Annotated in this window: 47 protein-coding genes and 1 tRNA gene (2 of these 48 cut by a window edge); 19 read left to right on the top strand and 29 right to left on the bottom strand. The window is 72.0% G+C overall.

The genetic code is table 11. From position 1 onward, the window contains the following. Together ACGFYQ_RS18680 and ssd are read right to left on the bottom strand one after the other, a co-directional pair. Positions 1–527, bottom strand: the start of a protein-coding gene (locus tag ACGFYQ_RS18680; protein ID WP_393745108.1) for a TadA family conjugal transfer-associated ATPase. It extends 622 nt beyond the left edge of the window; the window shows 527 of its 1,149 coding nt (coding positions 1–527); it begins with the start codon at positions 525–527; its stop codon lies off the left edge, out of view. Further along, entirely contained in the window at positions 524–1,678 is a 1,155-nt protein-coding gene (gene ssd / locus ACGFYQ_RS18675) for a septum site-determining protein Ssd (RefSeq protein WP_393745333.1), read from the bottom strand. Before ssd ends, ACGFYQ_RS18680 begins: the two co-directional genes overlap by 4 nt. 488 nt (positions 1,679–2,166) lie before the next feature. Between ssd and ACGFYQ_RS18670 the strand changes: the two genes are divergently transcribed. Beyond that, a complete protein-coding gene (locus ACGFYQ_RS18670) occupies positions 2,167–3,042 on the top strand; it encodes an HAD family hydrolase (protein WP_393745106.1) in 876 nt (291 codons plus the stop codon). 510 nt (positions 3,043–3,552) lie between these two features. On the opposite strand, the gene ACGFYQ_RS18665 is transcribed toward ACGFYQ_RS18670, so the two are convergent. Further along, entirely contained in the window at positions 3,553–4,374 is an 822-nt protein-coding gene (locus tag ACGFYQ_RS18665; protein ID WP_393745104.1) for an oxidoreductase, read from the bottom strand. Positions 4,375–4,483: 109 nt separating this feature from the next. Between ACGFYQ_RS18665 and ACGFYQ_RS18660 the strand changes: the two genes are divergently transcribed. Next, positions 4,484–5,569 (top strand): ATP-binding protein, encoded by a 1,086-nt coding sequence (locus ACGFYQ_RS18660; RefSeq protein WP_393745102.1) that lies wholly within the window; start codon positions 4,484–4,486, stop codon positions 5,567–5,569. Here ACGFYQ_RS18660 and ACGFYQ_RS18655 read toward each other — a convergent pair. Further along, a complete protein-coding gene (locus ACGFYQ_RS18655) occupies positions 5,523–6,833 on the bottom strand; it encodes a hypothetical protein (protein ID WP_393745100.1) in 1,311 nt (436 codons plus the stop codon). The two genes, ACGFYQ_RS18660 and ACGFYQ_RS18655, sit on opposite strands and share 47 nt — an antisense overlap. Positions 6,834–7,068: 235 nt before the next feature. On the opposite strand from ACGFYQ_RS18655, the gene ACGFYQ_RS18650 reads away from it, so the two are divergent. The 5 genes from ACGFYQ_RS18650 to ACGFYQ_RS18630 all read left to right on the top strand — a co-directional run bounded on the left by ACGFYQ_RS18650 (position 7,069) and on the right by ACGFYQ_RS18630 (position 14,720). Next, a complete protein-coding gene (locus tag ACGFYQ_RS18650) occupies positions 7,069–9,462 on the top strand; it encodes a SulP family inorganic anion transporter (protein WP_393745098.1) in 2,394 nt (797 codons plus the stop codon). A gap of 162 nt (positions 9,463–9,624) precedes the next feature. Then, positions 9,625–11,622: an acetate--CoA ligase gene (gene acs, locus ACGFYQ_RS18645; RefSeq protein ID WP_393745096.1), complete on the top strand. Its 1,998-nt coding sequence runs from the start codon at positions 9,625–9,627 to the stop codon at positions 11,620–11,622. A 204-nt stretch (positions 11,623–11,826) separates the two neighbouring features. After that, positions 11,827–13,236, top strand: coding sequence for a Na+/H+ antiporter NhaA (gene nhaA / locus ACGFYQ_RS18640; RefSeq protein ID WP_393745094.1), 1,410 nt, complete (start codon positions 11,827–11,829; stop codon positions 13,234–13,236). A gap of 60 nt (positions 13,237–13,296) precedes the next feature. Further along, complete coding sequence (locus ACGFYQ_RS18635) at positions 13,297–13,755, top strand: phage holin family protein (protein ID WP_393745092.1); 459 nt, start codon at positions 13,297–13,299, stop codon at positions 13,753–13,755. Beyond that, positions 13,752–14,720: an alpha/beta fold hydrolase gene (locus ACGFYQ_RS18630; RefSeq protein ID WP_393745090.1), complete on the top strand. Its 969-nt coding sequence runs from the start codon at positions 13,752–13,754 to the stop codon at positions 14,718–14,720. Before ACGFYQ_RS18635 ends, ACGFYQ_RS18630 begins: the two co-directional genes overlap by 4 nt. A 301-nt stretch (positions 14,721–15,021) precedes the next feature. On the opposite strand, the gene ACGFYQ_RS18625 is transcribed toward ACGFYQ_RS18630, so the two are convergent. From ACGFYQ_RS18625 to nth, 3 genes are all read right to left on the bottom strand, one after another. Continuing rightward, positions 15,022–16,224 (bottom strand): MarP family serine protease, encoded by a 1,203-nt coding sequence (locus ACGFYQ_RS18625; protein ID WP_393745088.1) that lies wholly within the window; start codon positions 16,222–16,224, stop codon positions 15,022–15,024. 13 nt (positions 16,225–16,237) lie between these two features. Then, positions 16,238–16,984, bottom strand: a complete 747-nt coding sequence (locus ACGFYQ_RS18620) for an NUDIX hydrolase (RefSeq protein WP_393745086.1) — start codon at positions 16,982–16,984, stop codon at positions 16,238–16,240. 97 nt (positions 16,985–17,081) lie between these two features. Beyond that, positions 17,082–17,942, bottom strand: coding sequence for an endonuclease III (nth, locus tag ACGFYQ_RS18615; RefSeq protein ID WP_393745084.1), 861 nt, complete (start codon positions 17,940–17,942; stop codon positions 17,082–17,084). 254 nt (positions 17,943–18,196) lie between these two features. On the opposite strand from nth, the gene ACGFYQ_RS18610 reads away from it, so the two are divergent. Together ACGFYQ_RS18610 and ACGFYQ_RS18605 are read left to right on the top strand one after the other, a co-directional pair. Next, complete coding sequence (locus ACGFYQ_RS18610) at positions 18,197–18,871, top strand: Crp/Fnr family transcriptional regulator (RefSeq protein ID WP_003981529.1); 675 nt, start codon at positions 18,197–18,199, stop codon at positions 18,869–18,871. 179 nt (positions 18,872–19,050) lie between these two features. Then, positions 19,051–19,851: a nucleotidyltransferase gene (locus ACGFYQ_RS18605; RefSeq protein WP_393745082.1), complete on the top strand. Its 801-nt coding sequence runs from the start codon at positions 19,051–19,053 to the stop codon at positions 19,849–19,851. Between the two features lie 7 nt (positions 19,852–19,858). Here ACGFYQ_RS18605 and ACGFYQ_RS18600 read toward each other — a convergent pair whose 3' ends face one another. From ACGFYQ_RS18600 to ACGFYQ_RS18580, 5 genes are all read right to left on the bottom strand, one after another. After that, complete coding sequence (locus ACGFYQ_RS18600; protein ID WP_393745080.1) at positions 19,859–20,170, bottom strand: ribosomal protein L7/L12; 312 nt, start codon at positions 20,168–20,170, stop codon at positions 19,859–19,861. Continuing rightward, positions 20,167–21,012, bottom strand: coding sequence for an MBL fold metallo-hydrolase (locus ACGFYQ_RS18595; RefSeq protein ID WP_393745078.1), 846 nt, complete (start codon positions 21,010–21,012; stop codon positions 20,167–20,169). Before ACGFYQ_RS18595 ends, ACGFYQ_RS18600 begins: the two co-directional genes overlap by 4 nt. Further along, the gene (locus ACGFYQ_RS18590) at positions 21,009–21,911 is read right to left on the bottom strand and encodes an NUDIX hydrolase (RefSeq protein WP_393745076.1); all 903 of its coding nucleotides are present in this window, start codon (positions 21,909–21,911) and stop codon (positions 21,009–21,011) included. Before ACGFYQ_RS18590 ends, ACGFYQ_RS18595 begins: the two co-directional genes overlap by 4 nt. A 216-nt stretch (positions 21,912–22,127) precedes the next feature. Beyond that, a complete protein-coding gene (locus ACGFYQ_RS18585; protein WP_393745074.1) occupies positions 22,128–22,601 on the bottom strand; it encodes a RidA family protein in 474 nt (157 codons plus the stop codon). Beyond that, complete coding sequence (locus tag ACGFYQ_RS18580) at positions 22,598–22,759, bottom strand: DUF4177 domain-containing protein (RefSeq protein ID WP_007264966.1); 162 nt, start codon at positions 22,757–22,759, stop codon at positions 22,598–22,600. The genes ACGFYQ_RS18585 and ACGFYQ_RS18580 overlap by 4 nt, the downstream gene beginning before the upstream one ends. A 72-nt stretch (positions 22,760–22,831) precedes the next feature. Here ACGFYQ_RS18580 and ACGFYQ_RS18575 point away from each other — a divergent pair, with 72 nt between their 5' ends. Together ACGFYQ_RS18575 and ACGFYQ_RS18570 are read left to right on the top strand one after the other, a co-directional pair. After that, on the top strand, positions 22,832–23,827 hold the full coding sequence (locus tag ACGFYQ_RS18575; protein ID WP_393745072.1) for an ArsA family ATPase: 996 nt from the start codon (positions 22,832–22,834) through the stop codon (positions 23,825–23,827). Beyond that, entirely contained in the window at positions 23,824–25,059 is a 1,236-nt protein-coding gene (locus ACGFYQ_RS18570) for an ArsA family ATPase (RefSeq protein ID WP_393745070.1), read from the top strand. Before ACGFYQ_RS18575 ends, ACGFYQ_RS18570 begins: the two co-directional genes overlap by 4 nt. 32 nt (positions 25,060–25,091) lie before the next feature. Here the strand turns inward: ACGFYQ_RS18570 and ACGFYQ_RS18565 are convergent, their stop codons facing one another. Then, entirely contained in the window at positions 25,092–25,442 is a 351-nt protein-coding gene (locus ACGFYQ_RS18565; RefSeq protein ID WP_257559391.1) for a WhiB family transcriptional regulator, read from the bottom strand. Between the two features lie 397 nt (positions 25,443–25,839). Here ACGFYQ_RS18565 and ACGFYQ_RS18560 point away from each other — a divergent pair, with 397 nt between their 5' ends. Next, a complete protein-coding gene (locus ACGFYQ_RS18560) occupies positions 25,840–28,125 on the top strand; it encodes a transglycosylase domain-containing protein (protein ID WP_393745068.1) in 2,286 nt (761 codons plus the stop codon). A gap of 104 nt (positions 28,126–28,229) precedes the next feature. Here ACGFYQ_RS18560 and ACGFYQ_RS18555 read toward each other — a convergent pair whose 3' ends face one another. Further along, positions 28,230–28,691: a GatB/YqeY domain-containing protein gene (locus ACGFYQ_RS18555; protein ID WP_393745066.1), complete on the bottom strand. Its 462-nt coding sequence runs from the start codon at positions 28,689–28,691 to the stop codon at positions 28,230–28,232. Between the two features lie 68 nt (positions 28,692–28,759). Between ACGFYQ_RS18555 and ACGFYQ_RS18550 the strand changes: the two genes are divergently transcribed. From ACGFYQ_RS18550 to ACGFYQ_RS18540, 3 genes are all read left to right on the top strand, one after another. Beyond that, positions 28,760–29,698 carry a metallophosphoesterase gene (locus ACGFYQ_RS18550; protein ID WP_393745064.1) on the top strand — a complete coding sequence of 313 codons (939 nt, stop codon included), beginning with the start codon at positions 28,760–28,762 and terminating at the stop codon, positions 29,696–29,698. Between the two features lie 170 nt (positions 29,699–29,868). Then, a tRNA-Pro gene (locus tag ACGFYQ_RS18545) sits at positions 29,869–29,942 on the top strand. A 218-nt stretch (positions 29,943–30,160) separates the two neighbouring features. After that, positions 30,161–31,654: a SulP family inorganic anion transporter gene (locus tag ACGFYQ_RS18540; RefSeq protein WP_393745330.1), complete on the top strand. Its 1,494-nt coding sequence runs from the start codon at positions 30,161–30,163 to the stop codon at positions 31,652–31,654. Between the two features lie 135 nt (positions 31,655–31,789). Here ACGFYQ_RS18540 and ACGFYQ_RS18535 read toward each other — a convergent pair whose 3' ends face one another. The 5 genes from ACGFYQ_RS18535 to ACGFYQ_RS18515 are packed head-to-tail and all read right to left on the bottom strand — an operon-like array spanning position 31,790 to position 41,748. Further along, complete coding sequence (locus ACGFYQ_RS18535) at positions 31,790–34,837, bottom strand: NHLP bacteriocin export ABC transporter permease/ATPase subunit (protein WP_393745062.1); 3,048 nt, start codon at positions 34,835–34,837, stop codon at positions 31,790–31,792. Beyond that, complete coding sequence (locus tag ACGFYQ_RS18530; protein ID WP_393745060.1) at positions 34,834–37,191, bottom strand: NHLP family bacteriocin export ABC transporter peptidase/permease/ATPase subunit; 2,358 nt, start codon at positions 37,189–37,191, stop codon at positions 34,834–34,836. The genes ACGFYQ_RS18535 and ACGFYQ_RS18530 overlap by 4 nt, the downstream gene beginning before the upstream one ends. 35 nt (positions 37,192–37,226) lie before the next feature. Then, positions 37,227–38,042, bottom strand: coding sequence for an HlyD family efflux transporter periplasmic adaptor subunit (locus tag ACGFYQ_RS18525; RefSeq protein WP_393745058.1), 816 nt, complete (start codon positions 38,040–38,042; stop codon positions 37,227–37,229). Positions 38,043–38,048: 6 nt separating this feature from the next. Beyond that, complete coding sequence (locus ACGFYQ_RS18520) at positions 38,049–39,473, bottom strand: SagB family peptide dehydrogenase (RefSeq protein WP_393745056.1); 1,425 nt, start codon at positions 39,471–39,473, stop codon at positions 38,049–38,051. 22 nt (positions 39,474–39,495) lie between these two features. After that, positions 39,496–41,748: a TOMM precursor leader peptide-binding protein gene (locus ACGFYQ_RS18515; RefSeq protein ID WP_393745054.1), complete on the bottom strand. Its 2,253-nt coding sequence runs from the start codon at positions 41,746–41,748 to the stop codon at positions 39,496–39,498. Positions 41,749–41,989: 241 nt separating this feature from the next. On the opposite strand from ACGFYQ_RS18515, the gene ACGFYQ_RS18510 reads away from it, so the two are divergent. Further along, complete coding sequence (locus ACGFYQ_RS18510) at positions 41,990–44,575, top strand: ATP-binding protein (RefSeq protein ID WP_393745052.1); 2,586 nt, start codon at positions 41,990–41,992, stop codon at positions 44,573–44,575. Positions 44,576–44,641: 66 nt separating this feature from the next. Here ACGFYQ_RS18510 and ACGFYQ_RS18505 read toward each other — a convergent pair whose 3' ends face one another. The 10 genes from ACGFYQ_RS18505 to ACGFYQ_RS18460 form a co-directional block, all read right to left on the bottom strand. Further along, entirely contained in the window at positions 44,642–46,063 is a 1,422-nt protein-coding gene (locus ACGFYQ_RS18505) for an NAD(P)/FAD-dependent oxidoreductase (RefSeq protein ID WP_393745050.1), read from the bottom strand. A gap of 32 nt (positions 46,064–46,095) precedes the next feature. Then, a complete protein-coding gene (locus ACGFYQ_RS18500; RefSeq protein WP_393745048.1) occupies positions 46,096–46,647 on the bottom strand; it encodes a hypothetical protein in 552 nt (183 codons plus the stop codon). After that, complete coding sequence (locus ACGFYQ_RS18495) at positions 46,617–47,633, bottom strand: hypothetical protein (RefSeq protein WP_393745046.1); 1,017 nt, start codon at positions 47,631–47,633, stop codon at positions 46,617–46,619. Before ACGFYQ_RS18495 ends, ACGFYQ_RS18500 begins: the two co-directional genes overlap by 31 nt. 74 nt (positions 47,634–47,707) lie before the next feature. After that, the gene (locus tag ACGFYQ_RS18490; protein WP_393745044.1) at positions 47,708–48,538 is read right to left on the bottom strand and encodes an alpha/beta fold hydrolase; all 831 of its coding nucleotides are present in this window, start codon (positions 48,536–48,538) and stop codon (positions 47,708–47,710) included. After that, entirely contained in the window at positions 48,535–49,458 is a 924-nt protein-coding gene (locus tag ACGFYQ_RS18485) for a Rieske 2Fe-2S domain-containing protein (RefSeq protein ID WP_393745042.1), read from the bottom strand. The genes ACGFYQ_RS18490 and ACGFYQ_RS18485 overlap by 4 nt, the downstream gene beginning before the upstream one ends. After that, complete coding sequence (locus ACGFYQ_RS18480; RefSeq protein ID WP_393745040.1) at positions 49,455–50,819, bottom strand: flavin monoamine oxidase family protein; 1,365 nt, start codon at positions 50,817–50,819, stop codon at positions 49,455–49,457. Before ACGFYQ_RS18480 ends, ACGFYQ_RS18485 begins: the two co-directional genes overlap by 4 nt. After that, positions 50,816–52,024, bottom strand: coding sequence for a cytochrome P450 (locus tag ACGFYQ_RS18475; RefSeq protein ID WP_393745038.1), 1,209 nt, complete (start codon positions 52,022–52,024; stop codon positions 50,816–50,818). The genes ACGFYQ_RS18480 and ACGFYQ_RS18475 overlap by 4 nt, the downstream gene beginning before the upstream one ends. 154 nt (positions 52,025–52,178) lie before the next feature. Next, on the bottom strand, positions 52,179–53,120 hold the full coding sequence (locus tag ACGFYQ_RS18470; protein ID WP_393745036.1) for an ABC transporter permease: 942 nt from the start codon (positions 53,118–53,120) through the stop codon (positions 52,179–52,181). Then, a complete protein-coding gene (locus ACGFYQ_RS18465; protein ID WP_393745034.1) occupies positions 53,117–54,094 on the bottom strand; it encodes an ABC transporter ATP-binding protein in 978 nt (325 codons plus the stop codon). The genes ACGFYQ_RS18470 and ACGFYQ_RS18465 overlap by 4 nt, the downstream gene beginning before the upstream one ends. A 40-nt stretch (positions 54,095–54,134) precedes the next feature. Beyond that, complete coding sequence (locus tag ACGFYQ_RS18460; RefSeq protein WP_393745032.1) at positions 54,135–54,503, bottom strand: hypothetical protein; 369 nt, start codon at positions 54,501–54,503, stop codon at positions 54,135–54,137. A 433-nt stretch (positions 54,504–54,936) separates the two neighbouring features. Here ACGFYQ_RS18460 and ACGFYQ_RS18455 point away from each other — a divergent pair, with 433 nt between their 5' ends. From ACGFYQ_RS18455 to ACGFYQ_RS18445, 3 genes are all read left to right on the top strand, one after another. Then, a complete protein-coding gene (locus tag ACGFYQ_RS18455) occupies positions 54,937–56,295 on the top strand; it encodes a cytochrome P450 (RefSeq protein WP_393745030.1) in 1,359 nt (452 codons plus the stop codon). After that, entirely contained in the window at positions 56,292–57,137 is an 846-nt protein-coding gene (locus ACGFYQ_RS18450; RefSeq protein ID WP_393745028.1) for a class I SAM-dependent methyltransferase, read from the top strand. The genes ACGFYQ_RS18455 and ACGFYQ_RS18450 overlap by 4 nt, the downstream gene beginning before the upstream one ends. Positions 57,138–57,213: 76 nt before the next feature. Then, positions 57,214–57,362: the 5' portion of a hypothetical protein gene (locus tag ACGFYQ_RS18445; protein WP_393745026.1), read on the top strand. 37 nt of this gene lie beyond the right edge of the window; the window shows 149 of its 186 coding nt (coding positions 1–149); its start codon is at positions 57,214–57,216; its stop codon lies off the right edge, out of view.

Here is a 57,362-nt window from a genome sequence, read left to right as displayed (position 1 = left end):
TCCCGCAGCAGCCGGTGCCCGCCGGGCGGCAGTGTCCCCGCCGCGACCAGTTCCTCCAGCGTGAACGCCCGCGGCCGCACCACCCGCATGGAGAGGCAGGCCGACCCGACCGCCACCGGTGGCAGCACCGCGTGCAGCCGGGTGCCGTCGGGCATCCGGGCGTCCACCCAGGGCCGGGCGTCGTCCAGCCGGCGCCCCGCGACAGCGGCCAGCCGCTGGGCGAGCCTGCGCACGGCCTCCGGGTCGGTGAAGGTCACTCCCGTGAGCTCCAGCCCGCCGCCCCGGTCCACCCACACCCGGTCGGGGGCCGCCACCAGCACATCGGTGACGTCCGGGTCGGCGAGCAGGGGCTCCAAGGGTCCCGCGCCGACCAGCTCGGACCGTAACTCGGCGGCGACGCCGAGTACTTCCGCGTCACCCAGCAGCCGTCCCTGGGCCCGCAGGGCCGCCGCCACCCGCGCCGGAGTCGGTTCCGCCCCGCTCTCGGCGAGCTGGCGGCGTACCGCGTCCAGAAGCAGCGCGCTCATGCCGGCACCCCCTGGGCGGAGCCGAGCGCCCGCTGCCAGAAGCCGTCGCAGAAGCGGGCCAGCGCGCCGCGCCCCTGGGCGCCCGGCGGTTCCCCCTCGGCCACCCGCCCGGGAAGTCCCACCTCGACCGGCACCTCACCGGCCAGCGGCGCGCCCAGCAAGGCGGCCACCGCCTCCGGGTCGAGACCGCCCGGGCAGCGGCCCCGTACGACGACGCGCACGTCCCGGGCCACCATCCGCACCCCGGCCGCCACCCGGCCCGCGGCGGCCACGGCCCGCAGCTCGCCCGGCACCACCATCAGCACCAGGTCGAGCTGGGCCAGCACCTCCGCCACGCCTTCGTCCACCCTTCGCGGGAGGTCGACCACCACGACCCCGCCCCGGCGGCGCGCGGCCGACACCACCGACCGCATCGCGGCGGGCGGCACCACCACCCGGTCCCCGCGGTCCCAGCTGAGCACCCGCAGGGCGTGCAGTTCGGGCAGGGACTCCTCCAGGGCTCCGGCACCCATCCGACCGCGCGAGGCCGCGAAGTCGGGCCAGCGCAGTCCCTCCGCGCCCTCACCGCCGAGCAGGACGTCCATGCCCCCGCCCAGCGGGTCTCCGTCGATGAGGATGGTCCGCTCCCCGGTGCGCGCGGCGCGGACGGCGAGTGCGCAGGCGAGGGTGGAGGCCCCGGCCCCGCCGCTGCCGCCGATCACCCCGACGGCGAGCGCGGGCCGTCCGGCTCCCTCCACCACGTCGGCGATGCGGTCGACGAGACGGCTCTCGGCATCGGGGAGCCTCAGCACCTCCTCGGCGCCGATCTCCACCGCCCGCTGCCACACGAGGGGGTCATCGAGATCCCGGCCGACGAGGAACACGCCGTCCCTGCGCGGCGCCCCGCGCACCCGCCGGGCCGCGTCGTCCCCGACCAGCACCAGGGGCGCGGATTCCCATCCGACACTCCCACCCGGCCCGCCCAGCCCCTCCGGCCCACCCGGTCCGCCCGCGCCGTCCTGCTCCGGCACCTCGTGGTGCACGTGCGGCTCGGCGCCCGCGGCGGCGCACAGCCGCAGCAGATCGTCGAGCAGCAGGGGATCCTCGGTGATGATCAGCGGACGCCCGCCGCCGGCCGCACCCGCGGAGGTGCCCCCGACCCCGCCCACCACGGACTTCGGCGTTTCACACGACTTCGATCGAGCCACGATCTCCGCCCCCTTCTCACTGCAAATCCAGCACCGCGGACTTCGCGGCTGGAATCACCGTGCAGCGATCGGGAAAAAGAAGTGGATCTTGCTCGAAAACTGTGGACACCGAGCCGATTGTGAATAACCCGGTCACCCTCGCAGGTGAGTTCCGGAGCGCGGCGGAACCACTACGCAGCGTCACGAGTCAGGAGAGGTGAGGGGCCTTCGCCGTGGAGGCCTCGCACGACAGGAGGGCCGCAGGAATGGTCACTTGGGGCCGAAGGCAGGGACGCGAACCGCGTCCGGACATGCGACGACCCCCGCCGGGGGGGAGAGCGGGGGTCGTCCCCACGGTCCGACTCGGGGGGGGAGGAGCCAGACCGGGTTAGCACGGTCGCGAACGATCCGTGACTTCCATGGTGTACCCGAGAGCCTTCTCAGGCAAACCCACGCGCCACACCTTACGCCGAATGGTGGGCGCATATGCTCGGGGCGTGGAAAATCAGCCCTTGCCGCACTCCTCGCCTCGCACCGCAGCCTTCTTCGACCTGGACAAGACGGTCATTGCGAAGTCGAGCACCCTGACCTTCAGCAAGTCGTTCTACCGGGGCGGCCTGATCAACCGGCGAGCCGTGCTGCGCACCGCGTACACGCAGTTCATCTTCCTGGCCGGCGGCGCCGACCACGACCAGATGGAACGGATGCGCGAGTACCTCTCCGCCCTCTGCAAGGGGTGGAACGTGCAGCAGGTGCGGGAGATCGTCGCGGAAGCCCTGCACGACCTCATCGACCCGATCATCTACGACGAGGCCGCGTCCCTGATCGAGGCCCACCACACCGCGGGCCGCGACGTCGTGATCGTGTCGACCTCCGGCGCGGAGGTGGTCGAGCCGATCGGCGAGATGCTCGGCGCCGACCGGGTCGTCGCCACGCGCATGGTCGTGGGCGAGGACGGCTGCTTCACCGGCGAGATCGAGTACTACGCCTACGGACCGACGAAGGCGGAAGCCGTCCGCGAGCTCGCGGAGTCCGAGGGGTACGACCTCGCCCGGTGCTACGCCTACAGCGACTCGGCCACCGACATCCCGATGCTGGAGGCGGTCGGACACCCGCACGCGGTCAATCCCGACCGGGCACTGCGCAAGGAGGCCTTGGCACGGGAGTGGCCGGTGCTCGTGTTCAACCGCCCCGTGCGGCTGAAGCAGCGGTTGCCCGGGCTGTCGATGCCCGCGCGGCCGGCGCTGATCGCGACCGCCGCCGTGGGTGCGGCCGCCGTCACGGCCGGGCTGGTCTGGTACGCGAGCCGGCGCCGGGGCCGCGCGTCGGCCGCCGCCGCGTCCGCCTGACGAACGCCCGCAGCCCCGCCTGAGCCCGCCCGAAGCCCGTCTCCGCCCGCCTGCAGCCCACCTGCAGTCCACCGGGGCGAATGTCCTGACCTGGGGCGATACGGACCGTCCGGTTCGCCCGAAGTCATCCCGGTAAGTAAAAAGTGGAGCTAGGGGTTTCGCATGGCTCCCAAGCGGAGTACAAATAAAGCAACGGCCCGCGAGACCAAAGAACATCCGAGAGGATCATCTTTAAAACGCAGTAAGGCCCACGGACCGAAGCATGAACGTCTAGCACCCACGCGACGTCGACCCGTCGATTACGGGCCAGCCGCACCAGGTGACGGGCAAAGTTCCCGACCTGATGGGCAACCATCGAGGACGCTTGGTAACTGGGCGTAAGTGCCAGCGGCGACACCAAAGCAAGACGGTGTCGCCGCAACCCATGTCCGGCCACTTTCGGCCAGATTCAGCCACGGCCGGCCAGGCCACGGCCAGCCACCAGGGCCAGCCAGGACCGGCAGAAAAATCTCAGGCCGCGCCGCGCTGCAGCGCCTCACAGACGGCCGTCGACTCACGCACCCCGAGCTCGATCGCCCGTCCGCAGTGGGCGATCCAGGCGGCCATTCCCTCCGGGGTACCGGAGACATAGCCCTCGAACGCGGCCAGGTAGGCCTCCCGGCCCTGTTCCGCATGGCCGACTTCCGCCGAGCAGATCGCCTTCGGGTCCAGCCCGCTGTTGATCAGGACGATGCGCTCGGCCGCCCGCGCGACCAGGCCGTTGTAGGTCGCGAAGGGGCGCAGGGCCAGCAGTTCCCCGTGGACCACCGCCGCCGTGATCAACGCCGGGGCCGAGCCACCCGCGATGATCAGGCGGGAGAGGCCGTCCAGCCGGCCCGCGACCTCCTCGGCGCTCGGCAGCGGAAGCTCGACCAGCGGTTCGTCCACCGGCTCACCCGCCAGGCGGGGGCGGCCCACCACGTCCCCGTCGGCCGTCGACCCGACCGCCACGAGGTGGAGCCGCGCCAGAACCCGTAGTGGCGACTGACGCCAGATGCTCAGCAACTGACCCGCCTCGGCGGTGAGCCGCAGCGCGGCGCCCACCGTCAGCGCCTCGGGCTCCGACCCGAAATCGGTCCGCCGGCGCACCTCCTCCAGCGCCCAGTCCGCACCGGACAGCGCCGCGCTCCCACGGGCGCCGCGCAGCGCGGCCTCCGAGGTGATCTCGCCACTGCGGCGACGCATCACCCGGTGCCCGTAGACCCGGTCCACGGCCTTGCGTACGGAATCCACGGAATCGGCGACACCCGGCAGCCCGGACAGGGCGGCCAACGGGTCAGAAGCGCTACTCATAAGTAGGGAGCCTACGCACTGCGCACCCGTAGCACCGACCCCTCCTTGGAGTGGTCTTCTTCACTCACCTTGACAACCCAGCGCAGCCGACCCGCTACGCTTGGTGAACATGAAGATCGCTTTCGTGGGAAAGGGCGGCAGCGGCAAGACGACGCTGTCCTCCCTCTTCATCCGCCACCTCGCCGCCAATGAGGCCCCCGTCGTCGCGGTGGACGCCGACATCAACCAGCACCTGGGCGCCGCGCTCGGGCTCGACGAGGGCGAGGCCGCCGCACTGCCCGCCCTGGGCGCGCACCTGCCCCTGATCAAGGAGTACCTGAGGGGCTCCAACCCGCGCATCGCGTCCGCCGACACGATGATCAAGACGACCCCGCCCGGCCGGGGTTCGCGCCTGCTGCGGGTCACCGAGGACAACCCGGTGTACGAGGCCTGCGCGCGCACGCTCCTGCTCGACGGGGAGCCCGTACGGCTCATGGCCACAGGGCCGTTCACCGAGGCCGATCTGGGCGTGGCCTGCTACCACTCCAAGGTCGGGGCGGTCGAGCTGTGCCTCAACCACCTCGTCGACGGCCCCGACGAGTACGTCGTCGTCGACATGACCGCCGGATCGGACTCCTTCGCCTCGGGCATGTTCACCCGCTTCGACGTGACGTTCCTGGTCGCCGAGCCGACCCGCAAGGGCGTCTCCGTCTACCGCCAGTACAAGGAGTACGCGCGGGACTTCGGGGTCACACTCAAGGTCATCGGCAACAAGGTGCAGGGCCCGGAGGACATCGAGTTCCTCCAGGACGAGGTGGGCGAGGACCTGCTGGTCACCGTCGGGCACTCCGACTGGGTACGGGCGATGGAGAAGGGCCGGCCGGCCGCCTTCGAGCTGCTGGAGGCGACCAACCGGCTGGCCCTCCAGGCGCTCCAGGACGCGGCCGACGACTCGTACGCGCACCGCGACTGGGAGCGGTACACCGAGCAGATGGTGCGGTTCCACCTCAAGAACGCGGAGAGCTGGGGCAACGCCAAGACCGGGGTCGACCTGGCGGACCAGGTCGACCCCGAGTTCGTCCTGCGCGAGAGTCGCGAGAGTCGCGAGGCTCGTGAGGGGCTCGGCGATGCCGAGCCCGTAGCGGAGACGGCCGACTCGGACGCGCTCGTCAGCCCTCGTCCGACCCGGCATCAGCCGGCTCCGCAGCCGGCTTGACCCCGGCGGGGGCCGTCGGCGGTGCGGGCGGCGGCCCCGCGGTCAGGAACTTCGTCCAGCCCTCCTTGGGTGCCTCGCCGACGTCGAGAGTGCGCATCCACTCCAGGGTCTTGGGGTCCTGGGCGTCCAGCCAGTCCGCCAGCTCGCGGAACGGCACGCAGCGGACCTCCTTCTGGGTGCACATGCCCTTGATGGACTCCTCGACGGCGCGCATGTAGGTGCCGCCGTTCCAGGACTCGAAGTGGTTGCCGATGATCAGCGGTGCGCGGTTGCCCTGGTAGACCCGGTCGAAGGCCTGGCGCAGACCGTCGCGCATCTGGTCGCCCCAGTACGCGTGCTGCGAGGGGTCGCCCTGCGAGGTCGTTCCGGACTGGTTCGTCATGAAGTTGTAGTCCATGCTCAGGGTCTCGAAAGCGCGGCCCGGCACGGGTACCAGCTGCAGCGGGATGTCCCAGAGCCCGTCCGTCTTCTTGGGCCAGATCTGCTTGCTGATGCCGCTGGAGTCGTAGCGGAAGCCCATGCCCTTCGCCGCCAGCATGAAGTTCTTCTGGCCTTCGAGGCAGGGGGTGCGGGCCCCGACGAGCTCCTTGTCGTAGTCGAAGGGAAGTGCGTCCATGGCCTTCAGGCCCGCGTTCGTCTTCCAGTTCTTGACGAACGACTTGGCCTGATTGATCTCGCTCTTCCACTCGTCCACGGACCAGGTGCCGACGCCGCCGTCGGGGCCGCAGAAGTGGCCGTTGAAGTGGGTGCCGATCTCGTTGCCCTCCAGCCAGGCCCCGCGGACCTGGGTGGCGGTGTCCTTGATGCCCTGGAGGTCGCCGAAGCCGATGTCCGAGCGGCCGGACTCGTGCTGCGGGGCGGTGTAGAGGGAACGCTTCTCCTCCGGAAGCATGTACACGCCGCTGAGGAAGTACGTCATCCGGGCGTTGTACTTCTTGCCGACCTCGCGGAAGTGCGAGAAGAGCTTCTGGCTGTCCTCGCCGGCGCCGTCCCACGAGAACACCACGAACTGCGGCGGCTTTTCGCCGGGCTTCAGCTTCTGCGCCTTCTGCGCGTGCGGCTGCGGGCCGGTGTACGCGGTCGAACCGTCGCCGATGAGCCGGTTGACGCTGCCGGGAGCCTCGGGGGCGGCGGCGCCCTTCCGGGCGTTCTGGCTTCCGGGGGCCGGGGCATCGGCGGGTCCCGAGGCGCTGCACCCGGCGACTCCCAGGACCAGCGCCGTGGCGGCCAGACCACCGGCGATCTTCTTCGTGGCGGCGATCATCCGCCCCACCTCTCCCTCGCAGTTCATCGCAGGACTTCCGCGCCGCAACGTCCCACGCGATCCGATGTGAGGAAGGTGTGACAAGCCGGACAAAATGCTTAATCACCCTAGAGGGTTAATTCATAGGCCATTTGCCGGTATTACCCACCATCGCTCTTTACTCTCCATTACCATCCATTTACCGAGTGTTGAGACTCCCGCCGCTTCATCCCTCCCCCAGAGGAGACGGGACCTTATGACAGCCACCTCCCCCACACCGACGAACAACCTCTCCGCGGACCTCTCCGCCTCCACCGCCGTCTTCCTGATCGCCCTGCCGCTCTCGCTCGGCATCGCCCTGGCCACCGGAGCGCCGCTCCAGGCCGGCCTGGTCGCCGCGGCGGTCGGCGGGATCGTCGCCGGACGGCTCGGCGGCGCCCCGCTCCAGGTGAGCGGGCCCGCCGCCGGACTCACCGTCGTCACCGCCGAGTTGATCCAGCACTACGGGTGGCGTACCACCTGCGCCATCACCGTGCTCGCCGGCCTCTGCCAGCTCGGCCTCGCCCTGCTGCGCACCGCCCGGTCGGCACTCATGGTCAGCCCCGCCATCGTGCACGGCATGCTCGCCGGCATCGGCGTGACCATCGCCCTGGCCCAGCTCCACATCGTGCTCGGCGGCACCCCGCAGAGTTCCGCCGTCGCCAACGTCCTCGGCCTGCCCGCACAGTTGGCCGATCTGCACCCGGTCGCGCTCGGCGTCAGCGCGCTGACGCTGCTCGTCCTGTTGAGCTGGCCGAGGCTGCCGGGGCGGACGGGCCGCGCCCTGCGCAAGGTGCCGGCGGCGCTCGCCGCCGTGGCGACGGCCACCGCCTTCGCCGCCCTGGCCGGCCTCAGCCTGCCCCGCGTGGACCTGCCGTCCTGGCGCAGCCACGCCCTGCCCGAAATCCCCGAGGGCCCGGTTCTCGGCATCATCGCCGCCGTGCTGACCATCACCCTGGTCGGCAGCGTGGAGTCCCTGCTCTCCGCGGTCGCGACCGACAAGCTGATCGCCTCCGAGCGCGGTACGGGCAACCGTCCGCCGCGCGCCGACCTCAACCGGGAACTGCGGGGGCAGGGCGCGGCGAACATCGTCTCCGGGGCCCTGGGCGGACTGCCCGTCACGGGTGTGGCCGTCCGCAGCGTCGCGAACGTCAAGGCCGGGGCCGCCAGCCGGAAATCGGCCATGCTGCACGGGTTCTGGGTGCTGCTCGCGGCCGGTCTGCTCGTCCCGGTCCTCGACCTGATCCCCCTCGCCGCGCTGGCCGCCCTGGTGATGGCGGTGGGGGTCCAGATGGTCAGCATCACGCACCTGCGCAGCGTCACCCGGCACCGGGAGATCCCGGTCTACGGCACGACCATCGCGGCCGTGGTCCTGGGCGGGGTCCTGGAGGGCGTGGCCATCGGCATCGCGGTGGCCGTCGCGCTCGCCCTGCACCGGCTGGCGCGGACCCGGATCACACTGGAGCAGCTGGAGACCGGGGTCCACCGGGTGTGGGCGCGCGGCCAGTTGACCTTCCTCGCGGTGCCGCGGCTGAGCCGGGTGCTGAACCAGATCCCGCACGACGGACGCGCCGTGATCGAGCTGGACGGCTCGTTCATGGACCACGCGGCCTACGAGACGCTGCAGGACTGGCAGGACTCCCACCGCGCCCACGGTGGATCGGTGGAGGTCACCGGCCGACGCGCCGACGGGGCGCACGCCTCCGAACCGGCCCCGCGCGCCCCGCAGCGCGGGGGCCACCAGTGCTGTCGCCCCTGGACGCCGTGGCAGAACCACTGCGACCACCGCGCCACGGACACCCGTACGGACACGGCCGCGGCGGAGACCACGGCGTCGGGCACGGCAGCGGACGGCTCGGACGCGGACGCCTCGGACGCGGCGGGGGCTCCCATGTCGGCGGCGTCAGCGGCGGCGGCCGCGGCGCGGGCTCCCCGCCGGCGCGGCGCCGGTCAACTGGCCAACGGGATCAGCGCCTTCCAGCGCGACACCGCGCCCCGCGTACGGGACGAGCTGGCCCGGCTGGCCCGCGAGGGGCAGCGGCCCTCCCAGCTCTTCCTCACCTGCGCGGACTCCCGCCTGGTGACCAGCATGATCACGGCCAGCGGCCCGGGCGACCTGTTCACGGTCCGCAACGTCGGCAACCTGGTCCCGCTGCCGGGGGCCGAGTCCACCGACGACTCGGTCGCGGCCGCCATCGAGTACGCGGTGGACGTGCTCAAGGTGGACAGCATCACGGTGTGCGGGCACTCGGGCTGCGGGGCCATGCAGGCGCTCCTCAGCTCCTCCCCCGCGTCCCCGATGACCCCGTTGCACCGCTGGCTCCGGCACGGGCTGCCCAGCCTGGAGCGGATGGCCAGCCGGCACCACGCCTGGGCCCGGATCTCGGGCCGGCTCCCGGCCGACGCCGTGGAGCAGCTGTGCCTGACCAACGTGGTGCAGCAGCTGGAGCACCTGCGGGCCCACGAATCGGTGGCGAGGCGGCTCGCCGAGGGCACGCTGGAGCTGCACGGGATGTACTTCCACGTGGGCGAGGCCCAGGCCTATCTGCTGTCCGAAGGCGAGGACTTCTTCGACTGCCGGGTCTTCGACACCGTCGGGCAGAACGCCTGAACCACAGCGGCAATGAACCGATAGCCTCCCGTATCCGTGCAATCGTGTGGCCCCTTCTCGCACCCTGCAGCGGGAAGGGGCCGTCGCATGGGTCTGGACGTGCTATAGGTCTAAACCAATTTCCGGCTACCCCTTGTCACCTGGGCCGCTGACTGATGAGCTATGCCCGGGGACACAACGGACACCCTGGGAAAGGGAGATGTCGTGAGCAATGAAAGCCTGGCCAATCTGCTCAAGGAGGAGCGGCGGTTCGCACCGCCCGCCGATCTGGCCGCCGCCGCCAACGTGACACAGGCTGCGTATACACAGGCCGACGCGGACCGGCTGGGCTTCTGGGCCGAGCAGGCCCGGCGGCTGACCTGGGCCACGGAGCCGACCGAGACGCTCGACTGGACGAACCCGCCCTTCGCGAAGTGGTTCGCGGACGGCAAGCTGAACGTCGCGTACAACTGCGTGGACCGGCACGTCGAGGCCGGCAACGGCGACCGCGTCGCCATCCACTTCGAGGGCGAGCCCGGCGACAGCCGCGCGATCACCTACGCCGAGCTCAAGGACGAGGTCTCCCAGGCCGCGAACGCCCTGACCGAGCTGGGTGTCGAGGCCGGCGACCGCGTCGCCGTCTACCTGCCGATGATCCCCGAGGCGGTCGTCGCGATGCTCGCGTGCGCCCGCATCGGCGCCGCGCACTCCGTGGTCTTCGGCGGTTTCTCCGCCGAAGCGGTCGCCTCCCGCATCCAGGACGCCGACGCCAAGCTGGTCATCACCGCCGACGGCGGCTACCGCCGCGGCAAGCCGACCGCCCTGAAGCCCGCCATCGACGAAGCCGTCGCCAAGTGCCCGCAGGTCGAGCACGTGGTCGTCGTACGCCGCACCGGCCAGGACACCGCCTTCACCGAGGGCCGCGACGTCTGGTGGCACGAGGTGGTCGGCCGCCAGTCCGCCGAGCACACGCCGCAGGCCTTCGACGCCGAGCACCCGCTCTTCATCCTGTACACCTCGGGGACCACGGGTAAGCCCAAGGGCATCCTGCACACCTCGGGCGGCTACCTCACCCAGACCGCGTACACCCACCACGCGGTCTTCGACCTGAAGCCGGAGACCGACGTCTACTGGTGCACCGCCGACATCGGCTGGGTGACCGGGCACTCGTACATCGTCTACGGGCCGCTCGCGAACGGCGCCACCCAGGTGATGTACGAGGGCACCCCGGACACCCCGCACCAGGGCCGGTTCTGGGAGGTCGTGCAGAAGTACGGCGTCACCATCCTCTACACGGCGCCCACGGCCATCCGTACGTTCATGAAGTGGGGCGACGACATCCCCGCGAAGTTCGACCTGTCGAGCCTGCGCGTGCTGGGCTCGGTCGGCGAGCCGATCAACCCCGAGGCCTGGATCTGGTACCGCAAGCACATCGGCGGCGACCGCTGCCCGATCGTGGACACGTGGTGGCAGACCGAGACCGGCGCGATGATGATCTCCCCGCTGCCGGGCGTCACGGAGACCAAGCCGGGTTCGGCGCAGCGCGCGCTGCCCGGAATCTCCGCCACCGTCGTGGACGACGAGGCGCACGAGGTCCCGAACGGCGGAGGCGGCTACCTCGTCCTCACCGATCCGTGGCCGTCGATGCTGCGCACCATCTGGGGCGACGACCAGCGGTTCATCGACACCTACTGGTCGCGCTTCGAGGGCAAGTACTTCGCGGGCGACGGCGCCAAGAAGGACGACGACGGCGACATCTGGCTGCTCGGCCGCGTGGACGACGTGATGCTGGTCTCCGGCCACAACATCTCGACCACCGAGGTCGAGTCGGCGCTCGTCTCGCACCCCTCGGTCGCCGAGGCGGCCGTGGTCGGCGCGAACGACGAGACCACCGGCCAGGCCATCGTGGCCTTCGTCATCCTGCGCGGCAGCGCCTCCGAGACCGAGAGCCTGGTCGCGGACCTGCGCAACCACGTGGGCGCCACGCTCGGCCCGATCGCCAAGCCGAAGCGGATCCTGCCGGTCCAGGAGCTGCCGAAGACCCGCTCGGGCAAGATCATGCGCCGTCTGCTGCGCGACGTGGCGGAGAACCGCGCGGTCGGTGACGTCACCACCCTCGCCGACTCCTCGGTCATGGACCTGATCCAGTCCAAGCTGCCGTCCGCCTCCAGCGAGGACTGACGACAGCAGGGGCCACAGGCCTGAGGGCGTCCGGTGCGCAACGCGCCGGACGCCCTTTTCGCGCATAAAGTGACGATCGCCGGATACGCCCTTGGCTGCGCCCTGTAAAATATTGAAAGCGTCAAGAAAGTCCACAGGGTGAGCCGGGAAGTCTGGTCGGCAACTGCATTCGTCATGCCGTCGACCAACCGGAGGTTCCCTTCCGTGGCCACGCCCCACCCGACCGGCCCCCAGCGCCGCAAGTTCCTCGGCCGGCTCTCGCTGCCCGAGCGCCGCTTCGTGGCGGATGCGCTGCGCACCGAGACCGTCGGCGGTGTCCTGCTGCTCGTGGCCGCGGTCGGCGCCCTGATCTGGGCGAACACGCCCGCTCTGACGGAGAGCTACAACACCGTCCGCGACTTCCACTTCGGCCCCGCCGCCCTCGGCCTGGACCTGTCGATGCAGCACTGGGCGGCCGACGGACTGCTCGCCATCTTCTTCTTCGTCGCCGGCATCGAGCTCAAGCGCGAGCTGGTCGCGGGCGACCTGCGCGAACCCAAGGCCGCCGCCCTCCCCGTCATCGCCGCCGTCTGCGGCATGGCCGTCCCGGCCGGGGTCTACACCCTCGTCAACGTGCTCGGCGACGGCTCGCCGGCCGGCTGGGCCGTCCCGACCGCCACCGACATCGCCTTCGCGCTCGCCGTCCTGGCGGTCATCGGCACCTCGCTGCCGTCCGCCCTGCGCGCCTTCCTGCTCACCCTCGCCGTCGTCGACGACCTCTTCGCGATCATCATCATCGCGGTGTTCTTCACCAGCGAGATCGACTTCCTGGCCCTCGGCGGCGCGGCCGTCGGCCTGGCGCTGTTCTGGTTCCTGCTGCGCCGGGGTGTCCACGGCTGGTACGTCTACGTCCCGCTCGCCCTGGTCATCTGGGGCCTGATGTACAACAGCGGGGTCCACTCCACCATCGCCGGTGTCGCCATGGGCCTGATGCTCCGCTGCCACCGCAAGGACGGTGAGGAGCACTCCCCCGGCGAGCGCATCGAGCACCTCGTACGGCCCATCTCGGCCGGTCTCGCCGTGCCGCTCTTCGCGCTCTTCTCGGCCGGGGTCTCGCTCTCCGACGAGGCCATCGGCCAGGTCTTCACCCGGCCGGAAACCCTCGGCGTCGTCCTCGGCCTGGTCGTCGGCAAGACGGTCGGGATCTTCGGCGGCACCTGGCTGGCCGCGCGCTTCACGAAGGCAGAACTCAACGAGGACCTCGCCTGGCCGGACGTGCTCGCCGTCGCCTCGCTCGCCGGCATCGGATTCACCGTCTCGCTGCTGATCGGCGAACTCGCCTTCGCCGACGACCCGATCCTCATGGACGAGATCAAGGCAGCCGTCCTGATCGGCTCCCTCATCGCCGCGATCGTCGCGTGCGTCCTGCTCAAGCTCCGCGACCGCAAGTACAAGGCGCTGACCGAGGCCGAGGAGCGGGACGAGGACCTCGACGGCATCCCGGACATCTACGAGGAGCACACCCCGGCGTACCACCTGCGGATGGCGAAGATCTACGACGAGAAGGCCGCGGAGCACCGGCGCAAGGCTGAAGCGGCGGCCGGGTCCAGCATCGAGGGCGACCGTCCGGCATGATCTGACTGGGACTGCCGGTGAAGGACAGCCGCCGGCAGCAGACGACAGAGGGAGAGAGCGATGAGCGCAGTGGACCAAGGGGCGCAAGGAGCCGAGCGCACGCTCGGCCAGCTGGTCGCCTCGGCCACCGCCGAGATGTCCGCCCTGGTGCACGACGAGATCGCCCTCGCCAAGGTGGAGATCAAGCAGGACGTCAAGCGCGCGGGCATCGGCAGCGGCGCCGCGATCGTCGCGGGCGTGCTCGTGCTCTTCTCCCTCCCCGTACTGAGTTTCGCCGCGGCCTACGGGATCCATAACCTCGGGCTCGGCCTCGCCTGGTCGTTCCTCATCGTCGGCGTCGCGTTCTGGCTGCTCGCGGGCCTGGTCGGGCTGCTCGCCGTCGTGAAGTTCAAGAAGGTCAAGCCGCCGGTGAAGACCATCGAATCGGTCAAGCAGACCGCCGCGCTCGTCGGGACCGTCAAGCCCCACGCGCGGCCGTTGAGTGACAAGGCCGTGGGTGTGGCACGCTCGTCCTCATGACAGCCCCCTCGCCGGACCCCAGCAATCCCCCCACTGCTGCCACGGCGGTGCGGCTCGACCTCCCCGGCGGACGAGCGGTGACGCACCGGGACGTCGCCGCCAACGGCGCCCGCTTCCACGTCGCCGAGCTCGGTGACGGGCCGCTGGTGCTGCTCCTGCACGGCTTCCCGCAGTTCTGGTGGACCTGGCGGCACCAGATGGTGGCGCTCGCCGACGCGGGCTACCGGGCGGTCGCGATGGACCTGCGCGGCGTGGGCGGCAGTGACCGCACCCCGCGCGGCTACGACCCCGCCAATCTGGCGCTCGACATCACCGGGGTCGTACGGTCCCTCGGCGAGCCCGACGCCGCGCTCGTGGGGCACGACCTGGGCGGCTACCTCGCCTGGACGGCGGCCGTGATGCGGCCCAAGCTGGTGCGCCGCCTCGTCGTGTCGTCCATGCCGCACCCGCGCCGCTGGCGCTCGGCGATGCTGTCGGACTTCGGTCAGACCCGGGCGAGTTCGCACATCTGGGGCTTCCAGCGGCCGTTCGTCCCCGAGCGGCAGCTCGTCGCCGACGACGGGGCCCTCGTCGGGCAGCTGATCAGGGACTGGTCCGGACCGCGGCTCCAGGAGGACATGACCGACGAGGACATCGCCGTGTACCGGCGGGCGATGTGCATCCCGTCCACCGCGCACTGCTCGATCGAGCCGTACCGGTGGATGATGCGGTCCATGGCACGGCCCGACGGGCTCCAGTTCAACCGTCGGATGAAGCGGCCGGTACGGGTGCCGACGCTGCACCTGCACGGCTCGCTCGACCCGGTGATGCGTACGCGGAGCGCGGCCGGCTCCGGCCAGTACGTCGAAGCCCCGTACCGGTGGCGGCTGTTCGACGGCCTCGGGCACTTCCCGCACGAGGAGGACCCGGTGGCGTTCTCGACCGAGCTGGTGAACTGGCTCAAGGACCCCGAACCCGACCGTTAATCGGTATGACAAGCATTCAATTGCCTGGCGCATAGGCCAATTGGCCGCCTCGTACGGGGTTACCGACCTTGGGGCACGGGCACAGCTCGGAGTATGGGCTGGACGCACGACTACGGTGACACCGCACACGAACGCCGCTCGGCAGCGACGCCGGGCACCCACGAGAGGGCCGGCCGTCACGGCCATGACCTCCGACTCGGGATTCCGCGCATCCTGCGCCGCCGGGCCCTCTGGGTCTCGGCGCGCCTGCGCCATCAGCGGACGTAGAGACCGGCGGGCTCCCCGCTTCGGGATCGGCGTGTCAGAGGGCGCAGCCCTGGCTGTCGACCCGCTGCTCGGCGATCCGGCCGATCCGGATGTCGTCGCGGATCTCGTCCGCGGTCAGCGCGTAGCCGGTGTTCGGGTCGTCGAGGGACTTCGCGAAGACGACCCCGTACACCTTGCCGTCGGCCGTCAGCAGCGGGCCGCCGGAGTTGCCCTGGCGGACCGTCGCGTACAGCGAGTAGACGTCCCGTCGGACGGTACCCCGGTGGTAGATGTCCGGGCCGTTGGCGTTGATCCGGCCGCGGACGCGGGCGGAGCGGACGTCGTACGCGCCGTTCTCCGGGAAGCCGGCGACGATCGCGTCGCTGCCGCTCGCCGCGTCCCGGTCGGTGAACTCCAGCGCCGGGGCCTTCAGCTTGGGCACGTCCAGGACGGCGATGTCGCGCTCCCAGTCGTAGAGCACGACCTTGCCGTCGTACAGCTTGCCCTCGCCGCCGATCTGCACGGTCGGCTCGCCGACTCCGCCGACGACGTGCGCGTTGGTCATCACCTTGCCGGGCGCGAAGACGAAGCCCGTGCCCTCCAGCACCTTGCTGCAACTGGGGGCGGTGCCGACGACCTTCACGATCGAGCGCTTGGCCTGCTCCGCGACGGGGCTGCTGGCGAGCGCCGGATCGGGCGCCTTCACCTCGGTGATGGGCTCGTTGGAGAACGGGCTGAACACCTGCGGGAAGCCGTTCTGCGCCAGGGTGGCGCTGAAGTCCGAGAACCAGGTGTTCGCCTGGGCGGGCAGCACCCGCGACACGCCCAGGAGCACCTTGGAATTGCGGACTTCCTTGCCCAGCGTGGGAAGTGACGTACCGGCGAGCGCGGACCCGATCAGCCAGGCCACCAGCAGCATCGCGATGACGTTGACCAGGGCCCCGCCGGTCGCGTCCAGCGCGCGCGCCGGTGACCAGGTGATGTGGCGGCGGAGCCGGCTCCCGAGGTGGGTGGTCAGGGCCTGGCCGATCGAGGCGCAGACGATGATCACGACGACGGCGATGACGACGACCGTGGTGGACACCCGGGTGCCGTTGTCCGTCACCCGGTCCCAGACCAGCGGGAGCAGGGACACGGCGACGAGACCACCGCCGAGGAAGCCGATCACCGACAGGATGCCGACGACGAAGCCCTGGCGGTAGCCGACGATCGCGAACCATACGGCGGCGAGCAGCAACAGGATGTCCAGCACGTTCACATGGGCCACCGTCTCACGCGCGCCAGTCGAGCGGGACCTGACGTGAGCGGTCCCACGGTCGCTCCCAGCCCGCGAAATGCAGGATCCGGTCGATCACTCCGGCGGTGAAACCCCAGACCAGAGCCGATTCGACGGTGAAACCCGGGCCCAGGTGGCCGCTGGGATGGACGGTCATGACCCGGTGTTCGGGGTCCGTGAGATCGGCCACCGGGACCGTGAAGACGCGGGCCGTCTCGGCCGGGTCCACGGCGCCGACCGGGCTCGGGGCACGCCACCAGCCGAGGACCGGGGTCACGACGAACTCGCTGACCGGGATGTAGAGGCGGGGCAGCACCCCGAAGAGCTGGACACCGGACGGATCGAGTCCGGTCTCCTCCTCGGCCTCCCGCAGCGCGGCGCGCAGCGGGCCGGTGGTGTGCGGATCGCCGTCCTCCGGGTCCAGGGCGCCCCCTGGGAAGGACGGCTGGCCCGCGTGCGAGCGCAGGGTGCCGGCGCGCTCCATGAGCAGCAGCTCGGGCCCGCGGGGGCCTTCGCCGAACAGGACGAGCACGGCGGACTGCCGGCCCCGGCCGTCCTCGGGCGGCAGGAACCGGCTCAGCTGGGTCGGGCGCACCGTGCGCACGGCCTCGACGACGGGGTCGAGCCAGCCGGGCAGGCCGTGTGTGGTGACCTCGACCGCTTCGACGCCCTCACGGGCCTCGCGCGTCTCACGGGCCTCGCGGGCGCCCGCCGTCGTCTCGTCCCGTGTACCGCGCGTCATAGGCACCCCTGTCGCGTTCTTCCGTCAACACCGTCTCCCACACCGCCAAACGCGGTCCGGGTACCGATTCGTTCCAGTCAGGGCCCGTCAGGGCCTGTCAGGGCACCGGGGTGCCCAGTGGCGGGGCCGGGAGGCCCGGGTAGTCCGGGGGCGGGCTCAGGCGCTGGCCCGGCTGGCCGCCCTTCTCGTACTTGAGCAGCTTGCGCGCCTTCTCCGGGTCGGTCTCGCCCTCCCCGTACGCGGGGCAGAGCGGGGCGATCGGGCAGGCGCCGCAAGCGGGCCTGCGGGCGTGGCAGATCCGGCGGCCGTGGAAGACGACGCGGTGCGAGAGCATCGTCCACTCGCTCTTCGGGAAGATCGCGCAGATCTCCGCCTCGACCTTCTCCGGATCTTCCTGCTCGGTCCACTTCCAGCGGCGCACCAGCCGGCCGAAGTGGGTGTCCACGGTGATCCCCGGGACCCCGAACGCGTTGCCGAGGACCACGTTCGCGGTCTTGCGGCCGACTCCGGGCAGGGTCACCAGGTCCTCTATCCGGCCCGGCACCTCCCCGCCGAAGTTGTCCCGCAGGGCCTGCGAGAGGCCGAGCAGGGACCTGGACTTCGCGCGGAAGAACCCGGTCGGCTTGATCAGCTCCTCCAGGTGCTCGGGAGCGGCCGCCGCCATGTCCTCGGGGGTCGGGTAGGCGGCGAAGAGGGCCGGGGTCGTCTGGTTCACCCGCAGGTCGGTGGTCTGCGCGGACAGCACCGTCGCGACGAGCAGCTCGAAGGGATTGCGGAAGTCGAGCTCCGGATGGGCGTACGGATAGATCTCGGCCAGTTCGCGGTTGATGCGGCGGGCCCGGCGCACCATGGCCAGACGGGATTCGGGCTTGGCCGCGGACGGTTTCTTGGCCGAACCTTTGCCCTGAAGGGCGGGCGGGGCCTGCGAAGATGCCTTCCCGAGGGCTTGTTCGCCCACGGCTGAATTATGGGCGGCGGTCACTCCCGCAGACCCCTTGGCCTGTGCTCTCACCGGCTTATTGGACACCCGGCCAGCCTAAGGCCGGCCGCTGACACCCGCCCGGACCTCAGGTAACACCACCCCGATTGGCCTCCCACCGCACAGCACGCTCGTACGTCCGGCATCCTTGGTAGTGATTGATCGCACTGTTTGAGCCGTCCGGCAAAATGGGAGACCGGTCCCCTGAGCTGGTCGACATAGGAGAGAGACTCGTGGACGACGTTCTGCGGCGCGCCCCGCTCTTCGCGGCGCTCGATGACGAGCAGGCCGCGGAGCTCCGCGCCTCCATGGGCGAGGTGACCCTCGCACGCGGTGACGCCCTGTTCCACGAGGGCGATCCCGGCGACCGGCTGTATGTCGTGACCGAGGGCAAGGTGAAGCTCCACCGCACCTCCCCCGACGGTCGCGAGAACATGCTGGCCGTCCTCGGCCCCGGCGAGCTGATCGGCGAGCTGTCGCTGTTCGACCCGGGCCCGCGCACCGCCACGGCCACCGCGCTGACCGAGGTCAAGCTCCTCGGCCTGGGCCACGGCGACCTGCAGCCCTGGCTGAACGCCCGGCCCGAGGTCGCGACCGCGCTGCTGCGCGCCGTCGCGCGGCGCCTGCGCAAGACCAACGACCAGATGTCCGACCTGGTCTTCTCCGACGTTCCCGGCCGTGTGGCGCGGGCGCTCCTCGACCTGTCGCGCCGGTTCGGCGTGCAGTCGGAGGAGGGCATCCACGTGGTGCACGACCTCACGCAGGAGGAGCTCGCGCAGCTCGTCGGCGCCTCTCGCGAGACCGTGAACAAGGCGCTGGCCGACTTCGCGGGGCGTGGGTGGCTCCGCCTGGAGGCGCGTGCGGTGATCCTGCTGGACGTGGAGCGCCTCGCGAAGCGGTCCCGCTGACGCCCTCGGCTTCGTGAAGGGCCCTGCCTGTACCTCGGGCGGGGCCCTTTCGCGTGTCCGGGTGCGGCGCCGTTGCGCGGGCGCTGCCCCCCAGGCGGCGCTGGATCTGCCCGGCGAAAGCCGCAGAGGCCCGGCGTTTGGCCGGCCGCTCCCGGCGAGGGCGAGGGCACAGTGGAGGTATGGAGCACAGAGGTCTCGACGCGTACGGGTACTTCGAGCGGGAGGGGTCGCTCGGGCAGGTGCAGGACGGGTTCAAGGCGGTCGTCGCCGCCACGCGGGAGCGGATCGCCGAGGCGTACGGGCGGCGGCTGCACAGCGCGTACCTGTACGGGTCCGTGCCGCGCGGGACGGCCCGGCCCGGGCGGTCCGGCCTCGACCTGCTGATCGCCCTGCACCACGAGCCCGCCCACGAGGACCGGGACACCGCCGAGGTGCTGGCGCGCGGGCTCGACGAGGACTTCGCGGAGATCGACGGCGTCGGCCTCCTGCTGTACGGGAAGGACACCCTGCTGAGCGAGCAGGAACGATTCGACCTGGGCTGGTTCCTCGCCTGCCTGTGCACCCCGCTGCTCGGAGCCGACCTGGCCGAGCACCTGCCCCGCTACCGCCCGGACAGCCTGCTCGCCCGGGAGACCAACGGCGACCTCGCCGACGTACTGCCCACCTGGCGGGCGAGGGCGCAGGCGGCGTCGGCCCCGGACGAGTACCGGAAGCTCAGCCGGGACTTCGCGCGGCGCCTGGTGCGCACCGGATTCACCCTGGTCATGCCGCGGTGGGGCGGCTGGACCAGCGATCTCGCCGAGTCCGCGGAGGTCTTCGGCACGTACTACCCGGAGCGCGCCGCCCAGATGCGTGCCGCGGCCGCCGTGGCGCTCGACCCGGTCGCGGACCCGGCCGTGCTGCGCGGCTACATCCAGGACCTCGGGCCGTGGCTCGCGGACGAGTACACGGCCCGCCACGGCAGGAAGACGCGGCGCTAGCGGTCGCTCAGGACTTCTCGCAGGACGTCTCGGCGACTTCGAGGGCTTCGACGGCCAGCTTGGCCTCCGCCAGGCCCGCGCCGGTGATCCGGCGGTAGGCCTTGATGGCCGAGATCTTGCGGTCGGCCGCGAGCAGGGCGCGCACCTCGTCCATCCCGGCCGGTTCCGGCTCCTCGATGCCGAAGTGGTCCAGCACGAGGGCCAGGCGGCGCTCCGTCCGGTCCGCCTTGAGCTGCAGGCTCTGCACGCGGAGCGTCACCGTCGAGGTGATCCAACCGGCCGTGGCGACCAGCATGACCAGCAGGAACACGGTGTTCATTCAGGCCCTCCAGGGATCAGTCCGTGATCTTGAAGGTACTCCAACTGCGCCCGGACGGACCATTCCGCGGCCGGCCACAGGGAGCGGTCCACATCCGCGTAGACATGGGCGACGACCGCCTCCGGGGTGGTGAAGCCGTCCTCGACGGCGGTCTCGACCTGGGCGAGGCGGTGCGCCCGGTGGGCCAGGTAGTACTCGACGACGCCCTGGGCGTCCTCCAGGACCGGTCCGTGGCCCGGCAGGACGGTGTGCACGCCGTCGTCGACGGTGAGCGAGCGCAGCCGGCGCAGCGAGTCCAGGTAGTCGCCCAGGCGGCCGTCGGGGTGCGCGACGACGGTGGTGCCGCGGCCGAGGATGGTGTCGCCCGTCAGGACGGCCCGGTCGGCGGGCAGGTGGAAGCAGAGCGAGTCGCTGGTGTGGCCCGGGGTCGGGACCACCCGCAGCTCCAGACCGCCCGTCCGGATCACGTCCCCGGCGGCCAGTCCCTCGTCGCCCAGGCGCAGGGCCGGGTCCAGGGCGCGGACCTTGGTTCCGGTGAGCTCGGCGAACCGGCCGGCGCCCTCGGCGTGGTCGGGGTGGCCGTGGGTGAGCAGGGTCAGGGCGATGCGCTTGCCTGCCCGCTCGGCGGTGTCGATGACGGCGCGCAGGTGCGCCTCGTCCAGCGGGCCGGGGTCGATGACGACGGCCAGGGTGGACCCCGGCTCGGACAGCAGCCAGGTGTTCGTGCCGTCCAGGGTCATCGCGGACGCGTTGGGGGCGAGGATGTTGACCGCGCGGGCGGTGGCGGGCCCGGAGGTGACGACCCCGCGGGGCTGGCCGGGCAGTGCGGCGGCGTCGGTCATGCGGGGCCTCCGGGGCGCACTCGCTTCGTGAACTCGTCGTGGCCCGGCCAGCTCAGCACCAGCTCGCCGTCCTCCAGCGTGGCCTGGGCCAGTACGGGGGTCAGGTCCTGCGCGCCGGCCGCGGCGAGTGCGTCGGCGGCGCTCCCGTACGGCTCCAGCGAGCGCAAGGTGGAGATGGTGGGCGGCATCATCAGCAGCTCGCCCTTGTCGTACCCGGCAGCCGCGTCGGCGGGGCGGATCCAGACGGTCCGGTCGGCCTCGGTGGAGGCGTTGCGGGTGCGCTGGCCCTCGGGGAGGGCGGCGACGAAGAACCAGGTGTCGTAGCGGCGCGGCTCGAACTCCGGGGTGATCCAGCGCGCCCACGCCCCCAGCAGGTCGGAGCGCAGCCGCAGGCCGCGGCGGTCCAGGAACTCCGCGAAGGACAGCTCCCGTGCCACGAGGGCCTGCCGGTCGGCCTCCCAGTCGTCGCCGGTGGTGTCGCCGACGACGGTGTCCGGGGTCCGCCCGGCAAGCAGTACGCCCGCCTCCTCGAAGGTCTCCCGGACGGCGCCGCAGACGATGGCCTGGGCGGTACGGGTGTCCGTGCCGAGGCGGTGGGCCCAGTCGTCCTGGCTGGGCCCGGCCCAGCCCACCTGGTGCTCCTCGTCGCGGGGGTCGACCCCGCCGCCGGGGTAGGCGTACGCGCCTCCGGCGAAGGCCATGGAGGCGCGGCGGCGCAGCATGTGCACGGCGGGTCCGGCGGGGGTGTCGCGCAGCAGCATCACGGTGGCGGCGCGGCGGGGGTCCACCGGGGTGAGCGAGCCGTCCGCGAGCGCGCGGATGCGGGCGGGCCACTCCGGCGGGTACCACTGGCCTCCGGCGGGGGGCTGGGGCTGGGGCTGCTGCTGACCATTCGGCATGGCCGGATGCTACGGCCATCCGGGCCGATGTTCGAGGGCAGCCGGGCACGACCCGGCCGCCGGGCCGCGGCGCGGGGCCTGCGGAGGGTGCGGGCGAGGCTCCGCCCAACCTCCTGGGGCTCCGCCCCAGACCCCGCGCCTCAAACGCCGGCGGGGCTGAATCTGGCTGATGCCGCCTGCCAAACCCAGCCCCGCCGGCGTTTGAGGCGGGAGCGGTCAGGCTCCGGCGACCAGTTCGACCTGGATCTCGATCTCGACCGGGGCGTCCAGCGGGAGGACCGCCACGCCGACCGCGCTGCGGGCGTGGACGCCCTTGTCGCCGAGGACGGCGCCCAGGAGCTCGCTCGCACCGTTCAGCACGCCCGGCTGGCCCGTGAAGTCGGGGGCCGAGGCGATGAAGCCGACGACCTTCACGACACGCGCGATCTTGTCGAGGTCACCGACGACCGACTTGACCGCGGCCAGGGCGTTCAGCGCGCACGTGGCGGCCAGTTCCTTGGCCTGCTCCGGCGAGACCTCCGCGCCGACCTTGCCGGTGACCGGCAGGTTGCCCTTGACCATCGGGAGCTGGCCGGCGGTGTACACGTACACGCCCGACCGCACGGCCGGCTGGTACGTGGCCAGCGGCGGGACTACCTCGGGCAGGGTCAGGCCGAGCTCGGCCAGCTTCGCGTCGACAACGCCGCTCATGCCTTCTCCCGCTTGAGGTAGGCCACGAGCTGCTCGGGGTTGTTCGGCCCGGGCACGACCTGGACGAGCTCCCAGCCGTCCTCGCCCCAGGTGTCCAGGATCTGCTTGGTGGCGTGGACCAGCAGCGGGACCGTCGCGTATTCGAACTTCTTGGTCATGGGAGCGAGGGTAGTGCCTGTCCTACGGGGCTCCTGCGCGCCCCGGGATCCGAGTCGTTAGGCTCGGACGCTGTGAGCAGGCTCCAGGTGGTCAGCGGCAAGGGCGGCACCGGCAAGACCACGGTCGCCGCGGCACTCGCGCTTGCCCTCGCACGCGAGGGCAAGCGGACTCTACTGGTGGAGGTCGAGGGCAGGCAGGGGCTCGCGCAGCTCTTCGGCGCCGAGGCGCTCCCGTACGAGGAGCGCAAGATCGCGGTCGCGCCCGGCGGGGGCGGTGAGGCCGGGGGCGAGGTCTTCGCGCTCGCCATCGACGCCGAGCGGGCGCTGCTGGACTACCTCCAGATGTTCTACAAGCTCGGCTCGGCCGGCCGCGCGCTCAAGAAGCTCGGCGCCATCGACTTCGCCACGACCATCGCCCCCGGGCTGCGCGACGTGCTGCTGACCGGCAAGGCGTGCGAGGCGGTGCGGCGCAAGGACAAGGCCGGCCGGTTCGTCTACGACCACGTGATCATGGACGCGCCGCCGACCGGGCGGATCACCCGGTTCCTGAACGTCAACGACGAGGTGGCGGGCCTGGCCCGGTTCGGGCCGATCCACAACCAGGCGCAGGCCGTCATGAAGGTGCTCAAGTCCCCCGAGACGGCCGTGCACCTGGTCACCCTCCTGGAGGAGATGCCCGTCCAGGAGACCGCGGACGGCATCGCCGAGCTGCGGGAGGCCGGGCTTCCGGTGGGCCGGGTCGTCGTCAACATGGTGCGCCCGCACCATCTGGACGAGGACACCCTGCGCGCCGCGGCCGGCGAACACCGCGCCGAGGTGGCCAAGGCGCTGTCCCGGGCGGGCCTGGGCGGCGCGCGCCGCGGCGCGGCGGCCGAGCGGCTGGTGGACCCGCTGCTCGCGCAGGCCGCCGAGCACGCGGGCCGGGTGGAGCTGGAACGCGCGCAGCGCGCCGTACTGGCGGAACTGGACATGCCGACGTACGAACTCCCCCTGCTCGGCGCGGGGATGGATCTGGCCGGGTTGTACGAGCTGGCCAAGGAACTGCGGAAGCAGTCGGTGGCCGAATGAGCGAGGGGGTGGACACCGTGGGCCTGGACACTCCGCCGCGGCTGGCGGTCGACCGGCTGCTGGACGACCCGAAGACCCGGATCGTCGTGTGCTGCGGGGCGGGCGGGGTCGGCAAGACCACCACGGCCGCGGCCCTGGGCGTACGGGCGGCCGAGCGCGGGCGCAAGGCGGTCGTGCTCACCATCGACCCGGCACGGCGGCTCGCGCAGTCGATGGGGATCGACTCGCTGGACAACACTCCGCGCAAGGTGGCGGCCGTAGGGGCGGGCGACGGCGAACTGCACGCCATGATGCTGGACATGAAGCGGACCTTCGACGAGATCGTCGAGGCGCACGCGGACGGCGAGCGGGCCCAGGCCATCCTCGCCAATCCCTTCTACCAGTCGCTGTCGGCCGGCTTCGCGGGCACGCAGGAGTACATGGCGATGGAGAAGCTGGGGCAGCTGCGGGCCCGGGACGACTGGGACCTGATCATCGTGGACACCCCGCCGAGCCGGTCCGCGCTGGACTTCCTGGACGCGCCGAAGCGGCTCGGGTCCTTCCTGGACGGGAAGTTCATCCGGGTGCTGATGGCTCCGGCGAAGGTGGGCGGCCGGGCGGGGATGAAGTTCCTCAATGTCGGCATGTCGATGATGACCGGGACGCTCAGCAAACTGATGGGCGCCTCGCTGCTGAAGGACGTGCAGACCTTCGTGGCCGCGATGGACACCATGTTCGGCGGCTTCCGCACGCGCGCGGACGCCACCTTCCGGCTCCTCCAGGCTCCCGGTACGGCCTTCCTCGTGGTCGCGGCGCCCGAGCCGGACGCCCTGCGCGAGGCGGCGTACTTCGTGGAGCGGCTGGCCGCGGAGAGCATGCCGCTGGCCGGTCTGGTGCTGAACCGGGTGCACGGCAGCGGCGCCGACCAGCTGTCCGCCGAACGGGCGTTGGCCGCCGCAGAGAATCTTGAGGAAGGCGGCATTGTCGATCAGGAGTCCGGGAAAGCTGGACTTCGTGACGCCGCCGACGACGGCTCCCCCGACGTGGACGAGATCACGGCAGGACTGCTGCGCCTGCATGCCGAACGGATGCAGGTGATCGCGCGTGAGCAGCGCACACGCGATCGCTTCACCTCGTTGCACCCCGAGGTGGCGGTGGCCGAAGTGGCCGCCCTGCCCGGCGATGTGCACGACCTCGCCGGGCTACGGGCCATCGGAGAGCGACTCTCGGCCGGGGTTCCGGCCGGAGCGTAGGCGTTCGTACCGTACGTGCGCGTCCGGGTGATCTACCCGGCCGCCGCGTACGTCTCGTACGGAACGTCGATCTCCTCGTCGGCATCCATGGTCAGGATGCCTGTGCTGCGCTCGTACTCCGTACGGGCGGTTTCGAGCAGCCGTCGCCACGAGGTGACGGTGGGACGCCGGCGCAGCAGCGCACGTCGTTCCCGCTCGGTCATTCCGCCCCACACGCCGAACTCGACGCGATTGTCGAGCGCGTCGGCCAGGCACTCGGTCCGCACCGGACATCCGGTGCACACCGCCTTGGCCCTGTTCTGTGCCGCTCCTTGAACGAACAGTTCATCCGGATCGGTAGTGCGGCAGGCTGCCTGCGCACTCCAGTCGGTAACCCAGCCCATCCCGGCGCCGTCCTCTCCCGAATCGAGGCTCCCCCACGGCGGCAGCGGCATATTCACCGCTGCCAGTTGAGGACGTTACGGAAGGTGGGCACAGTGCAACACCCCCGTCGGGCCCAATCTTGAATGGTCCGAACGGACTATGGGTAAGCGGCAGATCACCCGACGGAGTGATCGGACGACATGCCCGACCATTCCGGCGATTCGGGTGAAATCACCGAGTCGCCAGTTGAGTGCACATCACACGGAGGGCGGGATTCGGACATGAGTCCACCCCATTCGGGAAGGGTGAAAATCAAGCCGAGGGGTTGATGTCGCACCGCACTGCTGTGACAGTTGAGGACAGCTTAGGCCAAGGCATTCGCGCGTGTCCGGCGAATGAGAACGTAGGCTGCCCTCCATGGGAAAGAAGCGCTCGGGCGGCGGGCTCACGGGGAGCCAGCAGGCCGCCAAGTTCCTCGGGGTGTCCGTTCTCTCCGGAGTTGTGCTGGCCGGCATGGCGATTCCGGCGGCAGGCGCCCTGGGGCTCGCGGCCAAGGGCACGGTCGAGGGATTCGACGAGATCCCGGCCAATCTCAAGACTCCGCCACTGAGTCAGCGGACCACGATTCTGGACGCCGAGGGTGGCTTGATCGCCACTGTCTATTCGCGCGACCGGCAGGTAGTCCCGCTCACGGCGATCTCCCCGTACATGCAGAAGGCGATCGTCGCCATCGAGGACTCGCGTTTCTACGAGCACGGCGCGGTCGACCTGAAGGGCATCCTGCGCGCGGTCAACCGCAACGCACAGGAAGGCGGGGCCGCACAGGGCGCCTCCACGCTTACCCAGCAGTACGTGAAGAACGTGTTCGTCGAAGAGGCCGGCGACGACGAGACCAAGGTGCGCGAGGCCCAGGAGAAGAGCCTCGGCCGCAAGATCCGCGAGCTGAAGTACGCGATCCAGGTCGAGGAGGAACTCGGGAAGAAGAAGATCCTCGAGAACTACCTCAACATCACGTACTTCGGCCAGCAGGCCTACGGAATCGAATCCGCGGCCCAGCGCTACTTCAGCAAGCCGGCCAAGGACCTGGCCCTGGAGGAGTCCGCGCTGCTCGCGGGCGTCGTCCAGTCGCCGAGCCGGTACGACCCGGTGAACGACGCGCAGGAGGCGATGAAGCGCCGCAACATCGTCCTCCAGCGGATGGCCGACATCAAGGACGTCTCACAGGCGGAGGCGGACGCGGCCAAGGCGAAGCCGGTCACGCTGAAGGTGACCCGGCCGAAGAACGGCTGCATCACCGCGGTCAAGGGCGCGGGCTTCTTCTGCGACTACGTGCGCAACTCCTTCCTGACCGACGCGGTCTTCGGCAAGACGCGCGAGGAGCGGGCGAAGGTCTGGAACCAGGGCGGCCTGACGGTACGGACGACCCTGGACCCGCAGTCGCAGGACGCGGCCAACGAGTCGATCAAGGACCACGTCTACCAGGAGGACTCGATCGCGACGGCTGTGACCATGGTCCAGCCGGGCACCGGCCGGGTGCTGGCGATGGGGCAGTCCAAGCCGTACGGCTTCGGGAAGAACGAGACGCAGATCAACTTCTCCGTGGACAAGCGGATGGGCGGCTCGAACTTCGGCTTCCAGGTGGGCTCGACCTTCAAGCCGTTCATCGCGGCGGCCGCCCTGGAGCGGGGGATGCCGGCGACGAAGGTGTACCAGGCGCCGAACAAGATGGACTACCCGACGCCGATCCCTAAGTGCGACGGCTCGCAGTGGCTGAACCTGCCGGTCGACGGCAAGACCCAGACGGCCAAGAACGAGACCGAGGACGAGATCGGCCCGTACGCGCTGAAGACGGCGATGGAGAAGTCCATCAACACGTACTTCGTCGAGATGATCGGCGAGATCGGCCTCTGCCCGGTGACGGAGATGACGCAGAAGCTCGGCGTGGTCCCGGCGGACGGCTCGAAGCTTCCCGAGGCCCCGTCGATCGCGCTCGGTTCGGCCGAGCTCTCCCCGCTGACGATGGCCAACGCGTACGCGACCTTCGCCAACCGGGGTGTCTACTGCACGCCGGTCGCCATCGAGTCGATCACCGACGCGCACGGCAAGGCGCTCGCCGTACCGAAGAGCAAGTGCGACCGGGCGATGTCGACGGAGACCGCCGACACCATCAACACCCTGCTGCGCGGAGTGGTCGACTCCGGTACGGGTGAGCGGGCCGGTCTGACCGACCGCGACAGCGCGGGCAAGACCGGTACGACGGACGCCCGGTACAACGCCTGGTTCGTCGGCTACACCCCGAACATCTCCGGCGCGGTGTGGGTCGGCTCGGGCGGCGCGAAGAAGATCACGATGGAGGACATCGTGATCGGCGGCAAGCCCTACGAGAAGGTCTTCGGCGGCGGCCTGCCCGGCCCGATCTGGAAGGACGCGATCACGGGCGCGCTGTCCGGGCGTGAGGCTCCCGCCTTCACCACGGTGAGCATCCCGGAACCGATGCTTCCGTCGGGCGGTCCCCGCGGCAACAAGCCGCCCACGTCCCCGACGACCCCGAACAGGCCCGGCAAGCCGGGCGGCGACGGCAAGCCCGGCGGCCGACCGGGCGGGCAGACGGCCGGCGGGGCCACGGGCGGGACCGATCCGACGAACCCGTTCCCCGGGATCACGATCCCCCCGGGCATGATCGGCGGAGGCGACACCCAGTAGGCACCGACACGCGAGAGGGGCCCCGGCCGGATCCGGCTGGGGCCCCTCTGCGTACCTACATCCACATCTACGTCTACGGCGCAGGACTCAGGAAAGCCCCTGCTTCAGGAAAGCTGCTGCTTGACGACGGCGGCGACGCGCCCGCCCTCGGCCAGCCCGGCGACCTTCGGGTTCACGATCTTCATCACGGCGCCCATGGCCCGCGGCCCCTCGGCGCCCGCCGCCCTGGCCTCCTCGACGGCCTGCGCCACGATCGCGGTGAGCTCGTCGTCGGTGAGCTGCTTGGGCAGGTACGTGTCGAGGAACTCGCCCTCCGCGGTCTCCCGCGCGGCCTGCTCGGGACGGCCGCCCTGGGCGAAGGCCTCGGCGGCCTCGCGGCGCTTCTTCGCCTCCTTGGCGATCACCTTGAGGACTTCCTCGTCGGAGAGCACACGTGCCTCCTTGCCCGCGACCTCCTCCTTGGTGATGGCGGAGAGGGTCAGTCGCAGCGTGGACGAGTGCAGCTCGTCGCGCGCCTTGATGGCGGTTGTGAGGTCTTCCTGGAGCTTGGCCTTGAGCGTGGTCATGCACCTGAGTCTGCCAGGTGCGGGGGCGGTAGTGCCCGTTGGTTTTCCGGGTCTGCGACGATGGGGCCATGCGTGCGCGTTACGGAGTCCCCCTGAAGGCAGCTGCCGGAATCGCCGCGGTGGGGGCCGCGGGTGTGGCCTACGCCGCCGGTTTCGAGGCGCGGTCCTTCCGCCTGCGCCGCGTCACCGTGCCCGTCCTGCCCCGGGGGATGCGCCCGCTGCGCGTGCTCCAGGTCTCGGACATCCACATGGTCTGCGGGCAGCGCAAGAAGCGCGCCTGGCTGCAGTCGCTGGCCGGCCTGCGCCCGGACTTCGTCGTGAACACCGGGGACAACCTCTCCGACACCGAGGGGGTCCCGGAGGTGCTCGACGCCCTGGGCCCCCTGATGGACTTCCCGGGCGTGTACGTCTTCGGCTCGAACGACTACTACGGGCCGCGGCTGCGCAACCCCGGGCGCTACCTGATCGAGAAGGTCCAGGGGCGGCACGGGCTGAACGGCAACAAGCCGGTCGTCGGCGCCGTGCACAACCCGTGGGAGGAACTGCGGGACGCCTTCGACGCGGCTGGCTGGCTGAACCTCACGAACACCCGGGCGCGGCTGAAGCTGGACGGCCTGGACCTGGCCTTCACCGGGCTGGACGACCCGCACATCAAGCGCGACCGCTACGAGCGGGTGGCGGGCGGCCCGGAGGCGGACGCCGACTTCTCGCTGGCCGTGGTGCACGCACCGTACCTGCGCACGCTGGAAGCCTTCACGGCGGACGGCTACCCGCTGATCCTGGCGGGGCACACGCACGGCGGGCAGCTGTGCATCCCCTTCTACGGGGCGCTCGTCACCAACTGCGACCTGGACACGAAGCGGGTGAAGGGCCTCTCCACGCACGAGGCGGGCGGCCACCGCGCCTACCTCCACGTCTCGGCGGGCTGCGGCACCAACCGCTTCACCCCGGTCCGCTTCGCGTGTCCGCCGGAGGCGACCCTCCTGACGCTGACACCGAAGGCGTAGGGCTTCTCCCCTCGGCCGACGCGGGGGTCCTGATCTCGCGGCGGACCACCACCGCCCGGCTTCGGCACCGGCCCCGCACCCCCTGCGCGAAAACCGGATTTCGTCTCCGGCCGAGGGTCCGCTAAAGTAATCGATGTCGCCAGGGCAGCAAGCGCCGCCAGGGCGGCGATCGGGGTGTAGCGCAGCTTGGCAGCGCGCTTCGTTCGGGACGAAGAGGTCGTGGGTTCAAATCCCGCCACCCCGACAGAGTAAGACCAGGTCAAGGGCTTGATCCGCATCGCGGGTCAGGCCCTTCCTGCGTCTCCGGAGATCGTTTGGGAGAAATCTGGGAGAAGATCTTGATCGGCTTCTCCCAGGCGTCCTGACCGACCTCGCCCTTCGCGTCTTCTCCGCGCACCCGCCTGCCGGTTCAGGTGTGCCCGAGCCCGAGGTCCGTGCCCCGTGTCTTCTTCACCCGCGCCCATATCCGAACGGCTGCCCGGCTTTCGTCGTCCGCCGCGGCCGGCCTGGATCTCGCCGAAGGTCTTGCGGACCGAGGTCCTCGCCGGTCTGGTCGTCGCGCTGGCGCTGATCCCGGAGGCGATCTCGTTCTCCATCATCGCCGGGGTGGATCCGGCGATCGGGCTGTTCTCCTCGTTCACGATGGCCGTCGTGATCGCGTTCACCGGCGGGCGGCCGGCGATGATCTCCGCCGCGACGGGCGCCGTGGCCCTCGTGATCGCTCCGCTGAACCGGGAGCACGGGCTGGGCCACCTGGTCGCCGCGGTGATCCTGGCCGGCGTCTTCCAGATCGTGCTCGGCGCGCTCGGCGTGGCGAAGCTGATGCGGTTCATCCCGCGCTCGGTGATGGTCGGCTTCGTCAACTCGCTGGCCATCCTGGTGTTCATGGCCCAGGTGCCGGAGATGTACGGGGTGCCCTGGGCGGTCTACCCGCTGATGGCGGCCGGGCTGGCGCTGATGGTGTTCTTCCCGAAGGTCACGAAGGTGGTCCCGGCCCCGCTCGTGTCCATCGTCATCCTCACCACCATCACCGTGGCCGCGGGGATCGCGGTCCCCACCGTCGGCGACAAGGGCGCGCTGCCGTCCGCGCTGCCGGTGCCGGGCCTGCCGGACGTGCCGCTCACCCTGGGCACGCTGACCCTCATCGCGCCGTACGCGCTGGCCATGGCGCTCGTCGGGCTGATGGAGTCGCTGATGACCGCGAAGTTGGTCGACGAGATCACCGACACGCGGTCCTCGAAGACGCGGGAATCCATCGGCCAGGGCATCGCGAACATCGTCACCGGGTTCTTCGGCGGCATGGGAGGCTGCGCGATGATCGGCCAGACGATGATCAACGTGAAGGTGTCGGGCGCCCGGACGCGGCTGTCGACGTTCCTCGCCGGCGTCTTCCTGATGGTGCTGTGCATCGCCTTCGGGCCAGTAGTCTCCGACATTCCGATGGCGGCCCTCGTCGCCGTCATGGTCATGGTCTGCTTCGCGACCTTCGACTGGCACTCCATCGCACCGAAGACCCTCAAGCGGATGCCCGCCGGTGAGATCGCCGTCATGGTCGTCACGGTCGTGTGCGTGGTCGTCAGCCACAACTTGGCCGTGGGCGTCGTCGTGGGCTCCGTCACCGCGATGGTCGTCTTCGCCAGGCGCGTCGCGCATCTGGCGACCGTCACGTCCGTCCTCGATCCGGACGGCGGCCAGGTCGTCTACTGCGTGACCGGCGAGCTGTTCTTCGCGTCCTCGAACGACCTGGTCGAACAGTTCGACTACGCCGGCGACCCGGACAAGGTGGTCATCGACCTCTCCGCCGCCCACATCTGGGACGCCTCCTCCGTGGCTGCCCTCGACGCGATCGAGCACCGGTACGCCCAACGCGGCAAGAGCGTGGAGATCACCGGCCTGAACGGACCCAGCGCCCACTTGCACGGGACGCTCAGCGGCGAACTCACCGGCGGGAGCTGACGGACCATACGTCGCCCTTGCGGCCCGCTCCCCCGAAGCGTCGCCCGCGGTGGACGTCGAGAGAGCGGTACCAGGCCGGTCGAGGTGGGGCCCCGACCGGCGAGGCCCCCGCAGGCCGTGCGGCGCCGGAGGGGGTCAGGACAGTTGTTGGGGGCCCGCCAGGCGGGCGAAGAGGCCTTGGTCGTCGGCCAGCAGGTCCTGGTAGCTGCCCTGCTGGACGATGCGGCCCTCGTCCAGGACGACGATGCGGTCGGCGTCCACCACGGTGGAGAGCCGGTGGGCGATGACCACGCGGGTGGCGTTGAGGCGGCGGGTGCTCTCGGCGACCAGCTTCTGCGTGGGGTTGTCCAGGGCGCTCGTGGCCTCGTCGAAGAAGACGATGCGCGGGCGGGCGACCAGGGCGCGCGCGATCATGAGGCGCTGGCGCTGTCCGCCGGAGAGGGTGTTGGTGCCCTCGGAGAGCACGGTGTTCATGCCCATGGGCATCGCCCGGATGTCGTCGGCCAGCCCGGCCATCTCGGCCGCCGTCCAGGCTTCGTCCAGGGTGTGACCGCTGCTGCCGACGATGTTCGACAGGATGTCGCCCGCCTGGAGGGACCCGCCCTGGAGGACGACTCCGCACTGGCGCCGGACCGCGGAGACGTCGAGTTCCGCGAGGTCCTGGCTGTCGTACAGCACGGTGCCCGACACGGGCGTCTCGAAGCCGAGGAGCAGTCTGAGCAGGCTGGACTTGCCGCTGCCGGACGGGCCGACGAGGGCCACGAACTCACCCGGTTCCACGGAGAGGGTCACGTCGTCCAGGGCCAGCGGGCCGTCCTGCCCGTACCGGAAGGAGACGTGGCTCAGGCCGATCCGGCCGGAGAGGTCGCCCGGGTCCGCCTGGCTGCCGTCGGTCTCGGGCGCGGCCTCCAGGATCGGCCGGAGCCGTTCCAGCATCGGGACGGTGCCCATGGCGGTGACGAGGGACGCGGTGAACTGCAGGCCGGAGGCGAGCAGCAGGTTGAAGGCCGCGAAGAACGGCAGGAAGGTGGCCGCCGAGATCTGCCCGTGCAGGGGGCCGGCCGTCACCGTGAACACGATCGCCGTGCACACGAGCGGGAATCCCGCGTTGAAGGTCGTGACGATGTTCTGGATGCGCCGGGACGCCGCGGACAGCGCGTGCCCCCGGGTGGCCTCCTTGGTCCATTCGGCGAAGGCGCGCTCCTCGGCGGCGGCCACGCGCAGCTTGGGCATGGCCGTGAGCATCTGGAAGACCTTGGCGGACATGTCCTGGTCGTGCGTGTACTCCTGGCGCAGCCAGCGGAGTTGGGCGCGGCCGGCGACGGTCGCGAAGCCGATGCCGACGGCGGTCAGGGCCGTGGCGAGCAGGGCGAGGCGCAAGTCGTAGAAGAAGACCAGCAGGAGGTTGGCCAGACCGGTGAGCAGGGCCAGGGTCGCGGTGGTCAACATGCCGGAGAGCAGTTCCTGGGCGGCGCTGATGCCGAGGACGGTGGTACCGAGCTGGCCGGTGGAGTAGCGGGTGAAGAAGCCCGCGGGCAGGGACAGCAGCCGGGTCCACAGGCCGGCCTGCATGGCGGAGCCGGACCTGCTCTCGATGCGCAGGACCGCGATGTTCTGTACGACGGACAGCGCCGCGGTGATCACACCCGAGGCGATGACCACCAGCGCGCCCTGCACGATCAGTCCGCGTTCGGCGGCGGCCACGTACGTGCCGAGGACCTTGCCCGTCATGACCGGCACGGTCAGACCGATCAGCGCGACGAGGGCGCCCAGCAGACCGAATCTGAGCAGGTCACGGCCGTTGCCGACCGCGGGCGAGAAGCCGAACCACAGCAGGGACCTGACGGTGTTCACCCGGCTGGGCAGCGGCTGGTAGAGGACCACCGCCTGGTTCTTCAGCCGGGCCGCGAGCGCGGCGGTGAGGGGGGTGACCTGGCCGTCGTCCACCATCATGTAGCCGCGCCCCAGCGGCAGCAGGGCCACGGGGCGGCCGTTGACGCGGTAGCCGACCATCGGCCCCAGGTCCCGCTTCCACCACCGGTCCTCCAGCCGGACCGTCCTGGTCCGGACGCCGGAGGCGAGGGCGATCGCCCTCAGTTCGTCCTGCCGGCCGTGGGCGGCGCCGCGTACGGGGGGACGTACCTGGAAGCCCTGGCGGGAGGCGACCAGCCGGGCGGCGGCCAGGGCCGGCGGGTCGGCGGCCACGTCGGCCAGCCGGACGCGGGTGGCGGTGTCGTGCAGTACGGCGTCGAAGCCGCGCAGGGCCGAGGGCAGCACGGTGCCGTCCCGTTCGCGCAGGACGGCCAGTTCGGCGCGTTCACGGGTGTGCTGCTGTGCGATGCGGTGGTCGAAGGTGGCGAGCAGCCGGGCGGTGTGCGCGGTCAGGACGTGCGGGAGCCGGCCCTGTGCGTGCAGCTCGCGCAGGGAGCTGGTGGTGACCCGGGCGGTGTCCTCGGCGACCATCCAGTCGCGTTCGGTGAGGCAGATGTCGGCGCCGGCGGGGAAGGGACCGGGGGCCTCGGGAGCGGGCTCGTCGGGATCCGCCGCCTCCGGCGTCCTGCCGCGGCCGGTGTCGCCCACGCGGACCTCGCCCGCCTCGATGTGGACGAAGCGCACGCCGTCGACGGAGCGGGCCGCCTGGCCGGGGGTGAGTTCCGTACTGCCCGTGGTGGGCAGGGAGACGAACTGGCGGGGCGGGAGCGCACCGGGCAGGGCCTCCGCGAGGGCGCAGATGCCGCGGGTCAGGCCGTGCAGCAGGCGGGAGACCTCCGGGTCGTCGGCGCGGGCGGTGGCCGCGTCCGCCGTACCCGTCGCTGTTCCCGTCGCCGTACCTGTACCCGTCGCCAGCGTGCTCGCCGCCGTCCGCGGACCGCCCGGTACGGCGAGCACCTCGAACGGTACGTACGACAGCTCGGTGTCCGGCACCGGCCGTGCCACCACGACGTGCCGGGCCTGCCCCTGCGCGCCGCCGGCCAGGACGGTGCCCTCCTCGGCCCGGCACAGGAAGTGCCAGCGCCCCTGGAGGCCGCCGTCCTGGTGGCGTACGGCGAACAGGTCCACGGCGCCGGTCTCGACGCGCAGCAGCCGGCCGGGGTCGGTGAGCAGGAGGTGGCGTCCGGAACCGGTGGTCACGCCGGTGGGGTGGTGCGGGCCGGGGAGTGTCGGCGCGGGGGCGGTGCTCACAGGACGTCTTCCTCCTCGGTACGGCTCGATTCGAAGAGCCGGGCGTACGCGCCTGCGACGGCCAGCAGTTGCTCGTGGGTGCCGCGTTCCACGACGGTGCCGCCGTCCAGGACGAGGATCTCGTCGGCGTCGCGGACGCTCGACAGGCGGTGGGCGATGATCAGGCAGGCGCAGCCCCGTCGGCGCAGGCTGTCCATGATGGTGCGCTCGGTCTGCGGGTCCAGGGCGCTGGTGGCCTCGTCGAGCACCAGCAGGGTCGGCTCGGCCGCGAGCGCGCGGGCCAGTTCCAGCCGCTGCCGCTGGCCTCCGCTGAAGTTGGCCCCGCCCTCGCGCACCGCGGCGTTGAGACCGCCGGGGCGCGTCATCACCGCGTCGAACACCGCGGCGTCGTGCAGCGCGGCCAGGACCACGTCGTCGGGGACGGAGTCGTTCCACAGGGTCAGGTTGTCGCGCACGGTGCCCGCGAACAGGGCGATGTCCTGGTCCACGTAGGCCATGGAGGCGGCCAGGACCGTGCGCGGGATCTCCGCGCGGGTGCGCCCGCTGTAGAGGATGCTGCCCGAGCGCGGCTCGAAGAGGCCGGTGAGCAGTCGGCCGACCGTGGACTTGCCGCTGCCGGAGCCGCCGACGATGGCGACCCGGCTGCCGGGCTTGAGGGTGAAGGACAGGTCCTTGATGACGGGGTCGGCGAGGGGCCCGTAGCCGAAGGCGACGTGCGACAGTTCGAGGCTGCCGTCGAGCCGGTTGCGGAGCGCTCCGGTCGCGGGAGCGTCGGGGGCCGCGGCGGCCGTGGGGGCCGTCCCAGTCCCCGGTTCCCGCTCGAAGCAGCCGGCGACCGGGTACTTCTCCACGTCGTGGATGCGCTTGATGTCGGCGCTGAAGTCCTGGAGCCTGCCGCCGAGGTTGGTGAGCTGGGTGACGGGGCGGCTCAGGGCGGCCAGCAGCGTCTGGAACGTGACGAGGATGCCGACGCTGAGCGCGCCGTCGGCGACCCGCAGTCCGCCGGCCAGGAGCAGGACACCGGTGTTGAGGGTGGCGAGCAGCGGGGGCACCACGACCAGTACGGCGGTGGCGGCGCCGAGCCGCTGCTGGGCGGAGACCACCTTGGCGAGGAAGCCGGACCAGCGGGTGAAGGCGTCGGGTTCGGCGCCGGTGGCCTTGACGGTCTCGATGGTGCTGAGGGTCGCGAAGGTGGTGCCCACGAGGTTGCCGCGGTCGGTGCGCAGCGCGGCGACGGCGTCCTTGCGCGAACGGGCCATCCACTGCAGGACCATGATGTTGAGCGTGGCGGTGCCGATGCCGAGCAGGCCGAGCAGCGGGTCGTAGCGGACCAGCAGGGCGGCGTAGAAGACGACGAGCACCAGGTTCAGCAGGGTCGCGGCGAGGTCGCGGGAGAGGATTCCGGCGACCGTGTCGTTGCTGGCGACCCGTTTGGCCACCTCGGCGGGGCGCCGCTGCATGAAGAACTCCACCGGCAGCCGCAGCAGATGGCGGAAGAAGCGGGCCGAGCCGACCAGCCCCGTCCTGATCTCCATCCGCAGCAGGTAGTGCTGTTGGACGGAGGTCAGCACGAAGACCATCAGCGCCGTGACGGCCATCGCCACGGCCAGCGGCACCACCGTCCCGGGCGATCCGCCGCCGAGCACGCGGTCGACGAACACCCGGGAGTACGCGGCGCCCACGATGCCCGGTACGACCAGGAGCAGGCTGGCCAGCAGCACCAGCGCCATGGCCCGCCCGGACGGCAGGCGCCGCTCCAGCAGCGCGGAGGCCATGCCGGTGCGCTCGCCTCCCGGCCGGAAGTCGGGGCCCGGTTCGAAGGTGAGCATGATCCCGGTGAAGCCGGAGTCGAACTCCGACCACTCCATCAACCGCGGTCCCGCGGCCGGGTCGTTGACGGCGACGACGGTGCGGCCGAAGCGGCTGAGCACGCCCTCGACCACCAGGAAGTGCTGGAACGCCCAGAAGATGATCACGGGTCCGGGCTGGTCGCGCAGCGCGTCGGCCTCGACCTGGAAGCCCTTGGCGATCATGCCGAACGAGCGGGCGGCGGCGATCACGGAGCTGGCCTTGGCCCCGTCCCGCGACACCCCGCACAGGCCGCGCAGTTCCTCCAGCGGCACGTGGCGGCCGTAGTGGCCGAGCACCATGGCGAGGGAGGCCGCCCCGCACTCCACGGCCTCCATCTGGATCACGGTGGGGACCCGGTGCCGGCGGCCGGCGCGGGGACGGATCCGTGCCAGTACGGGGCGCCGCGGCCCCCCGCGCCGTGGCCTGCCCCGGCGCGGGGGATCGGCCGGGGCGGGTCCCCCCGCGGTGGCGGCGGGGCGGGGGGCGGTCTTCGTCCCGGTCATCGACGGTTCTTCCTTTCCGCGCTGTGTCAGTGCCGTCAGTGCCCCAGTACCAGCTCGAACGGGGTCTGGCTGCTTACGTGGATCGACGCCGAGACCGCGGTCTGGGAGCCGAGCCGTACGGGCGGTGCCTTCGCGGTGGACCAGGTGTAGCCCGACGGCGCCTTGGGATCCGGGATCAGGTCGACCGTGACCAGCCGGGGCGCCTGGCGGCCGGTCACGAACGCCTCCGCCGCGAGCTCGCCGCCGACCAGGGAGGCCAGCGCCTCGTGGGTCAGCGGGTACGGGTCGACCGCGGTGACCTTGCCGCGCAGCAGTCCGTAGACCGCGGGAGGGGCGGTGGAGACGGACAGGTCCACGGGCCGGCCCGGGGCCAGCCGGGCGGCCTGGTCGGCGGGTACGAAGACCAGGGCGACCAGCCGGTCGTGCGGCAGGTCGGTGCGCTCGACGGTCGCCACCGTGTCTCCGACGGCGACGACCTGGCCCAGGGTGAGCCCGGTGCTGATCATCTGGCCCGCGAACGGGCTGGTCACCGTGCGGGGCTGGCCGCCGGCGTCCTGGAGCGTGAACAGGGCCTGCCCTGCCCGCACCTGCTGCGCGGGCTTGACCAGGACCTCCTTGGCCAGGCCCGCGTACGGGCTCTGCACCTGGGCCGTCCCGCCCGGATGGGACAGGACGCCCGGCCCGGCCACGGCGACGCGCAGCTCGCCGACGAACGCCCAGCCCACCGCGCCGGCCATCACGATCATCACGACGAAGATCGCGATCCAGCCCCGGGGGGCGGCCAGCAGGACCGGCGCGTCCAACTCGTCCGGTTCGCGCTTGCGTTGCAGCGCCTGATAGCGGAACTGCATCGCCCGCTACCCCTCCGCGCCGTGCGCGGCCGGCGGCCGGCTGCCGATCACGAGCTCCCCGACGGTGCCCTCCAGGAACGGGTCCCGCCCGGTCGCCGCGGCGAAGCCCGAGGTGTCCCCGCCGCCGAGGGCGCAGACCGCGAGGCCCATGGACGTCCCCACCAGGTAGAGGGTCTGGTAGAGCACCCCCACGTGCTTGAGGATCAGCGGGTAGGCGACCGTCTCGTACTTCCACATCACCCGGCCGAAGCGGGCGGCCACCAGCAGGACGACCTGCGGGTCGCCGTCCATCATCGTGGCGCCCCGCGCCTCCTTGACCAGAGCGGCGGTGGCCGGTCCGGGCTCGGCGACCAGTTCGAGTTCGTGGCGGTCGGCGGCGTAGCGCCACAGACCCGGTTCCACTCCCTCGCAGGCCGTGACCAGCGGGTACACCTCCAGCTCGTGCACGGCGCCGCCGCTGGGGTACGGGCGGTCGGCCAGCTCCTGGCCCTGCGGGTCGGTGAAGACGCCGCGGATGCGCAGGGTCCGGTACAGCAGTTCACCGAGCTGGTCCCGCGTCAGCGGGGCCTGCGCGTCGTGTTCGCGGACGGACTTGCGCTGCTCCAGGACCTCCGTCAGCGAGTTCTCGCCGGCCGCCACCGCCGCCAGGTCCGGGACGGGCAGCGCGAGGGTGCGCAGCCCCCCGGGCGGTGCGGCGGCGGGCTCGGGCGGGAACCGGTCGGCGTGCCGGTAGGTCCCGCCGTAGCCGCGGTTGGCCGCGGGGGTGCGGGTGCGGGCGTGGAAGGCCAGGTCCGCGGGATCCCACTGGACGTAGGCCTGCTCGGTGTTCTCCGGATCCGAGTCCGGTCCGCCGGGCGCCAGCAGCCCCGCCGTGGACAGCAGCCGCAGCAGCTCCGGCGGGACTCCGTCCGTCCAGTCGGCGAGTTCACCGAGCAGTCCCGCGGCCGCCGGTGCCAGCTCGACGGCCAGGGGCCGGCCGGGGGCGCACAGGGTCACGGCGCCGCCGGACACGCGCGCCTCGGCGAAGCGCGAGAGCCGGACCGGGCCGGCCGGCGCCGGTACGAGTGCGGTGGCGCCGCGTCCGACGGGGCACAGCCGGGCCACGACCGTGCCGCTGTCGTCGCGTACGGCGTGCTCCAGCAGGCCGGCCGCGTCCAGACGCCGCCACAGCAGGTTCCAGCGCATCAGGCCGGTGAGCCCGTCGCCCTCGGCGACGAGGGCGGTGAGCTCGGCCTCCGGCCGCTCGCCCTCCGCCACGGCGCGCAGTGCCGCGCCGGCGCCCGGCGGCAGGTCCTTCAACTGGAAGACCCCGATGGGGCTTTCGATGGAGCCGCCGGTCAGCGAGGCGTCGCGGCGCAGCCGGGACACCGCCGCGTAGGCCGTGGGTCTCTCCGCGTACGTATACGTACGCGTGGTGTACGTACTGTTCATCGCAGTCATCACTCCGCCAGGCTCAGAAGAAGACGTTCCAGGGGTTCATCCGCTCCTCCGGCGTGGGCTCCTCCAGCAGGCCCATCCGCACCGGGGCGTCGTAGAGCCGGCCGGCGCCCAGCCGCCGCCAGAAGTGGCGGAGTCCCGGGGCGATCACCTTGACCACGTTCAGCTCCAGGTCAGGACGCGTCTGGTCCATGACGATGACCTCGGAGCCGGCGGCCTCGATGCGGGCGGTGTACTCCCGTACGCAGGCAGCCAGGTCGAAGTCGGCGGGCGGGCCCACCCGGGTGGGGGTGAGGTCGGGGTCGGGCAGCAGCCAGGGCTCCTGCTCCACCGTGGCCTGCTTGCACCAGTTGAGGGTCTCCAGGTCGTCCACGAGGTAGACGGTGTTGCCCTCGGCGTCGCGCTGCTCGATCATCGGCAGGAACTGGTTGAGCTCGGTCAGCGCGCGGAAGGCCGCGATGCGCGGGTCGGGGTGGGAGCCGAAGCCCACCATGAGGTCCTCGACCTCGTGGCGCCGGCGGGAGGCCGCGACGTAGGTCGGCATGCCCAGGTCGTTGGTGATGTCGATCATCCACAGATCGCGGTCCATGGCGTCGTAGAACGCGCGCAGTTCGTCCACGTACGGGTCTTCGAGCGAGTCCATGTCGAAGGCCGGGCGGCGCAGCCGGTTGTACCACCAGACGGCCACCGCGTCGCGCTCGGTGAGCTCGCACATGCCCTGGAGGATGGCCTCCTCCAGCGTGTTGCCCGCGGCGCTGCCGTTGGAATCGCTGATGCAGAAGAAGTGCTCGTCGAGGTCGGGGTGCCCGTACCAGACGTAGGCGGCCGGGACGAGGCGCTCCTCGTCGTGGGTCAGCGACCAGGCGCGGGACCAGTCGAGCGGGAGGTCGGTGCGGAACGGGTCCGGAACCTTGTGCAGGCGGTTCGCCGGATCCAGGTTCCACTCCGCGCGGCCCTCGACCTGGCTCGGCGAGAAGTGCAGGAGCCGGTCCGGGTGCACCGCGTGGGCCGGGTCCAGGTCGGCGTACGCGGCCCGGACGACGGGCTCGTCGCCGCGCCACACGCCGGAGAAGCGCTCGATGGCCTCGCAGACCGCGCTGACCTTGGCCTGGATCTCGGAGCGGCCCTTGCCGCCGCTCTGGCCGCGCAGGTTGCGGCGCAGCAGGTCCAGGCTGTCGTTGACCATGGCGAAGTTGTGGCCGGCCGAGTAGCTGTAGGTGAGCTGGTTGGCCTCGCTCGTGTGCGACACGAGCCGGGTGATCGCGCCCAGGTGCGGGCTGATGTGCTTCTCCAGGCGGGCGAGGGTGTCCTCGGGCCGGTTCACCCGGTAGCCGCCGTCGCCCGTGTGCAGGGCCTCGCGGGAGGAGAGGACGATCTTCGGGCTGCGCTCGGCGACCAGCGCCGGGTCTCCGCAGGACGGGCACTGGGGCTGGCGGACCAGCACGTGGGAGGCCGTCTGCAGGTTGCGCAGGTCGACGGTGATCATCTGCCCGCACAGGGCGCCCGGTTCGCCGGTCGCGGCGATCCGCGCGGCCTCGGCGGCGATCATGCCGGCGGCCAGGTGCGCGCCGCCCGCGGTACGGGCCCGCGCCGGGTGCAGGGGGGCCGGGTTCTCGCGCTTGGAGGCGAGGTAGCGCTCCAACTGCCGGTTTCCGGAGAGCCGCTGGGCCAGGCAGGACCAGCAGCCGGTGTGATCGGAACGCAGGAAGGGGCCGATCCAGGGGACGATCCCGCCCGGCTTGGCGATCAGCCACGGCCGGCCGGCGGCCAGCTGGAGGGTGTTGCGCCGCTCCAGGGCGGGGTCGAGGTAGTCGTCGACGAGGACCACCGACAGGCCCTCGGCCGGCACCTCGGCGACGTCGCCGGTCCGTACCGTGAGGCCGTGCCCGCGCAGCGCGTCGACGACCACCTGGGTGTCGACCCCGGGCGCCGCGGCGACGGTGACGGGCGCGGTGTCCAGCGTCGTCGCCGGGTCGATGCCGAGCGCGTCCCAGTAGGCCAGGATCTCGTCCGGCAGGTCGGGGCGGCCCTCGGCGAGGTGGCCGGCCGCCTCGTAGCGGCGCAGGGTCGCGAGGACGGCGGGGATCGGGAACGAGGGCGCGAGCTGCTGGACGATCTCGACGACGGTCCGGCGGCCGTCGAGCAGCGGCAGGAGCGCCGCGGCGGCCTTGCCCGGGACGAGGAAGTCCATGCCCTCGGCGTAGAGGAAGACCTTGGAACCGTCCACTATTTCGGCGTGGAAATGGGCTTTGAGGCGTGGCCGTTCCATGGGAATCCCCCTACGTGTGATTCAACTGTCATCCCGGCGGCAATGGATAACCGCTCGGTAACTCAAGCACGTTAAACCGGCCACGCAATACGTCATCGGATACGCAAACCGAGCCCGCCTTTACTTAAGTTGACTACTTATGCCGAATACGGCGGCGCGGAGCCCAGCACTCCACATCACCCCCCGGACCTGCGCAGACGGGCACTTGATCTTCCTTGAACGCGGATGTCAAGCTGCTCCAATGACTGCACTCCTGCACCGGGAAAGTGAACTTTCGGCCTTCAGCGAGGCGGTCGCCGGCCTGCTCGTCGGGCGGCCCGCCATGGTGACCGTCCACGGCGGGCGGGGAACGGGCAAATCGGCCCTGCTGGACGCGATGCTCGCCGCTCTGCCCGAGCGCGGCTTGCTGCTGCGTGCCCGATGTCATCCCAGCGAACGCGACTTCGCCTACGGCATGGTCCGCCAGCTTTTCGACCAGCTCCCCACGGGCGAGGGACCCGCGGCGGACCTCTTCGAGCTGATACAGGGGCCCGCCCGCCCCGATGCGGACGCCGCCCCCACGCACGAACTCCTGCTGGCGCTCTTCCGGGTCATCCAGTCCCTGGCCGCCGAGCGGCCCCTGGTCCTCGCGATCGACGACCTCACCCACGCCGACGCCCCCTCGCTCCAGTGGTTCTGCTACCTCGCGCGGCGCCTGGACGGCCTGCCCGTCCTCCTCGTCGCCACCCTCCCCGCCGGCGGCTCCGGCGCACCGGACGAGCCGCTCACCGAGCTCGACCGGCTCCCGTACGCGCGCCAGCTGCACCCCGGTCCGCTCTGCTCCACCTGCACCGGCGACTTCCTCGCCGACTTCTTCGGCGAACCGGTGGACCTCGAACTGGCCGCGCTCTGCCACGACCTGTCCCTGGGCAACCCCCTGGTGCTGCGGGAACTGGCCGCCCGGCTGCGCACCGCCGGGATCTCCCCCGGTGCGCCAGACCCCGACCGCAGCCGGCAGGCGGGCGCGGCCACGCTGTCGGCGACCGTGCTGCACTGGCTGCACGAGGAGGACCCGGCGGCCTCGGAGCTCCTGACCCAGCTCGCCGTCATGGGCCCCGACACCGACACCTCGGTGAACGCGCTGCTGTCCCGGCGCGGGGAGGTGCAGGTCCAGGAGGCCCGCCGGGCGCTCGTGGAGGCCGGGCTCGTCACCGACGGGACCCCGGTGCGCTTCGCCCACTGCCTGGTACGGGAAGCCGTGCTGGCCCGGATCGACGCGGCGGACCGCCTCGACCTGCACGCCCGCGGCGCCGAGGTGCTCTCCCGGCTCGGCGCGCCCGCCCGCCACACCGCCGAGCACCTCATCCAGGCGGGCTCCGACTGGGGTCTGGAGGTCCTGCGCTCCGCCGGGGCTCAGGCGGCCGGCAGCGGCGACCACGCCTCGGCCGCCCGCTACCTGCGCCAGGCCCTCGGCCTGCTCGACCGCCCGGACGACCGCTCCGGCGAGCCGAGGTCCGAACAGAGGTCCGAGCAGAACGAGACGCTCTACGAACTGACGGTGCAGCTCGGGGCGGTGGAACTGCACCACGACCTCGGGGCGTGCGCCCGCCGGGCCGAGGACATGGTCAACGCCGCGCCCGACCCGGGCCGCCGCGCCGAGGGGCTGCTCCAGGTGGCCGGTCCCGCCCTCGCGGTCACGTCGGCGGGTGCCCGGCCCTTCATCCGCGTCGCGGGAGAGCTGGCCGCCGCCCCCGCCCCGGCCCGGGAGCCGCTGCTGCGGCTGACCGCGCTGGCCCTGCTGTCCGGCCACCGTGCGGGGCTGCGGGCCTCGGCCAGGGCCGCGGCCGGCCGCGGCGGACCCGACGCCGCCGCCCGGGAGTTCTACGGCGCCCTCGCGGCCCTGACCGCGGCGGGCGGCCGGCACCCCCGCACCGCGCGGCGCCTGGCCGAATACGCGACGGCGAGCACGGGGGCGCACGTCCCCCCGGCCGCCGCGGACCGCCCGGGCGGGGCGGGCGCGGTCGGGGCCGCCCTGGCGTTCGCCTGGACGGGGGACGTGGGCCAGGCCCAGGCCGTCGCGACCCGGATCGTGGACACCGCCCGGGTCACCGGCGACCACGCCCTCCTCGCGCTGGGCCTGCTGGTCCGCTCCGAGACGAGCCGCCTGCGCAGGGAGAGCACGCTCGGAGTGCGCGACGCCCTCGACGCGCGGGAAGCGGCCGCGCGGGTGGAGTCCCCGGCCCTGATCGCGGCGGCCCGGGCCTGCGCCGCGCGCGGCCTGGTCGTACTGGGGCGCCTGGAGCAGGCCGAGGCGATGCTGGACGGCATGGCCGTGCCGGGGGACGCCCACCCGCTGGTCAAGGGGCTCGCCCTGCACGCCGAAGGCGCGGTCCGGGCCGCCCGGGGCGATCACGCGGCGGCGCTGGAGTACTTCCTCGACTGCGGACACCAGCTGGCGCTGCGCGGGATCACCAACCCCATCTGCCTCTCCTGGCGCCAGCACGCCGCCGCGGCCTACACCGCGCTGGGCGAGCACTCCGCCGCCGCGACCATCCTGGCCGACGGGCCCGCGGAGACGTGGGCGGGTACGGGAGCGGGGGCCGGCGGCGCGACGGCCCCGGCGGCGGGCGCGGCGGCCGGAGCGGCCGGGGCGGCCTGCGAGCAGGTCCGGCTCACGCCCGCCGAACAGCGCGTCGTCGACCTCGTCATGGAGGGGCGCAGCAGCCTGGACGTCGCCGAGACGCTGTTCCTGAGCAAGCGCACCGTCGACACCCACCTGGGCCGGATCTACCGCAAGCTGGGGATCCGCAGCCGCCACGAACTCCCGGCGGCGCTCCGCGCCTTGTGACAGCGGCGGCTCCGCGCGGCGAACCGCCGCACGGAGCCGCCGGCGGGCCTTCCCCGGACCCGGCCGTCAGCCGGTCTGGACGCGGTCGGCGGTGCGGCGGATGCCCAGCCGGGGGCTGGTGACCAGCATCAGGCCGGTGGCGGCGTCGTAGTGCTTGCCGTCCAGGCCCCCCTCCAGGACGTCCGGCGCCAGCACGTCCGCGCCCAGCGGTGCGGCGCCGCCCGCCCGGGCGGCGTCGTCCAGGTCCGCGAGGCCCGCGGTGATCGCGGCGAACGCGGCGCTCTCGGGCGCGGTCGCGGCGGCCGCGGCGGCGTCGCCCGGGACGGGGGTGCGCTCGCGCTCCACCAGGTTCCGGTACTGGCCGCGGGCCAGGCGCTGGGCCAGCCAGAAGTAGCTCTGCTTGCCGCGGTACTGCTCGTAGAACCCGGACACCATCGAGAACATGCGGCCGTACGCGTTGCGGTAGAGGGACTCGTAGAAGGCGCGCGCCTCGTCCTCGTCGACCTCGCCCGCCCGGGTGGAGGTGATGGCCGCCGCGGCGAGCATCCCGCTGTACATGCCCAGGTGCACACCGGTGGACAGCAGCGGGTCCAGGAAGCAGGCGGCGTCGCCGGCGATGAAGTAGCCGGGCCCGCAGAAGCTGTCCGCCGAGTACGAGAAGTCCTGCTCGACCCGGACCTTCCCGCGGAACTCGCCCCGGCTCACCAGCTCGCGGACCGTCTCCGACTCCTGGATGACGTCCAGGTACATCTCGGTGGTGTCGGCGTACCTGCCCTTGCGGTCCAGGAAGCGGTCCTGGTGGGTGACGAACCCGACGCTGAAGATCTGGTCCTTCAGCGGGATGACCCAGTACCAGCCCTCCGGCGAGGAGATCACGTTGATGCCGCCGCCGGGCGTCCGCGGCAGCAGCTCGCCGCCCTTGTAGTAGCCCCAGATCGCGACGTTGCGGAAGACGTCGTGCTTGCGCCGGTCGCGGAACTGGCGGGCGGAGAGGATGCCCGCCCGCCCGGAGGCGTCGATCACGTACTCGGTGTCGTCCCGGTGGGTCCGGCCCTCGTGCGTCCAGTCGACGCCGACCGCGCGCCCCTCCTCGAAGCGGACCTGCTGGACGGCGGCGCCCTCGATCACCTCGACGCCCTGCTCCGCGGCGTGGCGCAGCAGTACGTCGTCGAAGTCAGCGCGGTCGACCTGCCACGAGGACTGTGCGTTCGTACCAAACATTTCAGGCCAGTTGACGACCCAGTCCCGCTCCGCTCCCCAGCGCAGCAGGAGCCCCTGCTTCACGGTGTAGCCGCGGGAGTCCACCTTCTCCAGGGCCCCGGCCAGCTCGATGATGGAGCGGCAGGACGTGGAGACGGATTCGCCGACGTGGTAGCGCGGGAAGTGCTGCCGCTCCAGCAGCCGCACCCGGGCGCCCTGCCGGGCCAGCAGGGAAGCGGCGATGGAGCCGGCGGGACCCCCGCCGATCACGACGATGTCGGGCGCCATGGTTGTCCTCTTTCGGTCGGGAGAGTCGCGAGTCACACGGGCTGTTCGGCCAGTCCGAACACGGCGCCCCAGGGATCCGTCAGGACCCCCGGCGCCGCGAGCCGGGCGCCGGCCGCGCAGGCCTGCCGTTCGGCCTCGGCCAGGTCGGGCACCCCGAGGTGGGGCACCCATCGGGCCCGCGGGGAGGAGACGTACGTGTAGTCCTCGGCGGCCGGGCCGACCAGCGCGGTGTAGAACGCGGCCGCGGCCCCGGGGTCGGGCGTGTGCAGTGCGCATCCGCTGAGGGCGCCCGGCTCGTCGGCCAGCACGATGCTCTCGGCGCGGCTTCCCTCCCAGAGCCCGAACGGGGCGCCCTGGGGGTCGAGGGCGAGGCAGAGCCGGCCGTTGCCGGAGGCGGGGACGGCGGGTACCAGGACCCTGCCGCCGAGTGCGGTGACGGCCGCCTGGGTGCGGTCGAGGTCCTCGGCCGCGAGGTAGACGTTCCACGAGGAGCCGAAGCGGGGGCCGGCGGGGCTGGGCCCGAGCCCGCCCACGACCTCTTCGCCGAGCCGGATCAGGTGGTAGCCACGGGGATCCTCGACCATAAACTGCCATCCGAAGAGAGGTCCGTAGAACTGGCGCGCGCCCGTCGGGTCGACGGTGACGTGGTCGATCCAGCAAGGGGACCCCTTGCCGTAGGCAGTGCGCCGCGGCATGGCACTTCTTCCTGTGCGGTGGATGGGAACAGTTCGGCCTGAGCGGTGCGCGAGAACAGGTCGGCGTCGACCAGGTCCGCCGCCTCCTCCGCTCCCCCGGTCTGGGGGAGCAGGAGCCGCAGGCGCGGGGCGGCGTCCAGGACGGAGGCCGCCTCGGGCGGCCAGGCACGGGGCGTGAACTCCTGGGCGTCGAGCCGGGACCGGCCGCTGTCGGAGCGGCACAGCCGCACCAGGTGGAGGCCGCCGAGCCGGGCGCCGACGGGCACGGTCCGGCCCAGCAGTTCGGGGCGGATCAGGACGGCGTCGCCGGACAGGGGTGAGGACACGGTCTTCCAGCCGCTTCCCTCCGTGCCGTCGCGCCCGGCCAGCAGGCCTCCCGCGCGGGCCGATTCCAGGGCGTCGCCCCGCAGGTCCACCGGTTCCAGCAGGGGCCGGACCTCGCCCGTGTCGCGGTCGAGGACGAGGAGTTGGCCGGAGACCAGTCGCCAGCCCCGTGCGCACAGCGCCATGGCGACCTCGGCCCGCGGCGAGTGCAGTCCCCCGATCAGCGCGACGGTGGCCGCGCCCTTGGCCACGACCACGGCCTGCAGCATCACGAAGCGGTCGTCCATCACCCGCAGGGGCGGCAGCAGGGGCGACAGCCCCGAGAGGGCCCGGAACTGGCCGCGCCGCACCAGTGTTCCGTCGCGGCGCAGCACCCGCAGCTCCCGCGACCGGCCGTCGCCGAGCAGGAGATGCAGATCAAGCAGTGCTTCCTCCGCGTAGCCGACGTCCTGGATCACGTGCGGCCCGAACAGGAAGCGCAGTTCTGCCATGTCGATCGCGCCGAGCACTCTGAAGGTCAACCCAAAGAACTCCAGCATGAATCCAGACATAGCACCCCCCTCCCCCTTGTATTTAAATGCAAGTGATCATCATACGGACGGCGGTTTCACCCCTACAACCGTCTTCACAGCGCGGGAAGTTGGCTGGTTCTCGCCGTTGCTTCCGGCGTTGCGGTCCGAAAATGGGCGCCCATCAGTGCGGCCACCGCCTCCGGCCGCTCCAGCAGCGGCAGATGCCCGGCGTCGGCGACGGTGCGCACCTCGGACACGGGGACGGTCCGGCGCAGGAGTTCGGCGTTGGCCGTGAAGGCGGGCATGTCCGAGTCGCCCACGATCGCCAGGGTGCGGGCCGTGATCCCCGCCAGCGCGTCCGGCGTGTGCCGGTGGGTGCTGAGGGTGGCGATCGCCCCGCTGTCCAGTTCCGCCCAGGAGTGCCGGGCGATGACGGCACGCAGCCGGGACCGCAGCTCGGGATGGGCCTCCGTACCCCGGAAGATGTCCGGCGGCGACTGCATCCACAGGTTGGCCATCTGCTCGGGCGCGCCCCCGGCCCGGCGCAGCGTCATGAGTTCGATGTAGCGCGCCCGCGCGGCGGGGTCGGGCACACCCCCGGCGAGGGTCGGCGCACCGACCACCAGGCTCCGTACGGCCTCGGGTGCGTCCATGGCGAGCTGGAGCGCCACCATGGACCCGAAGGACAGCCCCACCACCCGTACGGCGTCCTCCGCCACCGCGAGCTCGGCCAGCCGGGCGGCCAGGGCGGGCAGGGTCAGGCCCCGCTCCATCGGCGCGGAGGCACCGTGCCCGGGCAGGTCCACGCCGATGTGCCGCCAGCCCGGGAGCAGTTCCCACAGCGGGCGCCACAGGCTGGAGTCCATGGTGTAGCCGTGGATCCACAGCACCGCCGGGCCGCTCCCGTGCTCGGTGCGGTGCATCCCGTACCGGTCCGCGCTCATGCCGTCTCCCCCTCGTACGGGTCCGCCAGGGCCGGGAATCCCGCGCAGAACGCGCGGAAGGCGGCGACGCCCGCGTCGCGGGGGCCGTAGTTCGGGACCGCGCGCGGATTCAGGTGCTCCCACACCGCGAGGTCCTCGGCGAGCGCCCGCTTGCTGCCCGCGATCAGCATCGACAGATCGCCCTCGTGGCCCTCCCGTACGCCGATGGCGACCCGCACCACGCAGCCGCCCGCCGCGTCGGGCACGGCGGCCGTGACGATGGCGTGGGCCTGCTCCGGCGGCCCGAAGAGGGTCACCACGACATGCGGGCTGAACGCCCGGGCGTAGAAGCGGGGGACGTAGCCGCCGCCGTCCGGACGGCCGCCGCCCTGCCAGGGCGAGGCGGGCATCGGGAACTCGCCGTCCATGACCAGCTCGCCGTCGTCGCCGAGGTGGTGCGCCATGCCCCGTACCGCGTAGACCTTGTGGAGGGCCGTGAAGTGGTCGGTGTCGAAGGCGTTCTCCACGACCAGCTCGGCGGGCGCGCGCATCGGCTCCGTCACCGCGGGCACCAGCGGATGTGTGTCGCTCAGCTCGGCGATCGCCCGGGTGAACCCCCGGTCGTCGCCGGGCTCGTCGGACAGCCGGACGAAGAGGGCGTCACCCGCGACGATCACCTGGTGCTCGCGCACCGATCGCTTCGGGTCCGCTCCGCCCAGGGAGACCCGCAGGCCGTGGAAGGGACAGACCAGGCAGCCGTCGGCGAGCTGCCCGCCGTGACCGAGGTGGGCGCCGCGGTGGGGGCAGTCGGCATCGAAGACCCGTACCGCGCCACCGGAGCGGACGGCGACCAGGCGCCGGTCACCGATGTCCAACGGCGATACGTCCTGCGTCAGTTCGGAAAGGAATGCCGGCAGATACCAGCCCGAGTGCACGCTCACCGTCTCACCGTCTCCACTTGCCCGTCTTGCCTGTGGTCCTGATCCCGCACGTCCCGCACGTCCCGCACGTCCCGCACGTCCCGCACGTCCCGCTCGACCCGCTCGTCCCGCTCGACCCGCTCGTCGTTCACCGCGGCCCGCAGCACTTCGGCGGCCGCCCGCTCCCCGCTCGCCAGCGCTCCCTGGATCCAGGGGAGCCGGGTCCCGGTCTCCGTGGCCTCGCCGGCGAAGAAGAGGGTGTCCGCCACGGGCTCCGCCCAGTGCGCCGACGCCTGTTCCGCGCCCAGCAGCGGCGCGGTGAACGCCCCGCCGCTCCACTCGTCGCGGCCCCAGTCCGCGGCGTGCACGGCCTCGACCCGCGCCGTGTCCGCCCAGGGGAGCGCCACCGCGAGCAGCGCCTTCAGCCCCTCGGGCGACTCGGCGGCCGCACGGACCCGGGCGGCCGCGGCGCCCTTGGCCACCACCAGCACCTCGGGGCGGCCACGGCGGCAGGACACGAAGCCGGTGATGCCGTCGGCGTCGAACACCGAGGCCGTCTCGGGCGCCGCGGCGGAGAGCACGACGACGGCGCAGTACGCGTCCCCGGGCCTCAGCTCCCGGGCCGCCCGCTGCTTGTGCCCGGGCAGCTCCTCGATCAGCAGGGAGCCCCGCGCCACCACGGCGGGCGGTACGGCGACCACCGCGCGCCGCGCGCGCAGCACCCCGGCGGGCGTCTCGACCCGGACCTGACCAGCGGTCCACCCGATGGTCCGGACCGGCGAGTCCACCCGTACGTCGAGCCCGGCGGCCAGCTTCCGCGGCAGCCCGGCGAAACCACCCGGTACGAAGAACTCCCCGCGGCCCGCGTCGTCCGACCCGGCGGCGCGGGCGACGGCGCGGGCGCTCAGCTCGGCGGGATCGGCCGCCCACGTCTGGCGGAACCACTCGGCGGCCGCGGCGCGCGCGGCCCCGGTCGCTCCCGCGGCATCGAGCCAGGAGGCGAGCGAGCCGTCGTCCGCCGGCCCGGGCAGGGCTTCGCCCGCCGCCAGCCGTGCTTCCAGCAGCCACGGCGGATGTCCGGTGGCGGCCAGCGCGCCCATCGGACGGGCCACCCGCCCGGCGACGACCCGCGCGGTCCCCGGACGCGGCAGCGCGGGGAGCGCGCCGGAGCCCATCAGGGCGTGCGCGGGGTTGCGGTCACCGTGCACCACCTGGGCGCCGAGCTCCAGTTCGGGCCCGCCGTCGGCCGGCTCGTACGTGTGCACCCGCCCGCCGATCCGGGGCCGGGCCTCCAGCACGACGGTCTCCAGCCCCGCGGCCGCCAGCCGGGACGCGCAGAGCAGCCCGGCGACGCCGGCGCCGATCACGACGACGTCGGTCATGCCGCGCCGCCGTCCTGCGCGGCCAGTGCCAGGGGCAGGGCCGTGAGCCGCCGCGGGATGAGGGTCGCGCCCCAGCGAGGTTCGGGGTCCACGAGCGAGGCGGCCGGGAACCGGGCGGCGAGCCGGGTCAGCAGGACCGCGCCGGCCTGCCGGACGAGGCGCGCGGCCAGGCAGAAGTGCGGGCCGCCGCCGAAGGCGAGGTGGGGGTTCGGGGTCCGGTCGAGGACGAGTTCCCCGGGCCGGTCGAAGACCGCCGGGTCGCGGTTGGCGGCGGCCACCACGGCGAGCACCCGGGAGCCCGCGGGAATCCGGCCGCCGGGCAGTTCGACGTCGCGGACGGTGACCCGCGCGGTGAACGGGATGGGTGCCTCCAGCCGGAGCAGCTCGTCCATGGCCGTCAGCGCGAGGCGCTCGTCGGCGCCGGCGAGGGCCCGCCAGGCCGCCGGCCGGGGCAGCAGCCAGTACAGGGCGTTGCCGATCGCCTCGGCCAGCGGCTGCCAGCCGCCCACCACGCACAGGCCGAGCACGCCGAGCATCTCGTCCCGGGTCAGCCGGGGGTCCGCCGCCAGCCGGGTCATCGGGCACGGCGGGGCCTGCTCCAGGTGCGCGAGGAGGAACCGGTTGAGCTCCCCCATGGCCGCGCGGCCGATCCGGGCGACCGGCGGTGGCGCCATCGGGTCCAGGTTCACGGACACGGCGCGGGCGAGCTGGGTGAAGGTGGCCAGCTGGTCCTCACCGAGGCCGAACAGCCGGGCGAACACGGCCGTGGACAGCGGGCCGCCGATCTGCTCCAGGGCGTCCACGGGCGTGCCCGTGGCGGCGCCGGTCAGCCCCGCCAGCCGGTCCACCAGCGCGTCGGTGTCGGCCACCAGGTCCGCGGCGATCGAGTCCAGGGCGGCGGGCCCGAGCAGCAGTTGCCCGGGCGCCCGCAGCCGCGTGTGGTCGGGCGCGTCCGAGGAGAGCATCGAGACCGGCAGGTCGTCCTCGCGCGCGCGCTCACGCTGGCCCGCGGCGGCGGAGAACGCGGGATCCCGGAGCATGGCCGAGCAGTCGGCGTGCCCGGTGACCAGCCACAGCCGGCTCATGGTGTCGTGGTGCACGGGCGCGTTCGTCCGCAGCCAGTCGTACGCCGGGTACGGGTCGAGCCGCCCCTGCGGGCTGAAGGGATGGGCCACGCGGGCGGGGAGGCTGACAACGGCGGTCACGTCAGTTCTCTTTCGCTCAGGTTCGAAAGGCCGGGCGGCCGGGCGCGGGGCGCTGTGCGGCGGGGCCGGTGCCGCAAGGGCCGGTACCGCAGGGGCTGGTACGGCAGGGCGCGGCGGGGGGCGGGGGCACCCCCCGCCGCGGCAGAGGGGGTGGTCAGCGCACCCGGGGTCCGCGCCAGCCGAAGGTCAGCGCGGTGGCCGCGAGGCAGCCGATCGCCCACAGGCCGAGAACCAGCGCGATGCGGCCCAGTTCCCAGGACCCGGCGGGCTCGACCACCGTGAAGGAGTCCGGCAGGAACACCGAGCGGAAGCCCTGCGCCATCCACTTCACGGGGAAGAGCGCTGCCGTGTTCTGCATCCACACCGGCAGCTTGTCGAAGGGGAAGAAGACCCCGGAGATGAACTGGAGCACCATGAACACCGGGGTGACGATCGCCGGCGCCGACCGGCTGTTGGGGATGGCCGCGCTGTAGGCGAGCCCGGCGAGGGCGCACGCCGCCGTCCCCAGTGCCAGGCACCAGGCGAGGGTGAACCAGCGCTGGCCGGTCTCCGGCAGCGGCAGCGAGAAGAAGGCGACGGCGATCCCGATCAGCAGCACCGTCTCCAGGACGGTGGTGACCACGACGCGTACGAGTTTGCCGATGAAGTACGCGGCCTTCGGCATCGGTGTCATGGCGAGCCGGCGGATCGTGCCGGTGTCCCGCTCGATGGCCACGCTGATGGCGAGTCCGGAGAAGGCGGTGCTCATCACGCCGGCCGCGACGATGCCCGCCATGAAGACCTGGCGGAAGTCCGTGTCGGTCCCCTCGACCTTCCCGGAGAAGATCGAGCCGAACACCAGCAGCAGGAGCACCGGGAAGAAGAGGGTGAAGACCAGGGACTGCTTGTTGCGGAAGAACGCCTTCAGCTCCACGGAGGAGCGGGCGGCGCTCGCCCGCCACAGGCCGGGCGCGCGGCGCCGGGGCTCGGCGGCGGGCACGGCGGCGGCTGAGGTGCGGTCGGCACCGGCCGCGCTCTCGCTGTGAGTCCGGGTCTGGGTCTCGGTCTCGGTCTCGGTCTCGCCGGACGGGATCTCGGCGACCTTGGAGGGAGTCACGCGCTGGCCTCCTCTGCTTCGGGGCGGACGGCCGGGGCGTGGGCGTGCCGGTCGATCAGTTCCAGGTAGATCTCTTCGAGGGTCGGCCGGTACACCCGCAGTTCGGGCAGTTCGGGGACGCCGGCCTCGCGCGCCCACGGCAGCAGCAGGGCCAGCAGTTCGGAGGGGGCCGAGGTGCGCAGGCACACCGTCTGGGTGGTCTGCGGGACTTCCGTGGTGCCGGGGGGCAGCGGCGGCAGGGGCAGCGCCGCCAAGGCCGGCGGGCACCGGAAGGACACGGTGGCCGGCGTACGGTCGCGGCCGCCGAACTGGGCGAGCGGCCCGCACTCCACCATGCGCCCGCCGACGATCACCCCGGCGCGCTGGGCCAGTTCCTCGGCCTCGTCCAGGTAGTGCGTGGTGAGCACGGTGGTGCGGCCCCGCTCCGCGAAGTACCGCACCAGGTCCCAGGCTTCGCGCCGGGCCACGGGGTCGAGCCCGGTGGTCGGCTCGTCCAGGAAGATCAGATCGGGGTCGCCGATCACGCCGACGGCCACGTCGAGGCGACGCTGCTGCCCTCCGGAGAGGGCGACCGTCTGCTTGGCGCGGTGCGGACCCAGGCCGACCATGTCGAGCACCTGGTCCACGGGCAGTGGAGCGGGGTACATGGCGGCGAAGTGCTGTACCACCTCACGGACCGTCAGGTCCGTGTAAGCACCGGTGGACTGGGGCACCACACCGATCCGGGCGCGCCACTCCCTCGGGTCCTCGGCCGGATCAGAGCCGAGGACCCGTACTTCTCCGCTGGTACGACGTCGTACGCCCGTGAGGATCTCGACGGTCGTACTCTTGCCTGCGCCGTTCGGCCCGAGCAGTGCGAAGACCTCGCCCCGACGGATGTCGAGGTCCAGGTCCCGCACCGCGTAGGCGTCGCCGTAGCGCTTGGTCAGGCCGGTGGCGGTGACGGCAGGCAGCTCTGCCTGGGCAGTTGGCATGTGTCGCTCCAGCGAAGTGGGGGTGGTGCGAGCGCTGCGATCAGGTGCAGCAGCAGCACGGGCAGCAGCAGTAGTTGCAGCCCGCGGCGACGTCGGACAGGTCGCCCTCGCTGAGCTCCGCGGCGTCGACCGCCGGGGTCTCGGGGATGTGGAACTCGTAGCGGCCCGTCTCCAGGCCGGCCTCCCAGAGGGCGACCTGGACGTCCAGGTTGCCGTCCTGGGTGCCCTCGGGAGCCTGGGTGACGATGACGATCTCGGCGTCCGCGGGCAGCTCCAGGCCGGACTCGGCCAGCGCCGTGCGGGGCTCGGACTGGAGTCGGGCGGCGAAGCCCTCGTCCGACCAGGCGCTGATGAGCACCCGGGTGTATGCGTTGACGAACTCAGCGCGCTGCTGAGGGTCGAGCGCCATGTCGATCTCCCTTTTCAGTCCTGCTTGGGTGTTTGTGGGGCTGCTGGCCGGCGGCTGGCTAAACATTCACACGGCTCCGGTGATCCCGCCAAGACTGAAAAAGACTTAATGCGGACGGCTCTTCGGATCTGAGTATTCCCGGTCTCCGGCCTAAGCATTGAGGCCCGTAAAGCAGAGCGTTACAGTTGCGCGACTACACGTTTCCGGATGACCTGACCTGCCACAACAGGGTCGCATGTCAACGCGCGCGCACAACCCGAAAACATGGCGCGAAGGCATCCCGGGAACTCATGACGCAATTACGTACGACGAATACGTACACCGCTTACGTATATCCACGAGACCGTTCATACGTAATCGGTGCGCGTGCGAGAACAGCGTGTTCTGACGAATGCGGACCGCCCACCCCGGCGGCCGAACAACGGAGGTACGAGTGACGCCCACCCCTGAGGGCCCGGTGCTGCCACCGGGTCCGGCCGGTCCGGTGGACATGGAACGGATGCGCCGCGATCCCCTCGCCTTCGTCACCGAGATGGCCAGGCGGTACGGCGACATCACCCGCCACGTCAGCGACGGCGAGCCCGTGGTCATGCTCAACCGGCCCGACCTCGCCCGGCACGTGCTCAAGGACAACTTCGCCAACTACACGAAGGTGAACACGCCCGACGACCACATGCTGCGCCCGCTGCTGGGCAACGGCCTGCTCACCAGCGACGGCGAGGAGTGGGCCAGGCAGCGGAAGTTGTGCGCCCCCGCCTTCCGGCGCAGCGAGGTCAGCTCCTTCGACGGGATCATCACCGAGGAGACCGCGGGCCTGCTGGAACGCTGGCAGCAGGCGATGGGCGACGGCGCTCCCGTCTCGGTGGACCACCACCTGACCTCGCTGACCCTGTCCATCCTGACCCGCGCGGTGCTGGGCGTGGACCTGGGCGCGGCGGGCGAGGGCTTCGGCCGCTCGGTGGACGCCGTCAACCGCTTCATGGGCCACTACGTACCGGACCCGGATCCCGACCCGGCGGACACGGCACTGCGCAGGCAGGGATACGTACAGGCCCGCGCCTTCCTGCACACGGTCTCCCGTACGGTCATCGCGGCCCGCCGCACCACCATGGGCGGCGCGGACCCGCACGCGCCGCAGCCCGGCGGAAAGTCCACCGGCGCCCTGCTGGACAGCATGCTCGACGAGCTGAGCGACACCGACCTGCGCGACCAGGTCCTCACCCTGATCATGGCCGGCCACGAGACCACCGCCAAGGCCCTGGCCTGGACGCTCTACCTCCTGGACCAGCACCCGGACGAGGCGGCCACCGTCCGCGAGGAGGTCGATCGCGTACTCGGCGGCCGCGTCCCCACCGCCGCCGACCTGGCCGACCTGCCGCGCTGCCGGCAGGCCGTCGAGGAGGCCATGCGGCTCTATCCGCCGGTCTGGCTGATCTCCCGGCGTGCGACGGGCCCGGACACCATCGAGGGGTACGACATCCCCGCGGGCACCCTGGTCTGCGTCAGCCAGTGGGTGCTGCACCGGCACCCCGACTACTGGGACCGCCCCGACGCGTACGTACCCGGCCGGTTCGACGGACCGGACCTGCCCAGCCACCTCTACCTCCCCTTCGGCGGCGGCGAGCGCACGTGCATCGGCATGCACCTCGCCCTGATCGAGGCGGTGCTGGTGCTGGCCATGCTCACCCAGGCCGTCCGCCTGGAGGTCGAGCCCGGGTTCACCGTCGAGCCCGAAGCGCTGGTGACCCTGCGCCCCAAGCACGGAATGCGGATGAAGGTGAGCGCCCGATGAGCAGCACCACGACCACGACGACTTCGGCGACCACGACGGCTCGTGCCGCCGGCTCGTACGACCCGGCGAGGACCACCTCGGGCGGGCTGGCCGGGGAACTCGCCCGGCTCGAAACGCAGGCGGAGCTGTCGTTCCCCGAAGAGCTCCGCCTGCTCCGCGAGTTGGGTGTGACCGGGACCGGCGGCCCGCTGATCGAGGTGGGAGCGGGGTCCGGCGCCGTCACCCGCCGACTGCGCGCGGCCCTGCCGGAACTCCCCCTGATCGCGGTCGACATCGACGGCGACCTGCTGGCCCACGCCGACGGGGCCGGCGCCGAACTCGTCACCGCGGACGCCGCCGCGCTCCCCATGGAGACGGGCAGCGCGGGATACGTACTCCTGCGGTACGTGGTCCAGCACCTGTCCGACCCCCTACCTGCCCTCGCCGAGGCCCGGCGGGTGCTGCGCCCCGGCGGCCGGATCCTGGTGACCGAGGTCGACGCCTCCTGCTGGGGGCTGGCCGACCCCTGGTACCCGGAGCTGGCCGGGGTCCACGCGAAGCTCTCGGCGAGCCAGGAGTCCGCGGGCGGCGACCGGACCGTCGGCCGCCGGCTGACCAGGCTGCTCGCCGCGGCCGGCTTCGACGACATCGCGCTGCGCCCCTTCGCCACCACGAGCGACGGCCGCCCCATGGAGGACTTCGCCCCGCACCTCGGGCCCGGCAGGCTCCAGCCGCTGGTGGCCTCCGGCGCCCTCACCCTCGCGGAGTTCGCCCTGGCGGCGGACCGCTGGAACCGCTTCAAGGCCGACCCCGAGGCGTGGGTGATGCTCCTCGGCTTCACGGCCGCGGGCACCGCCCCGTAGCCCCCACAGCCCCACCCGTAGACCCCCGTCCCATCGACCCCGACCCCCCACCCCAGAACAGGAACCCGAGAGCGGCATGAATCCCAAGGTCAAGATCTTCATCACCATCTTCTGCTACATCAGCGGAGTCATGGGCATCGTCACCGCGGTGGTCAACGCGAGCCAGAAGCCCGCCGAGACCACCTCGGCGATCGTCGCCGGCGTGCTCGGTGTCGCCTTCCTCTT

Origin of the sequence: Streptomyces sp. NPDC048258 (assembly GCF_043201995.1) — a bacterium.
GTDB lineage: Bacteria > Actinomycetota > Actinomycetes > Streptomycetales > Streptomycetaceae > Streptomyces.
Note: the sequence above shows the minus strand (reverse complement) of the source record. Positions and strands in the feature narration are given on the sequence as shown.

Coding starts and splice junctions, on each gene's coding strand:
- ACGFYQ_RS18670 (WP_393745106.1), top strand. CDS start 2,167: ATGGTGGGCGCATATGCTCGGGGCGTGGAAAATCAGCCCTTGCCGCAC.
- ACGFYQ_RS18665 (WP_393745104.1), bottom strand. CDS start 4,374: ATGAGTAGCGCTTCTGACCCGTTGGCCGCCCTGTCCGGGCTGCCGGGT.
- ACGFYQ_RS18660 (WP_393745102.1), top strand. CDS start 4,484: ATGAAGATCGCTTTCGTGGGAAAGGGCGGCAGCGGCAAGACGACGCTG.
- ACGFYQ_RS18655 (WP_393745100.1), bottom strand. CDS start 6,833: ATGATCGCCGCCACGAAGAAGATCGCCGGTGGTCTGGCCGCCACGGCG.
- ACGFYQ_RS18650 (WP_393745098.1), top strand. CDS start 7,069: ATGACAGCCACCTCCCCCACACCGACGAACAACCTCTCCGCGGACCTC.
- acs (WP_393745096.1), top strand. CDS start 9,625: ATGCCCGGGGACACAACGGACACCCTGGGAAAGGGAGATGTCGTGAGC.
- ACGFYQ_RS18635 (WP_393745092.1), top strand. CDS start 13,297: ATGAGCGCAGTGGACCAAGGGGCGCAAGGAGCCGAGCGCACGCTCGGC.
- ACGFYQ_RS18630 (WP_393745090.1), top strand. CDS start 13,752: ATGACAGCCCCCTCGCCGGACCCCAGCAATCCCCCCACTGCTGCCACG.
- ACGFYQ_RS18620 (WP_393745086.1), bottom strand. CDS start 16,984: ATGACGCGCGGTACACGGGACGAGACGACGGCGGGCGCCCGCGAGGCC.
- ACGFYQ_RS18605 (WP_393745082.1), top strand. CDS start 19,051: ATGGAGCACAGAGGTCTCGACGCGTACGGGTACTTCGAGCGGGAGGGG.
- ACGFYQ_RS18600 (WP_393745080.1), bottom strand. CDS start 20,170: ATGAACACCGTGTTCCTGCTGGTCATGCTGGTCGCCACGGCCGGTTGG.
- ACGFYQ_RS18595 (WP_393745078.1), bottom strand. CDS start 21,012: ATGACCGACGCCGCCGCACTGCCCGGCCAGCCCCGCGGGGTCGTCACC.
- ACGFYQ_RS18590 (WP_393745076.1), bottom strand. CDS start 21,911: ATGCCGAATGGTCAGCAGCAGCCCCAGCCCCAGCCCCCCGCCGGAGGC.
- ACGFYQ_RS18585 (WP_393745074.1), bottom strand. CDS start 22,601: ATGAGCGGCGTTGTCGACGCGAAGCTGGCCGAGCTCGGCCTGACCCTG.
- ACGFYQ_RS18580 (WP_007264966.1), bottom strand. CDS start 22,759: ATGACCAAGAAGTTCGAATACGCGACGGTCCCGCTGCTGGTCCACGCC.
- ACGFYQ_RS18570 (WP_393745070.1), top strand. CDS start 23,824: ATGAGCGAGGGGGTGGACACCGTGGGCCTGGACACTCCGCCGCGGCTG.
- ACGFYQ_RS18565 (WP_257559391.1), bottom strand. CDS start 25,442: ATGGGCTGGGTTACCGACTGGAGTGCGCAGGCAGCCTGCCGCACTACC.
- ACGFYQ_RS18560 (WP_393745068.1), top strand. CDS start 25,840: ATGGGAAAGAAGCGCTCGGGCGGCGGGCTCACGGGGAGCCAGCAGGCC.
- ACGFYQ_RS18555 (WP_393745066.1), bottom strand. CDS start 28,691: ATGACCACGCTCAAGGCCAAGCTCCAGGAAGACCTCACAACCGCCATC.
- ACGFYQ_RS18550 (WP_393745064.1), top strand. CDS start 28,760: ATGCGTGCGCGTTACGGAGTCCCCCTGAAGGCAGCTGCCGGAATCGCC.
- ACGFYQ_RS18530 (WP_393745060.1), bottom strand. CDS start 37,191: ATGACCGGGACGAAGACCGCCCCCCGCCCCGCCGCCACCGCGGGGGGA.
- ACGFYQ_RS18525 (WP_393745058.1), bottom strand. CDS start 38,042: ATGCAGTTCCGCTATCAGGCGCTGCAACGCAAGCGCGAACCGGACGAG.
- ACGFYQ_RS18520 (WP_393745056.1), bottom strand. CDS start 39,473: ATGAACAGTACGTACACCACGCGTACGTATACGTACGCGGAGAGACCC.
- ACGFYQ_RS18515 (WP_393745054.1), bottom strand. CDS start 41,748: ATGGAACGGCCACGCCTCAAAGCCCATTTCCACGCCGAAATAGTGGAC.
- ACGFYQ_RS18510 (WP_393745052.1), top strand. CDS start 41,990: ATGACTGCACTCCTGCACCGGGAAAGTGAACTTTCGGCCTTCAGCGAG.
- ACGFYQ_RS18505 (WP_393745050.1), bottom strand. CDS start 46,063: ATGGCGCCCGACATCGTCGTGATCGGCGGGGGTCCCGCCGGCTCCATC.
- ACGFYQ_RS18500 (WP_393745048.1), bottom strand. CDS start 46,647: ATGGTCGAGGATCCCCGTGGCTACCACCTGATCCGGCTCGGCGAAGAG.
- ACGFYQ_RS18495 (WP_393745046.1), bottom strand. CDS start 47,633: ATGTCTGGATTCATGCTGGAGTTCTTTGGGTTGACCTTCAGAGTGCTC.
- ACGFYQ_RS18490 (WP_393745044.1), bottom strand. CDS start 48,538: ATGAGCGCGGACCGGTACGGGATGCACCGCACCGAGCACGGGAGCGGC.
- ACGFYQ_RS18480 (WP_393745040.1), bottom strand. CDS start 50,819: ATGACCGACGTCGTCGTGATCGGCGCCGGCGTCGCCGGGCTGCTCTGC.
- ACGFYQ_RS18465 (WP_393745034.1), bottom strand. CDS start 54,094: ATGCCAACTGCCCAGGCAGAGCTGCCTGCCGTCACCGCCACCGGCCTG.
- ACGFYQ_RS18460 (WP_393745032.1), bottom strand. CDS start 54,503: ATGGCGCTCGACCCTCAGCAGCGCGCTGAGTTCGTCAACGCATACACC.
- ACGFYQ_RS18450 (WP_393745028.1), top strand. CDS start 56,292: ATGAGCAGCACCACGACCACGACGACTTCGGCGACCACGACGGCTCGT.